The sequence below is a fragment of the Pedobacter alluvionis genome, assembly GCF_003664035.1.
GTDB lineage: Bacteria > Bacteroidota > Bacteroidia > Sphingobacteriales > Sphingobacteriaceae > Pedobacter > Pedobacter alluvionis.
The window spans coordinates 461,373-519,043 of the sequence record NZ_RCCK01000012.1 but is presented as its reverse complement, the minus strand read 5'-3'; the positions used below and the strand labels follow the sequence as shown (position 1 = coordinate 519,043).

Genomic DNA, 57,671 nt, shown 5'->3' with positions numbered 1-57,671 from the left:
ATCTATGAAAAGGCAACAGCCGGAGCAAGTGATTCCCGTTATAAATACTGGTTGTCTGCTACCTCCAGTCAATCGTCAAGATCGTATGATATCGTTAAATACCGCAGAAATCCCTTAAGTACCGAGGCTGGTGCAAATTTACATTACCTGATGGCTCCTGCGATCAGGCTTAGTGAGATGTATTACATCGCTGCCGAGTGTTCCTATGCAAATAGTCCTGCGGCCGCAGTTAATTACCTTATACAGGTTCGTGAAGCGAGACAAATAGGTGATCCTTTGACCATAAACAGCGAAGAAGATTTATTAAAAGAACTGCTTAAAGATGCCCGTAAAGAATGGTTAGCCGAAGGCCAGTTATTCTATATGTATAAAAGGCTCAATAGGGGCATTGTAGGGCAAACCGGTGTAATTATTCCGGCTTCCGATAACATTTTCGTGCTTCCTCTTCCAAACGATGAAGTTGTTTATGGTGGCAGATAAAACAATTTGAAATTTTATTAATAGCAAATTATGAAAATATACATATTAATATTCGCAATCATTTGTCTTGTTTCTTGCAAGAAAGCAGAAGAGATGCGTTTTGATCACAGTGCTAATGTTTATTTCGATATTTATAATGGAGATAAAGACAGTATAGTAAGAACCTTTGCCTATAATCCTACACGGGCTCAGGATACCGTGTGGCTACCGGTACGTTTATCCGGAATCAGAACAGACGCAGAGCGGAAATTTAGTGCGCGGGTAGATGCTGATTCTTCTACGGCCACTCCTGGAATTCATTATGAAGCTTTAAAAGCTCAATATTCAATCCTTCCTAACAATGGGTTAGGATACATTCCTTTGGTGATTTATAATAAGGATAAGGAACTTGAAAACAGATCGGTTTCGATACTCATCAAATTAACCGGTACGTCAGATCTGGGCATCGAAAACCCTTATCTGATCAGGGCAAAAGTTGTATTCTCTTCCAAATTGGAAAAACCAAGCTGGTGGGATAGCTGGCCGCTTCCTCCTTATTCGAGAACCAAACATGAGTTATTTATTCTGGTAACCGGGCAAACCTCCCTCACTACCGACGGACTTGATGCACCGAAAAACCTGTATTATATAGGCTTATTAACCACGATGTTAAATAATCCATTTAATTGGGTAGCCAAAAATGCAGCAAAAGGTTATGTCATCGAAGAAGTAACTGCAGGCAATACCAATAGCTATTATTTCTATAACAAGAGTAATCCGTCTAAAAAAACGCTGCTAAGGAAAAACATGCAGAATGGTAAATATTATTTTATAGATGAAAATGGCAATGAGGTTATTTAATTCGAAGAACATGAATATTAAAAAATTAATTTTATTAATAGCTGGCGTGGTTTCTTTAGCCGCATGTCATAAAGACTTGGGTAATTACGATATCGATATGCCTGTAGAGCCTAAATTGGCCAACCTCGATTCTGTTTACACTGCAAGTGTTGGAGATAGTTTGATCATCAAACCAAAAATAGAAGGCGTGGATGCTGCCAATGTAGAACTTCAATGGAAAATTAGTGTAATGGAAGGGAATGATGTTCTCTATACCGGACCAGCTTTAAGGATTATATTTGGTTTGCAGGCTAAAAGATATTCTGCACGCCTTACTGTATTTAATAAGGCAAATGGAATGAAATATTTCCATAATTTTTACGTAGACGGTGGAACCGAATTTGCGAGTGGTACAACGGTACTGAGTATTGAAAATGGAATCACACAGTTCTCATTTGTAAAGCCAGATGGTAACGTGCAGGCACGTTTGTACAGGGCCATGCAGGGAAAAGATTTGCCTCCAAACCCCACAAATTTATTTCTGCTAAAAAATACATTTACAAATAACTTATTGGGATACTGGATCATTACAAAAAAAGGTGGAATCAGGTTGGAACCAAATACCATGCAGGAAGATCCAAAATATCCTAATACCCTTAAAGATAACTTTTTTACATCGCCAGATGATTTGGATGTGAGTTCACTGATCTCACATCCTCAGGGGGTAATGATGGGCGTTGTAAATGGTAAATTTTACGGTGGAACAACAAGTACATGGGACCAGGCAGCTACTTATGGAATGTTCGGCTTACCTGCTGATGGTGATTATGAGCTGGCTCCTTCTTTTGTGATGAGCTTTACGCAATCGGCTACTTATTTTATTGGCTTCGACAAAAACAGAAAGCAATTTGTCAGGATCAATCTTTATGGAGCACCTGTTTATTTTGGTACCCAATACTCCGTTACCACAACAACTGCCTTCGATCCTTTAAATATTGGGATGGATCTTGTTCATTTGGAGCAACTTAATAATGCAGATTGTTTCGCCTATTGTAAAGGAACCGATGGAAAGATTTACGAATTAAAGTTCAATGTTCAGTTTAACGGGCCGTTTACCTTTACGCCTCAACATAAACGTCTTTTTGTACGTCAGGAGTTAATTAACGAAAATACAAAATGGAGTGGTGCTAAAAACGGGGTAATTTATATTGCCAATGGCAGTAAAGTTTATCGGTATAATCCTGTAAATGAAGAACTCAGAGAGCTGGCTACCAGCTTTAGCGGCAAAACGATCACGATGCTAAAATTGAGCGAAGATGAGGAAACACTAATGGTGGGAACTGAAGAAACCGTTTCTTTCTTAAATATTGCTACGGGAATGAATGGCGCATTCCTCAAAAAGATTGAGGGTATTCCAGGTGCTCCTGTAGATATCGCAATCAGAAAATAACCTTAGTCCATGAGGCTGTCTCATAAATATAGAATTGCCTCCTGAGCTTGTCGAAGGAACTGTTTAAAATGTCTTACAAGGCATTTCGATTGAATTACAATTAATGATACAGCCTCATGTAAATTATAACCATAAAAAACATACAAATGAAAATCATAAAATTAGCAGTATTGGCCTTATTGTTACCAGTTTTAAGCTGTGCACAGGCGCCAAATTTTAGTTTAACAGGCAAAATAGGTTCGCTGGGTGCACCAGCAATGGCTTATATTGATTACATGGATAACGGTGTGAGTCACGAAGATTCCGTAGCACTTGTTAACGGAAGTTTCAGGTTTACCGGAAATATTTCTGGCAATGCCTATGCCCGTATGGCACTGGATCATACTGGTGGGGGTAAAGGTAAGGCCGTTTATACCGGAGATGTGATTTACTTTTATTTCGGTAAGGAACAGGTAACGATCACTTCAAAAGATTCTTTGGAAAATGCTGTTTTTGCTGGCTCGAAAGTTTACCAGGAATACGATGCCTACAACAAAGCCATCGGTGGTACCATTATGGCACTTACCAAAGCCGTTAATATCGATTTTAACCGCGGCACACCTGAGCAGCAAAAAGATACCGCTTACATGAAAGCAGTAGATCTGCGTTTCAGAAAGAATATCCAGAACAGAACAGAGAAACAGTTTCAATTTGTCAAAGAACACCCAACATCATATTTCGCTTTGGTAGCACTTTCAGAAGCTGCCGGAAGCAAGGTTGATGTAGCCAAGGTTGAACCGCTTTTTAACGCCCTTAACAAAGCTTATCGCGAAACCGACATGGGTAAAGAACTCGCTCAGCGTATTGCTGCAAGCGGCATTACCGCTGTTGGAAACGTTGCGCCGCTTTTTACACAGAACAATGTAGTAGGCAAGCCGGTTTCGCTAGCCAGCTTAAAAGGAAAATTGGTTCTGGTTGAGTTTTGGGCAAGCTGGTGTGGACCGTGCAGGGCTGAAAATCCTAACCTGGTCAAACAATATCAAACCTACAAGGATAAAGGCTTTGAAATTATTTCAGTTTCATTGGATAATGTAAAGGAACGTTGGTTAGAGGCGATTGAAAAAGATGGTTTAGACTGGATTCATGTTTCTGACCTGAAAGGATGGAACAACGAAGTGGGCCGTTTATATGGTGTACGGGCAGTACCTGCAAGTTTTCTGGTAGATGCGCAGGGCAAAATTATCGGCAATGGCTTGCGTGGCGAGCCTTTGAACAAAAAGCTTGCTGAAATATTCAATTAGTTACTGGCCGATAAAATATAGATAATGAAAAAGATGCTAACGGCATGCCTGATGCTGGTTTCGCTGCTCACTTTTGGAACTGAGAAAATTGCATTAAAGGTTTTATATGTGGGCTATAATCCCGATAAGCCAATGCCTAAAAATGTAGTTTATTATTCAACTACCCCAGCGGTTATCGAAAAAATGTACAAAACCAGAATGGCAGATTTTAAAGCCTTTTTGGAACAGCGTTTTACTGAGATTAAGGTAGTGGATGTAGCCGATTACAAAGTAGAAATGTCTGATGGGGTTGATGTAACTTTGATGGATGCCGGGCCGGTGGCGCTGCCGCCAAATTTTAGCCGTCCGATGGTTTTAATGCACGCCATGGCACCCAATGTGGGTTTACCTTTAGGTTTAAAGTTCGATTGGTACTGCCAGTGCCTGGATGATGAAGCACTGAACATCAAAAAGGACCATCCCATTTTTAATACCCCAAATGCTGTAAAGCTAACCATGGTGAAAAAACCGACTCCAGGTTCTTTTTTTAATGGTCATCAGGGCGTTGGTACACCAAAAGTAATGGATAGGTGGCAGGTGGTAAAGCAAGGCTTTTCTTCAAAAGAACCTTACCTGATTGGCATGGTTTCTCATGGCGAAGGATTTAATGATTCGCCTGACGCTGAGTCTATTTCTGGAGGCGTTTGTCTTAAAAATGCCGAAGCAGTTGCATTAGGTCGTCAGGGGAATTATTTTATGTGGGGTTTTGCAGGCTCTCCTGATTATATGACAGAGGAGGCCAAAGATGTTTTTGTAAACACCATCTGTTATATCAAAAAATTCGATCGTCTTCCGGCTATTGTTAAAAAAGTGCAGATCGAAACGCGGAGCGGCATAGATGAACAAATCTACCGATTAAGCAAAGATCTTTATAATCAGGCTATTGTTTCGCGACGGGAAGGGAACCTGCGGATGCTGAAAATGCAACAGGAATTAAAGGATAAAAAAGCAAAAGGCGAAGATATTGGCCATGGCAACGAAATGTTTTTGAAAATGCCGATAACCAATGATACCCAAACATTTGAGAGCTACGTAAAAGGTTATGCCGGCGATAGTTTGTTTGCCATTTATGGTACTGACATCAATCTCTATCACAAGTATTACCGTCAAAATTATGAGTATTTCTATCCTTCAGGTGTGTATACCCTTCAATTAGATCGTGATGCACAAAAACTGGGTATTTCTAATCGTAAGGTGGCGCTTTTAGATAAATGCATAAGTTTATTGGAGGCCGGCAAAGAAGAAGCGATGGCTCAACGCTTGCTCGAACGTTACACCACTGAAAAATTCAGCAAAGCAACTGAATGGAGAAACTGGCTCAATTTAAACCGTAATAAGCTCTTCTATACCGAGTCTGGTGGCTTCAAATTTATGATCAATTCTTATGGAAAAAGCCTTCCTGTTAGCCAGCAACAAAGCTATCAATTGCCAAAATCGATTATAAGTGATGAACCGACCACAGCCGATCCGGTTGCGGTTTCTGCAAGGTTTATTCCGGGCAATGGCAATAAAAAAGACAGTTTACTTATCGAAGCCAAAATTTTAAAAGGCTGGCATATTTATGCTTATGTATCCAAAGATAATCCATTCGTGGTAACCGAAACCCGCCTCGAACTTCCTGAAGGCGCAATAGCTGATCAGGAATGGAAAACTACAGCAGCTATTCCATATCCAGGCAATGAGGGCATGTTTATTTTTGAGGGAAAGGCAAACTTTAGGATAATGGTCGATTACAGCAAGGCAAAAGCCGGTACTAAAATAAAATGTGGTCTTTACTATCAGGTATGTGACGAAACCAAATGTTATCCACCGAAAGAAAAGATATTGGAAATACTCATTTAAGCTATCTATGCGCTCGGCATGGCCGGTAAAATGGCCTTGCCGTTTTTTTAACTCTTTAACTTAAAATATGAAATCTTTTTTGAGGCTTTGCCTCCTGGCTTCTTTGTGTCTGTTTGCACGTGTTTCTGTATCGGCACAAACAGCTGTAAACAAAGCTGATTCCTTGCACAATAAACTTTTATCAGAAATAATTGCTGTGCCTGCACCTAATTTTACCTTAAAAGATCTTGACGGAAATGTGGTATCGTTAAAAGACCTGAAAGGAAAAGTAATTGTGCTCGATTTCTGGTCAACATGGTGTGTACCCTGCAAAAAGTCTTTTCCTGCAATGCAGTTAGCGGTTAATGCCTATAAAAATGATCCTTCTGTAAAGTTTTTATTTATCCATACCTGGGAAACCAGCAAAACACCCGTTGAAGATGTGAAGAAATACATTGCAAAATCGGACTTTAATTTTCAGGTGCTGATGGATCTGAAAAATGAAGCAGGACGAAACGCCGCAGTTGAAGATTATGGTGTGAGTGCCATCCCTGCAAAATTCGTTATCGATAAAACAGGCAAAATTATATTTAAACTTACCGGTTTCACCGGAACTGATGCCGATGCACTTGAGGAAATTTCTGAGCGGATTACATTGGCAAAAAATCATAAGTAATCATGAATAATTATATCAAGGGAATTTTGATAACGGTGGTGATGCTACCCGGATTAAATGCTGCTGCACAGAAAAAGCAGGTTGCTAAATTCCAGGAAACCATCGCCCTGGCCGTTAAAAAAGCATATCCTGCAAGTGTAAGGATGTGGGGTTTCGATGTGCAGCAGAACCAAAGAACTAGTGCTCAGTTTAGTGGCGTGGTAGTCAGTGCAGACGGTTATATCTTAACGGCAGCACATACCATTTTACCTGGTAAAAATTATAAGGTCTTTTTTCCTGATGGGCGCGAATGTATTACCCTGGCTTTAGGTAAAATAGACAATAAGGAGACACCAGGTATTCCGGATGTAGGCATGATGAAAATTACCGATAAAGGCACCTATCCATTTGCTGAGATGGGTTATTCTGCAAGTTTGGTTAAAAATGAACCTTGTATTAGTATTTCATATCCCGAAACCTTAAATCAAACGCTGCCAACATTAAGGTTAGGAAATATTGCAGAAGTGAAAAATGAATATGGCTTTATTCGCTCCACCTGCAAAATGGAACCAGGTGATTCTGGTGGACCTTTATTCGATTATTATGGCCGCGTAATCGGATTACACAGTGCCATTGATGTTTCGGAAGAAATGAATTTCGAAATTCCCGTTGACCTCTATCGTCGCTATTGGACGGCTTTAAACAGCGAAAGACTTTATACGGCCTTCCCGGAAAAGAAGGATAGTGTGAAAACAGATCCATTATCTTTACTATTACAAAAAGAAAGTAAAAAAAAGGCTTTACATCCTGATTTTGACCTGCCAACGCCTAAAAATAGCTGCTTTTCGATAAAAAGTATGATTAAAGGGAACCCCCGGAATATTTACGCCACTTTGTTGAATGTTAATACTGCAAATGGAGCTAAAAAACAGCTTTTGTTGACTAAAAATACGATGGTCGGCGAAGAAGCGCACTGTGATGTTAATGGGAACGTAGTGCCGATTAAGTTAATTGGAAAAGATCAGGAAAATGACCTGGTTTTATTCGAACTCAAACAGCGGATAACCGGTGGGATTGATTTAAATATCTCTGATAGCAATAGTGTTAAAATAGAGATGGGTAAACTTCTTTATAGCATTGATCCCTCAGGCAAAGTGATGCATAGTGTTTTGGGGAGTGCACTATTTAATTTGCCTAAAATTAACAGTCAGCCTTATTTGGGCGCAATGGTAGTTTATAATTCCAGTCCCGTTCAGTTTTCGCTAATCAAAGAGGGCAGCCCGGCAGAAAAAGCAGGTATAAAAGTTGGCGACGAACTAATCAGCATTAACGGAAAACTCATTAAAAAGGCAAGTGAGTTTGCACCAGAAATATTAAAATATTGGGCAGGTGATGAGCTTACTTTTGAATGGGGAAATGGTTCGGGTAAGATGAGTAAAACATTAAAACTAGAGGGAAGGGGGCAGTCAGTATTTAATCATCCGGCAGAGAAATTTGAAGGCGGGAAATCAGGACGAAGAGACGGCTTTAATGCGATTTTTACGCACGATGCCGCCATTAAAGCAAACGCCTGCGGTTCGCCTGTATTCGATTGGGAAGGTAATTTTTATGGGATCAATATTGCCAGGTATAGCCGGACAACCACCGTTGTGGTACCGAAGAAAACGATAATAGATTTTGTTTTGAAGGCTATTCAGTAGCTTAGTTTTCGCCACGGAAACACAGAAGTCACGGAATTTCTAGTGGTCGGTGTCACACCGACCACCGCTTAGGATTTATTACTTAACATATTTCTGTCGGTGAGACACCGACCGATAAGGACTGCCCAAACCGAAGTACGCTACACCTGCGTTCCTACAACAATAAGCGATGCATTTTTTGAAGCGCATTGACTGTACTACTATTAAAGTTGTTTCCCGTGCTTCGCTATATCCCTTCGCTGCGCTTTGGGGATGCCGCTATGCCCGGGGCTAAGCACGCTTTTTCTGCAAGGAATCTATTGCTTAAAATTCAAAGGGCCTGAATGAATTGCCCTTGGTTACTACACAGCCCCAGGTTAACTAAACCTTATTGTAGCGGCTATACTTTTTGCTGCAGAACACATCATGTGTGCAATTACTTTCACAAAAAGATAGAAGCGGAAAGAAGGGCTGCCCAAACCGAAGAGCGCTGCACCTGCTTTCCAAAAAGTGGTGTGTATGAAACAGCCTCTTTTTAATCTTTTACAATTTTACCCTTTTAGCTTTAGGTTCTGGCTTTTCAGGTAATTGTATCGATAAAATCAAATCAATGCTTTCCGAATTGGTTTCATAATCGGCTGCAATTTTTTCCCATCTTTTTAATTCTGCCTGTAAGGTCTCAATTTCCTTACCTAATGATTCGATCTTATTCTGGATTGATTTTCTAACGTTTGTATTTGCCATAACACAAAATTATGATTTGATGGCATATCTTTAAACTTCTTTATTGTAAACATGGATATAAAAAATGCTAAGCGTTCTATTTCAGTGAGTTTTATTCTTATAAAATTTTCAACAATAGTGAAGAACCGCCAAATTTGTTTTCGATAGCGTAAAATTGTGCAATCATTTGTTATTTTTACCCAACATCCCTGATAAATATGAAGAAAAACAATAGCTGCGATCTTAAAACCTGCTTTATGTGCCAACTCACATTAAAAGAATGGCATCCTGCTATTGAAGGTCATAAACGGAATTTTATTGCAAAAAAAGGGGAGGTGATTATCAAAGAAGGCGATCCTGTTAGTGGTGTTTATTTTGTAACTTCAGGCAATGTGAAAGTGCATAAACAATGGGGCGATAAAGAACTGATTTTACGCTTTGCAAATGATGGTGCCATAATCGGACATCGTGGAATTAGCAGCAACACTTCTACCTACCCAATCTCAGCAACTGCTTTAGAAACCACTAAACTTTGTTTTGTAGATATCGAATTTTTTAAAACCACCATAAAAGTAAACCAGGAATTTGCCTATGGTTTATTGATATTTTATGCAGATGAACTGCATGCTTCGGAAAAGAAAATGCGTAATTTGGCTTTAATGTCGGTTAAGGGAAGACTTGCTGTAGCCATTTTAGGATTAAGAGATCAGTTTGGACTAGACGAAGAGGGTTTTTTAAATCTGGCTTTAAGCCGTCAGGATTTAGCTGCTTTTACTGGTGCAACTTATGAAACCGTTTTTAGAACAATGAATGAGCTACTCGCTGAAAAATTGGTTGTAGTTAACGGAAAGCAGATTGGCATTTTAAACGAAGGTGGATTAATGGATTTGAGTAGTAAATAATTAAGGTTTATACTTTTTAAGTTTTTAAAATTCGCTGTTGTCACCCTGAGGGTTAATTAATTGTTTAAAATCAATATGAGTGACGTACAACTGTTTTCTCTTATTCTACGGCGCGGTCTTGCCTCGGCTCGCCGCCGCCGAAGGGCTCTTTCTTTTTGGTGTCAAAAAGAAACAAAAAACACCGGCTGAAAATTTTTCTTTCGAAGCTAGTAGGTTGGCTTAGGCAGTGCAACCCGAAAAATTTGTTAGGCCGGATTTAAGCAGAACGGGGATATCGTGCTATGGCCTAGCTTGGCGGAAATACTAAAGTAATTAAAGTTCTGATTAATAATAATTTGTAAAATAACGTCAATTGTAGCGTAGTCGAAGTGTCTTTTCAAAACATTTGTTTCGCCAGACTTAATTAATAACAAGTTTTAAATTATTGATACAATATGTTGGGAATCGTTTTATGTGGCGGACAAAGTTTGCGTATGGGTACTGATAAAGGTTTGCTTAAGCATCAGGATAAACTCTGGACGCAGGTGGCGGCTGATAAACTGATATCGCTAAACCTCCCAGTAAAGTTTTCAATTAATCCATTACAGCACCACATTTATACAGGTTATTTCGGCGATCAGCAGCTGATTGTCGATGATCCTTCGCTTGACGTTAGAGGGCCATTATTGGGCGTGCTTTCTGCACATTTATCAAATCCTGAAGAGGATTTGTTTTTATTGGCTTGCGATATCTTATTGATGGAAACCAGATTGTTGGAAAAACTTATCCATTCAGCCAAAGCTGATGGTACTTTCGACGCCTATATCTTTACCAAAGATGGGCGACAGGAGCCCTTATGTGGGATTTATAAAGCGGAAGGATTGAGAAATATTATAAATCTGCTAAAATCCAATGGATTAGCCAGGCACAGCATGAAATACACTTTAAGTAATTTTCGGGTTTGTGAAATTAGCGTAGATGATCATGAATACCGTTATTTTGGGAATTTTAACTCACAAGAGGAGATAAAACGGTATCGTCACCCTGACCTGTAGTGCAGCGGAAAGCTACGAAGTAAACCGAGCCTTAAGCGAGCTCACCGCATGTAATTCATTTCAGGGTCTATTTGCAAAAAAAAAGATGCTGAAACAAGTTCAGCATGATTATCGAGTTGATAAGCGTTTAGAAACAAATAAATTATTGCTGCAGATTTACAATAATTGTAATACGGACTGATCTATTTTAGTGAAATTACTTTTCTCTCCTTCGCAAAGTGCACAACAATAATCATCCGGTAAATCTTTAAATGCCGTACCTGGATTAATGTTATTTTCAATTTCCCCGATCCGCTCGTTGTACACGGTTAAACAATTGTTACATTGATATAAAAAAGTGCCAACTTTTATTGCGGTTTCTTCTACTTGAGAACTCTGTTTTTGCTTACCTGTTTTAATAGCATTTAAACGGTATTTGTAAAATTTAAATATAGCCCGCCTGAGTTGTTCTGGCAGTAGAAAACCGGGGTTGCTCCGGCTAAAGATTTCGCCGGTACGCTCGTTGGGGTTGAAATCTTTCGCACACAAAATATCATAAACTGGGAACAGTTTCATACCCAGCAAATTAATAAGATGACGTTTCTGGATCAGAATGCTACTAAAAACCTCACTTTTTTTGCGGGTTTTAATACCAAAGCAAATGCCAAAGGTTCGGGTATCATCAATGCTTAAATGTTTAACCAGTAAGCTTTTCAATGCTAAACCTTCGTTGCAGTTATCTTCCACCTGAAAATTTAGCTCGTTGGCCGCATGCCGCATATTAATCTCATATTCTTCGAGCAGGGCATTCCAGAGTTTTTTATCTTTCTCGTCAATCCCTTTTACAATAATGGTTTTCCAGGATGTACAGCACAATTGACCGAGTTTGGTATCTAAACAAAGCTGACAAAGTTTTTTTAAAAATGCGATGCTGAACAGTTCATCACGCCTGTAAATACCCAACCAGTATTTGTTGTTATAGCGGTTCAAACCCTCGTAATAAGGCAGGTTGAATGAAGAAAGGGAAACTGTATTTTCTGCGGCTTTAAGAATAAAATTGTCCTGGTCTAAAAGGGCAAAAAGCTCTTCGCCATTAGCCAAAGTATTATCTATAAAGCGCGTTGGATTATTTTTGATAATGGTTTCTAACGACTTGGTTACCTGTGCGATGTGGTTAGTGTAACAGAGTTGATTCCACTCGTAGGTTACATTTGTTTTAGGAAAGCGGATAATCAGGTGCCAGTAATGTTCTGAATGTGAAGAGGCAATCCAATTAATATTCCCTGTTAGCATGGGCGTGAAACTCTGGTCGCTGTCGCAGATATTTACTTTTACAGAAGGTTTAAAATCGATGTCATCCAGAATATCTTTATATACGCCTTCAGTAAGCCAGGTTTTACGGATAAAAATTTCTTCGGCCGGATATGAGCTGATGATGTTCGGGAAATTATTGCTATCTATTTCATAATCGATCCTAAGTTTATCCAGTTCACCGGTAAATATATCGATATTGTAAGTTGTAGTGTCAATCAATAACTGCTGACGAAGGCCAAAACGAACATATTGGATTCTTGCTTTTGTTGCCGCAACCAGAATGTTATACAGATTGCCCGGTGATATAATGCCGCCTGAAAAGTTAATGATAATGGTTTGATACATGGCTTAAGGATTTAGAAGTCCAAATTCTATTATTGCTTTAGAGAAATTCTTATTTTCGTGCCCTGGCCGGCATAGTTTTAAAAGTGCAAATCTTTGGATATTAGTGAGTTTTCTCCATTGGTTGATGGAAAGATGCAATTGAAATTCAGCCAGTTTCTCCTTAAGCATTGCAGGGATTTGATGTAAATTTCCCCAGTCGGGTAAGGGTTCGATGGCCAGAGTTGTCGCCTGGTTTCCTGTATATTTAGTGATCAAGCCAATTAAAAACTGATGATACTTATCAGTTTGTTGCTGAGTTGAAATTGGAAGTGAGGCCAATTGAACTCTTTCAGTAGGAAGAAATTTGCTCCATTCGGCCAATTTTAGTTTTATTCCTGCGGCATCCATTTTAAAACGCACAATCATCGGGATACAACGTACATTTTCTTCAATAAAATCTTCTTCGAACTTAAAATATTCAATCCCTTTAAGGTTTTTAAATTCTGAAGGAGTGAGTTTTATTTTCATCATGTTATTTTAGTTTAAATATTCTTTAACAATCTATCGTCATTCCCGCGTAGGCGGGAATCTTAATGTTGTTGTTTCACGATTCCCAATACTTTACTAATAAACGGGTTTGAAAAATTCGTCGTCATCTCGACCGGAGCAACGCGAAGTGGAGAGATCTTTGTATCAAGTTATTGAAATCAAATTTAAAAGATTTCTCCACTGCGGTCGAAATGACAATAATTCGTGGCCATTCACTTTCTTTATCCATCTGTCCATTTATATTGATTTTATAAAATAAATTACCCCTCAGGTATGATACACGTTTATAAAGAACCAACACAGTTTATCATTATTCTATTAAAGCAGGTTTTCGTTCTGTCTTAAGCACATTTACAAACGAATCTAAAATCGCTTTTACTTCTGGTCTGCAACTACCACAGCCCATTCCGGCACCTGTGAGCTGGCAAAGTTGCAAATGATCTTTGCAACCGTCTTTTATTTTGTTGATCAGATTACCCTCACCAACATTATTGCAGCTGCATACTGTTTTGCCGATGATGGGTTCGGTTGTTTTCCCACTTCTTAACAGCTGGAGTCGCTTTTCGCTCAACTCCATTTTATTTTCAATCAGGTTGCGGAATTCCAGAAACTCACTCTTATCGCCAATTAATATCGCTCCAACCAACTTATCGTTGTGTACAATACATTTTTTATAATAGCGTTTGGCCTTGTCGATAAAAACAATTTCCTCATAAGTAGGGTCGTTATTAGGTATTTCTACCAAACCCAATGAACAGAGTTCTAAACTGTGCATTTTGAGGATATTCATAAGCAAGCTACCCTGGTAAAATTTCGCTATATCTCCACAAAGAAACCGCGCTACAATTTCGGCCTGTTGCTCTGCTGCTGCAGTAATGCCATACATCTGACCATTAAATTCTGCAATTTCGCCAATGGCATAAATGTCCTTTTCATTGGTTCTCAGGTATTCGTCAACCACTACTCCTCGTTTGCATTCAATTCCAGCTTCTTTAATCAGTTCTGTGTTTGGGACAGTACCTATGGCAATTACTAACGATTCACAATCGAGCAATAAACCGCTTTTTAAACGCAGACCCGAAATGCTTTTTTCACCGATAATACGGTCTACCTCATCGTTGTAGAAAATTTCTATGCCTTTGCTAATTAGTTCTTCGTGCAGTAATTGACTGCCTAATGCATCTAACTGACGCCCCATTAATCTTGATATCCTTTGGATTATCGTCACTCTTGATCCTGTTTCGGCCAAAGATGTAGCCAGTTCGATTCCTAATAAACCACCGCCTACAATCACTACTTTTCCATTTGTGGTGTCGATGTGTTTTTTAAAGCTATCAGCATCGTTACGACTACGCATAGTAAATATGCCGTTTAGCTTTGGGAGATCTTTAAGTACAAAAGCCCTGCTTCCGGTGGCCAGAAGCAGAACGTCGTAATAATGAACTTCTCCGTTGCTATCGGTAATGGTCTTGTCTTCTTTATTGATTTTGTCGATACCTAAACCACGGTGTAGTTTTATCTTATAGTCTGTTTCCTCACTGTCGCTCATTTTAATGAGGTTATGCCAGGGTAAAGTGCCAATAATATAATCGGGGAGAAGTACCCTGTTGTAAAAGGGGAAATTCTCTTTGCTAAAGATCTCAATATCATCTTCAGTATTTAAGGCCCTGTAACTTTTAACAAAACCACAGGCACCGGCACCTGCACCGATCACAATAATCTTTTGCCGGGCTTTTTTATATAGTTTAACTTGTACAGCGCTGAATTTGAAATCAGGTTCTTTGCTCTGCGGATCGACCAGGTTATTGGTGAGATTATTTACCCGGTTTAAATCACTTTTTAAAATTTTGCCCCAGTGCATGGGCATAAAAACTACTCCGGGTTTAATGTCTTCAGAGAATTTTGCTTTTACACGTACATTTCCACGTAAACTGGAAATTTCGATAATATCATTGTCTTTAATATTTCGAACTTCTGCATCAATAGGATTAATTTCTAAAAAAGATTCGCTGATGTGCTGGTTCAGTTTATTTACCTTGCCTGTTTTGCTTCGGGTATGCCATTGGTCTCTGATTCTTCCAGTGGTTAAAATCAAAGGGTGTTGTGGCGTTAAAGCTTCCGATTGGTTCTGATCATCAAATGATAAAATATTCGCCTTTTTATCTGGCGTATAAAACTGGTGGTCGGTAAATAACCTGGCTGTTCCAAAGGCATTTTCTTGCCTTGGGTACGGCCATTGTACGGCTCTTTTCTCTCTTAAAATTTCATAATTAAGTCCGCTGATATCGATATTAGTTCCTTCCGTAAGGGCTGCATGTTCATCGTATATTTCGCTTGCATTTTTAAAATCGAAACCATGATAGCCCATTTTTTTTGCAAACCGGCAGATGATTTCCGAATCTGGCAGCGCTTCTCCAGGTGCTTCGGTTACTTTGCTGAGGTGAGAGATATAACGTCCTGCGTTGGTCATAGTGCCTTCTTTTTCAACCCAGGCCGCTGCAGGCAAAACCACATCAGCATATTTTAAGGTTTCTACAGTATTGCTAATATCCTGAACAACTACAAATTTTGCTTTTTTTAAACCTTCTTCCGCTACGCGAACATCGGGCAGGCTGATGAGCGGATTGGTACATAAAATCCATATTGCTTTCAATTTACCGGTATTCAGCTCATCGAACATTTCGGTGGCAGTTAACCCTGGTTTAGCTGGTATGGTGCCCAAGGGGATCTGCCAAAATTTCTCGACCTCATTACGGTGATTTTCATTGTCTAAAACCCGATGTGCAGGTAACAAATTACTTAAACCGCCAACTTCGCGCCCCCCCATGGCATTGGGCTGTCCGGTAAGTGAGAAAGGACCGCTTCCAGGCTTGCCAATGTGACCTGTAATCAGATTCAGGTTAATTAACGAAAGGTTCTTGTTAGTACCCACCACACTTTGATTAAGCCCCATCGTCCACATGCTGATGAAACCTTTTGCATTACCGATGTGAGATGCAGCTAAACGGATGTCACTTTCTTTGATGCCACAAATAGCCGCTGCCTCTGCCAAAGAGGTAGCAAAAACGGTAGCCTGGTATTTTTCGTAACCATTAGTGCTGTTGATGATAAAATCACTATCAATTTTTCCATCTTCAATCAAACATCTGCCAATAGCATGGTGAAGGGTAATATCGGTACCCGGATTAAGCTGTAAATGAACATTGGCGATTGAACAGGTTTGTGTTTTCCGGGGGTCGCTGACAATAATTTTTAAATCAGGATTTTTCTGTTTTGCGGCTTCAACACGGCGCCATAGGATAGGATGGCACCATGCTGGGTTTGCGCCCGCAACAAAAATACAATCGGTAATTTCAATATCATCGTAACTAATGGGTACAGTATCTTCACCAAGACTCATTTTATAACCAACAACCGCACTGCTCATACATAAGCGGCTGTTGGTATCGATGTTATTACTACCGATAAATCCTTTAATTAGTTTATTTACTACATAATATTCTTCTGTTAAACACTGTCCGCTGGCATAAAAAGCAACACTGTCCGGGCCGTTTTTTTTAATTAATGCTTTAAAAACAGCTGCTGTCCTTTCCAATGCAGTATCCCAACTTACCCTCTGGAGGGGCATGTTTTTATTGTAGCGCATTTCGGGGTAGAGCAGCCTGTCACTTTTGTCATTTGCTGTATAATGAAGATTCATGCCTTTACTGCACAACAACCCTTTATTTACAGGATGGTTTTTGTCTCCTTCAACAGTTATCCGCTCATGGATATCTTTATTTACCACAATACCACAGCCCACCCCGCAATAACAGCAGGTGGTTGTTTTATTCGGCGATATATTTTTTTCTTCTTTCAAATGATCGGCTTGTATAGTAGATTTTGTTTTGTTCTTTATTTGCCAGGAGTAAGGACCAGGTCTTCTATCTCAGCAGTTTTTTGTGCCATAACGGTTCTGAAGATGAATACTGCCACGCCGATTCCGAGGATGATAAAACCAAGTAGTGTAAAAGCACTGGTATAATCGATGAGGTCTTTTTGAACGTTAAGGCCATTTTCGATTACATTTTTAGAAGCATGACTGGCTTTGGCTTTAAACATAAAGGCAATAAGCATGGCTCCGATATTTCCGCCAGCGCCTACAATACCTGCTACACTACCAACTGCAAGCGGATTAATGAATGGAACAAGGCTGTAAGTTGCACCATTGGCCATTTTTAAACTTAAGCCGAAAACAAACATCATAAAAATGGCCATTCCGATATTGCCCGATTTTGCGAACCAGATTAAACCGATTCCCTCTACCAAAAGCAATAAAGCGAGTAAAAGTGTTTTGCCATCAAATCCCCATGTTTTACCAATTTTATCGGCAACAATGCCACCCAATGGCCTGGCAAAAATATTTATCCAGCCAAAAATACCTGCAACCATACCTGCTATAGCTATTGTTGCGCCAAAAGAATCTGTAAAAAAGATCGGTGCAAAGTTATCTACCGTAATTTCTACACCAAAACAGGCTGCGTAGGCAATGGTTAAAATCCAGGTACGGTAATCTTTTGCCGCGATCAAAAAGGTGTTTTTGGTGCTTTTTATGCTTTCATCTTTTAAATCCTTAAAGTCTCCCTGTGGAGAATCTAATGTATAACGGTGATATAAAAAAGCACAGATCAAAAGCATTACACCAGGAAATATCATGGCATAACGCCAGCTGTCTTCTGTGCTGCAAAAGCCCAGCGCGGTAATGCCTGAAGCAATTAAAGGCATAAATAAATTGGCAGCACCACCACCAGCGTTACCAAAACCTCCGGCTGTTGCATTGGCTGTCCCTTTAATATTGGGTGCAAACATAATTGAGGTGTGGAATTGGGTAATTACAAATGAAGCTCCGATTATGCCAATGGCCAGGCGGAAAAGTAAAAATGAAGTGTAAGAATGACTGGTTCCGATCAATAGTACGGGAATGGCGCAAAGCACCAGGAGCCAGGTGTAAATCAGTTTAGGACCAAATTTATCAATCAATCTTCCGATGAGTAAACGGGCAATTATGGTAGCCGATACGGAGGCAATTTGAATATTACCCACCTGATCTTTGGTAAGATGAAGTTGTTCTCTCGCTATCTTCATTAAAGGGGCCATCCCGAACCAGGCGAAGAAACAGAAGAAGAAAGTTAACCATGTAATATGAAAGGTCTTCATCTGAACACCTTTAAGCGAAAATATATTTAATTTATCTAGCGGTTTAGTAATGGAGTTTAGTGTCATAACGGTCTGTTTAAGCGTAAATAAATAAATGGTTCCTTTTAAAATTTATAGCCCAAACCTACACCAACGTTCCATTCGCCATTTTTGACTGCAGTTTTAGGGTTATAATATAAGGGCACTTGTAAGGCGATATGGCGAAATGCTGCCGTTAAACCAAAGCCAAGGTTAGGGGTAAGGGCCGTATTTTTTGGCGCACCGGCAGCTACTTTATCTTCTTTGATTCGTAAACTTGGAAGTAACCCCAGTAAAACTATGTAAGGTTTTTTGCTAAATTTTATGCTTGGTCCGGTACAGTTTATAAAAGCACCATGATCAACGTAACCAGCAACGATAGTTCCATCGAATAAAACGGCTTTAGTTTGCGATTTAGCAGAAAAAAAGAACAAGGTAAGTGCAAGGCAGCCTGTTAGGGCTACATAATTAGAAATTTTCATGTCGGTTTGGTTTAGGTTAAATTTTTATCCGGAAAAATTTAAATCTTACTGGGTCAGGTTAAGATTTTGGCGTAGTGCCAATATAAACAGTTCCGTTTTCTACCTTTACAGGATAGGTTTTTATCGCACATTCATCGCCGCTTAAACATTCTCCGGTACTCAATGAGAATGTTTTTTTGTGAAAAGGGCAGGCTACCTTAGGTTCATCGGTAGTAGAGCCAATCATTCCACGGCTCAATGCCATTTGCTTTTTGTGTGGGCATTCGTTTTGCGTGGCGTACCACTCATTTCTTCTGGTGAAATAAAAAAGTGCAATCTGATCTTCACCGTGTTTTACGCAAACGCCACCGTTCTCAATGGCATCCTCGACTCGGCAGGCAGCCAGCCAGTTTGATTGTTCATTCATAATTTGGGGTTTTATAAGGTTTGTAGAAGTTATTGATTAAACTGTTTTCCATTCAGCGGTCCTCTTTTGTCCGCGCATTTCAACAAATTCTATAGTTGGGTCTTTGTCTTCAGGTGCATTTACAAAATGAGAGAATCTTTTTCTGATGGCAGGATTTTCAACGGCCTCTTTCCACTCACATTTATAAGAAGCGATTAAATTCTCAATTTCATTTTCCCACTGGGTCGCCATTCCTAAACTATCATTAATAATTACATTCCGTAAGTAATCTATTCCGCCTTCCATTTTGTTTAACCAGGTTGCGGTTCGGGTAAGTGGATCTGCTGTGCGGATGTAAAACATTAAAAATCTGTCGATGTATTTAATGCAGGTCTCACTATCAAGATCTGTTGCCAATAAAAGGGCATGTTGAGGCTTGCTTCCACCATTACCGCATACGTATAAATTCCAGCCTTTTTCGGTGGCAATAATGCCAAAATCTTTACTTTGGGCTTCTGCACATTCTCTGATACATCCACTTACCGCCGATTTGAATTTGTGTGGTGCACGGATACCCCTGTACCGCTCTTCAATTCTGATGGCAAAACTCACGCTATCGTGCAAACCAAATCTGCACCAGGTGCTACCAACGCAACTTTTAACGGTTCTTAAACCTTTCCCGTAAGCATGTCCGCTTTCAAAACCTGCGGCAATTAATTCTTCCCAAATGATTGGAAGATCGTTGAGGTGTGCCCCAAACATATCAATCCGCTGACCGCCTGTAATTTTGGTGTAGAGGTTGTATTTTTTAGCTACCTCACCAATTACAATCAATTTGTCAGGTGTAATTTCTCCACCCGGAACCCTTGGCACTACAGAATATGAGCCGCCTTTTTGAATGTTCGCCAGAAAACGGTCGTTACTATCCTGCGCCACATCATTTCCTTTTTTAAGGATCATTTCGTTCCAAAGACTCGCAAGGAGTGAAGATACCAGCGGCTTGCATACTTCGCAACCGTCATTTTTACCTAAAACATCTAATACTTCGTCGTAACTTTTTAGTTCATGAATATGAATGAGGTCAAAAAGCTCTTGCCGGCTGTAATTAAAGTGCTCGCAGATTACATTTTTGATATATTTACCTTGCGATTTTAAGGTATAAGTCATTAAATCTTTTACCATCGGCAAACAACCGCCACAACCTGTACCTGCTTTAGTGCATTTTTTCAGGTCATCAATGTTTTCGCAGGAACCATCTGCTACTGTAGAGCAGATATCGCCTTTACTAACACCTTCGCAACTGCATATTAATGCACTATCTGGTAAACCTGTAATTCCGGCTCCGCCTGCAGATTCGCTTCCGCCACGCGCACCCAATATCAGTTCTGCCGGGTCTTCTGGTAAAACAATTTTGTTATTAGAGGTTTGCAACAGCAGGTTATACGCTGTTGCATCTCCAATTAATATACCTCCTAAAAGGTATTGCCCGTCATTACTAACATTTATTCTTTTATAAACTCCTTTGTGTTTGTTTTCGAAGATAATAGTGCGGCAATCTGGTTCGGCAATAAAATTATCACCAAAACTGGCTACGTCAATGCCAATCAGTTTGAGTTTGGTACTCATATCAAATCCGGTGAATGTTTTTTCGCCTTCACAAAGATTTGCAGCCAGCACTTCGGCCATTTCGTAGCCAGGCGCAATCAAACCATAAATCATTCCATCGTATAAGGCGCATTCGCCAATGGCAAATACAGCAGGATCGTTGGTTTGCATTTTTTCATCAACTACAATTCCACCGCGTGGACCAACCTCAATGCCGCAGGCTTTCGCCAGTTCATCCCGTGGTTTTATGCCGGCAGAGATTACCAGCATATCAACATCTAAAGCGGTATCATCACTAAACTTCAATGCAGTAATACGGCCATCACCTTCAATGCTCGTGGTGTTTTTATTTAGATGGATCTGTAAACCTAAATCCGCCAGCTTAGATTTAAGCATGTCGCTACCAGCAGCATCAATTTGCCTTGGCATTAGGCGCGGTGCAAATTCAATAATACTGGTTTTTTCGATCCCCAAATCTATCAATGCTTTAGCGGCTTCTAGTCCCAATAAACCTCCTCCTATAACTGAAGCTGTTTTAGCCTTTTTTGCATAACTACTAATAAGGTCAAGATCTTCTATAGTACGGTAAACAAAAACACCTTCTTTCTCAATTCCAGGTATATTAGGGACAAACGCGCCAGAACCCGTAGCAAAAACAAGGATATCGTAGCTATAATCTAAACCATTGGCGGTGTAAACTTTTTGAAGGTCGCGGTCTATTTTAGTAACCGGGTTGTTGAGAAATAGGGTAATATTTTGTTCCTGATACCAGTTTTCTGTAGAAAGGGAGAGGTCGTCGGCGGTTTTGCCATTAAAATATTCACTTAAATGAACACGATCGTAAGCCCTGCGGGGTTCTTCTCCAAAAACAATAAGATTAAAAGAAGAAGTTTTTGACCTAAGCTTTTCGCAGAATTTATATCCCACCATTCCATTTCCTATTACGATTATTTGTGGTTCTTTCATAAATCTCAAGGTGTTTAGTGTTTTTTTTTAGTTTCTGTTGGCTGTTTTTATTCCAGATTATTTGTTTTGATGTTTTTTATCATCAAATAATCATTATTAAATTATATATCTTAATATTTATATGATTTTTGATATACAAATATATATTTTAATTGTTTAAAAGTTAATAAAGAATGATTTTTATCATAAAATATTTAACTTTTTAATAAATTTTCATCACTTTTATATTTAAATAGTTAAATCATTAAAATTATGAATCAAAAAACTACTGATTTTGGACTTTTTATAATAGGCGGAGGTCCTGGAGACCCGGAATTAATCACCATGAAGGCTTTTAATGTATTAAAAAGAGCAGAAGTTATTCTTTATGACAACTTAAGTAATGAAAAATTGCTCGAAATTGCTCCTAAAACCTGTAAAATGATCTATGTTGGCAAGCAACCTTATGGAAAATACACCCCACAAGAGAAAATAAATGAATTAATCGTCGAAAATGCCCAAAATTACCAGGTAGTAGTGCGTTTAAAGGGTGGAGATCCTTTTATTTTCGGCAGAGGATTCGAAGAATTAATTTATGCGGAGGCCAGAGGCATTAAATGTCATTATATTCCAGGTATAAGCAGTATGCAAGGTGCAGGTTTTATCGATGTGCCCTTAACACACCGTGGAATTAGCGAAAGTGTCTGGATACTTACCGGAACTAAAAAGGACGGAAGTTTAACCAACGATTTAAAATGTGCCATGAAAAGTTCGGCTACAGTGGTTATATATATGGGCATGAAAAAAGTTGGTGAAATTTCTAAAGCCTATTGTGATGCGGGCTTAGGTGACATGCCTGCTGCAATTATTCAGCACGCTACCTTACCCAATCAAAAACAAGTAGTATGTTCGGTGCAGCATTTACAGGAATCTGCAGAACAGGCGGGTTTAACTTATCCGGCCATTATTATCATTGGTAATGTGGTGCAGGCTAAAGCTTATGCGAATCTGAATCAGGCAGAATTGTTGTCGGCGTAAATAGGCTCATTAGTTCAATTGTCATTAGTTTAACCGGTTAATTGATGCTAAAAGCTCAAACGCAGGCTTATTTCCTGATAAACAGGAGCTTATAGCAATTTCTAAAATCTTAACTTTCTTAACTTCTTAATGGTCAGCTAATGGTGTAAGTGCTTAAATTGGTTATCAACTCTGAATTAATCATCAATTAAGGACTTAAATGATCTTATATTTCTTATATAGTAAAACTGGTGAACGGCTATCGGGTCAACGTGAAAGATGCTTCATTGCTTTCAAGATGACAAAGGCTATTTATTATACTCCAGACTTCATACTAACGACTCTGGACTTATCTAAAAATATTTATCAAGTGTTAACCCATAAGTAAGGTTCAAGTTTTCGCTCCTGGTAATATTCAGTTTGTTATAGTTTAATGCTGTAGTTAAACTAATCCACTTGCGAAGTTTTAATCCAAGAGTTGCCGATGAGCGGATAATGTAATCACCTTTTCTGGAGAAGGAATTCTGCAAAAAATGATTACCATCAATGGTAATCAGTTCCTTTATTGCGAAATGATATTGTAACCTTAATGAATTCCGATAAGTGTGGTAGCTATCACCTACAATTAAGCTACTTTGATCAAATAATACCCCATCACTCAGGTTGATATAAGCATTGGGTTTATCTAATACGCTATAGGCGATGCCTCCACCAGCCAGCAATTGATTTTTTAATTTTAAAGAATAACTTGTATTGTAATTCACTAAACCCCAATAATAAAAATGAGGGAAGGTTTTATACAGGTTAAAATTTAAGGTAGTAGAAAAATCGTTATTGGTTAAACTGTTGTTCTGTTTACCATAAAGCCAGGCTGAAGTAGAATTTAATACGAAACTTTTCTTTTTAAGTCCAAAATTTAGTGCATTATTTAATAAATAGGCACGGTCTTCATTGGTTCGGTTAATCGATCCGGTTGAAGTAAGTAGAACATGGTAATTGGTACTATCGGCATATTGAGCAAAGGATTTCGCATAAAAAGAGCAGCATAAAAGTAATAGCAAAACAAACTTCATAAATAATTTAACATCAACTGCCCCTAATATGTTTAGCCTGATTTAATTTAGATCGTACAATTTGGGTACTGGCATATATTCCCGGTTCCAGATTATTTCATTATTTTCATTTTTATAACCTGTAGATATCAGTTCGATCCGGGGCTCCCTTGAACAATCTCTAGCATCTATCATTAAATAATGATAAAGTTTATCCTCATCAATTATTTCATGTCAGCAAAGATTAACGCATTTTCAACCGTTTTAAGGGTATATACTCATTTCACTTATTTAGGTTTTATATAAATGAAAATCGGAATATGTTTTATTCGTCTTTAGACACTCCATATTTAATGAACTGGTTCTAAAACTCATTCGTCTTACTCATTTTCGATTTATAAAAACTTTGATGCTGCAATTCTTGTTTAAATGCCAACAGGAAGGAATTTTAATTAATAAGCTATGAAAACTCAAAAAACACCTGCTAAACAGAACAAACAACCAGGCATAGAAGCGAAGATGGATCCAAGACCAGAAGTAATTAAAACAAATTACAGAGGTGCCGGAAAATTGAATGATAAGGTTGCGCTCATTACCGGTGGAGATAGCGGGATTGGCCGTTCAGTAGCAGTTCATTTTGCAAGGGAAGGTGCTGATGTAGCCATTGTTTATTTAAATGAAGATATTGATGCTAAGGAAACCCGGAAAATGGTGGAGGCTGAAGGTAGAAACTGTTTATTAATTAAGGGCGACGTTAAAAAGCCTGCATTTTGTAAAAAAGCGGTCGAAACAACCGTCAAAAAATTTGGAAAGATCAATATTCTGGTCAACAATGCGGGAATGCAGGTCCCTCAAAAAGATCCAAAAAAGATTGACGAAAAACAGCTGGAAGATACTTTCCGCACCAACATATTTGGTTATTTTTATTTTGCAGATGAAGTATTAAAGCATTTTCAGGCAGGCGATAGCATTATCAATACCTCTTCAGTAACGGCTTATCGCTCTTCGCCAAACCTGATCGATTATTCTTCAACTAAAGGCGCAATAACATCTTTTACCCGTTCGCTCGCTACAAATTTAGCCAAAACAGGGATCCGTGTAAATGCGGTGGCACCCGGACCTGTGTGGACACCACTCATTGTATCTACTTTTGACGAAAAAAAGATCAAATCTTTTGGGAGTGAAACGGCAATGGAAAGGGCAGGACAACCTTCAGAACTTGGGCCATCCTATGTTTTCCTGGCCTCAGATGATGCCTCTTTTATCACAGGGCAGGTAATACATGTTAATGGTGGAGAAGTGGTAAATGGGTAATTTCTGTTACCTTTAAAACTCCTTGAAAAATTATGGCATCAGATTCACCTAAAGATTGGCGTTTTAAACTGCACGAAGTTATTTACGAATCGAATACACCTGCGGGTAAAGCTTTTGATGTTGGGTTATTAATTGCGATATTTTCAAGCATTATTGTGGTAATGCTTGATAGTGTTGTTGGTATTCACCAACATTACGGTAAGCTGTTCAATATCATGGAATGGATTTTTGCCGCACTCTTCACCATCGAATATATTTTAAGGTTGGTGAGTATCCGCAAACCAATCAGGTATTTCATCAGTCCTTTGGGTATCATAGACTTGATTGCCTTATTACCATCTTACCTAAGTATATTTTTTATTGGTGCACAATCTTTGCTGGTTTTTAGGGCGTTAAGACTGCTGCGTGTTTTCAGGATTTTTAAACTCGGACATTTTTTAACGGAAATTAATTTCTTAACCCAAGCCTTAAAAAACAGTGTTCGAAAGATCAGTATCTTTCTGTTAACTGTTTTAACCATCACCGTAATTCTGGGTTCTATTATGTATTTGGTCGAAAAACGGGAAAATGGTTTTTCAAACATCCCCGAAAGTATTTATTGGGCAATTGTAACCATAACCACCGTTGGCTATGGCGATATTTCGCCTATTACGCCATTAGGTAAATTTGTAGCTTCTGTTGTAATGTTAATCGGCTATGCCATTATTGCTGTACCTACAGGAATCATTACCCACGATATTGCTATGGCTGCAAAACATAAAAAAGAAATGCCAGAATCGTGTCCGGGTTGTAGCAGGGAAGGGCATGATAGTGATGCCCTTTTTTGCAAATACTGCGGTTCATCTCTGTTTAAATAAAAATGCCAGACTATTAAAATCTGGCATCTTTAACGAAAATTATTGGTTTATAACATTTCACTATCTTCCTCATCGTAGGCATCTGGATCTTTATCAAGTTCTTCTATATCAGATTCGTTATAATCATCTGTTTCTGTTTCATCATCGTCTTCCGGACCTTCAATTTCTTCATTTAATTGTGTGCCTTCACCATCAGCATATTGCACTTCATCCTCTGTATATTCATTATCTTCAGATGACTCAGGAGTAGCATGACCATCGGCTGCATTTCCCTCCGAACGGTTGATCTGGAACTGTTCGATGTTTTGAATTTCTTCTTCTGGTTGATTGTTTTCTAGATTTTCCATAGCATAAATGTTTTCTTATAAGAACAGGTTGAAAACACATTAGGTTTAGGTAAAATGTAAATTATTAATCCCCATGCGTTGTAAGTTTTAGGCAGTCAATATTTTCCCTAAACCTTTTTACTTGTTAACAGGTTTTATTAATGTATTTACCTTTAATTAAGCCACAATGAAAAACCATTTCAATACCAGGAAAATAGCTTTAGTAGGAATGATCATTTCAACAGCGTCGTTTAATGCATTTGCAAAAGCAGAATGGCATTATACAAGATCATTTGATTACATCCAGCAACAAGATAGTTTAACCACTGCACAATTTTTGCAACAAGCGGCAATAGCAGGAATGAAAGAGGTATTGACCGGGAAACTTGCGGCAGAGAAAGCAACAGATAAAAAGATCAAGGCATTTGGCAAGATGATGGTTGATGATCATACCAGGGCCAATGAAGAATTAAGAGCATTGGCAAAACTTAAAAAAGTCAATTTACCAATGAGCAGGCCAGAAGGTGAACTGCGACCAGATGGAAGGGTAGATTCATCACCTGACAACATGCGAGATACCTCAAGAACCAAAAATGCCGGAGGTGAAGCAGGCAATACCGGACTGGCAAAAAAACCCACCAATGGTGCTACTGAAGCTGACGTGACCAATGCGATTGAAAAATTAAATAATTTAAGTGGAGCTTCATTCGATAAAGCTTATGTTGAGATGATGGTTGCCGATCATCAAAATGCGGTTTCTTTATTTGAAAGGGCAACGCAGTCTACCGATGCGCAGGTTAAAGCATATGCCAAAAAATATTTACCAGTATTAAAAAAACATTTAAAACACGTGAATGCTTTAGCCGCCAAATAAAGTTATTCTTTAAATATGAATAGCCGGTTTGATTTAACAGACCGGCTTTTTTATTTTCTGTTTTTATACAGCATTTTTCATCTTAAATCCAATTTGAATGCAAAAACTTTTTAACTTTATTTAACTAAAACGATTTATTAAACCTAACATGCAATTAATTATGAAGAAACATTTATCACTAATCATTTTATTACTTTCTTTTACAATAAAACTCTTTAGTGCACCGATAGAAATTCTGTCACCAGATAAACGGATTAAGATCTCGATAAACATTAAAGATAAGATTAGTTACGCGGTTACTTTTAATGGCGATCCTTTTTTGACCAATTCATACTTACAGCTCAACCTGGATCAGGCGAAACTTGGTGCAGATGCAAAATTGTTAAAGAAAACAATTTCCTCGGTTAATACCAGTTCGAATCCAATTGTTCCGCTTAAAAATCGTAGGGTACTCAATCAGTATAATTTATTACGATTGGATTTTAAAGGCGATTTCAGTGTGGAGTTCAGGGCTTATAACGACGGAATCGCTTATCGTTTCATCACCAATAAAAAAGATTCGATCATAGTTAACAGTGAAGATGTGCATCTTAATTTTAACGATCCGGTTAAAGCGGCTTATTTAGAAACAGGTGGTTTCAAAACTTCTTATGAGATTTTATACCGTCAAAACGAGCTGGGGAAAGTGAATAAAGAAAAAATGAGTGTTTTACCAATATTGTTTAATACAGGAAAATATAAAGCACTTTTATCAGAAGCCGATCTATATGATTATCCTTGTTTGTTTGTAAAAGCAACTAATGATAAAACCGTTGATGCCATTTTTCCAAAAGTGCCATTGGCTTTTGGAGAGGATGGAGACAGAAGTCAGAAAATTTTAAAAGAAGCCGGTTATATTGCTAAAACAGCTGGCAAAAGATCATTTCCATGGCGTTTTTTGGTTATTACCGATAAAGATACCCAGTTGGCTGCTAACCAAATGGTCTATAAATTAAGTACGCCTAACCAGTTGCAAGATACCAAATGGATAAAACCTGGCCAGGTTACCTGGGAATGGTGGCACAATGCATACGTTTATGGAGTAGATTTTAAATCGGGTTATAATCAGGATACTTATAAATATTATATCGATTTTGCTTCTAAATTTGGTATTCCTTACATTATTATGGATGAAGGATGGGCAAAAACAACTCTTAATCCTTTTGAACCTAATCCAACCATTAACCTGCAAGAGTTAATTGCTTATGGCAAACAAAAAAATGTAAAAATTGTACTTTGGTTTACCTGGCTGGCAGTCGAAAATAACTTCAACATTTTCGAAACCCTGGAGAAATGGGGCATTGCTGGGATGAAAATCGATTTTATCGATAGGAGCGATCAGTGGATAGTAAATTACTACACCCGTGTAGCTAAAGAGGCGGCTAAACATCATATTTTAGTCGATTTTCATGGTGCATTTAAACCAGCTGGTTTGGAGGTAGCTTATCCTAATGTGCTTTCTTATGAAGGCGTTATAGGTATGGAACAAAATATTGGCGGTGGCTTGGCCACACCGAACAACAACTTATTTCTTCCCTTTTTACGTAACGCCGTTGGTCCGATGGATTATACGCCTGGAGCCATGCGTTCGGCACATAAACAGGATTATAAACCTAGCTGGGTAAATACCATGAGCATTGGTACCAGAGCGCATCAGTTGGCTATGTATATTGTTTTTGAAAGCGGTTTTCAAATGTTGGCCGATAATCCTTTTAACTATTTAAGAGAGCCTGAAACCACTTCGTTTATTACCAGCGTTCCCGTTACATGGGATGAAACTAAAATCCTCGATGCAAGCGTTGGCGAATATATTGTTACAGCCAAACGTAAGGGCGAAAAATGGTTTATTGGCGCTATGGGCAACGATCAAAAACACGACTTGAAAGTTGAAACCGGTTTTTTGAAGCCAAATACAAATTACCAGATCACCCTGATCAAAGATGGTATCAATGCCGATTTTCAGGCGATGGATTTTAAACGTATCGTAAAACCAATCAAAGCAGGAGAAACAATCGACATCAATATGGTAAAAGATGGTGGTTTTGTTGCTGTGATTGAGCTACTTAAGTAGTGTAATTATAAATGAATCGTCAATCCTAATGCAAATAAATCACATCTAATGCATTAAGATCCCCAATCAAGTTGGGAATGACGACTTTTCAATAAATCAATGTAACTCCCTTTTTTATTAAGAAAGAATTGCTACTATACCAAAGGATAGCGCTATCCTTTGGTATAGTAATAGCTTTTTGATACTTCGTATCTATAATTTTGCCAGACATAAAAAGGCAAAAAAATGAAAATATTACATCTGATATCAAGCCCGAGGGGCGAAGCATCTTTCAGTATTAAATTGGGAAATGCGATTGTTGAAAAATTACAGGCCACAAATCCTGGAAGCACTTTAACTACACATGATCTTACCAATACCCCATTTCCCCATTTGGAAGAGGTACACATCAATTCTTTTTTTACACCGCAAGAAAATCACACGGCAGAATTTACGGAAGCGATAAAACATTCAAATGAGGCCATTGCCGAACTTAAAGATGCTGATGTGATTGTAATCGGTGCGCCGTTGTATAATTTCGGCATTCCTTCTACTTTAAAAGCATGGATCGATCATATTGCACGTGCCGGTCAAACATTCAGCTACTCAGAAAAAGGCCCTGAAGGTTTGGTAAAAAACAAAAAAGTATACCTGGCGATTTCTTCCGGTGGTGTGTATTCAGAAGGACCGATGAAACCTTATGATTTTACAGAATCTTATCTAAGATCGGTTCTTGGTTTTATGGGCATGACCGATATTACCGCATATCGCGCAGAAGGCGTAAGCATTCCTGATTTAAAGGAAGTGGCTTTGGATAAAGCAATCGAAAGTATATCAATTTAGATGGTTAATTAGTCATTAGTTCACTGGCCATTAGTAAAATTAAATAATCGACTAAAGACTGTGAACTAATGACTTTGAATTAAAAAATTACGCTGCTAAATATTTATCAACCCTGCTGGCAAAATCATTCAGATCAAAAGGTTTATTGATAAAATCTTCTGCATCGCACTTTGCCTTAACTGCATTTAAATGGTTATTGGCCGACATCATCATGACCGGAATATTGTATGTTTTAATATTTCGCTTAAGGGTATTACAAATGTCCAGCCCGTTTCCATCTGGTAACATAATGTCAAGAATTACCATATCTGGCAGGTGTTTACTCATTTGAAGCCAAAAATCGTTGGTGTTAGGGCAGGTCTTTACCTCATAAAGTTCTTCGATTAATAAAAATTCGATGATTTCTCGAATACTTGGATTGTCCTCCACTACATAGATGCACTTTTTCATAAGCTCTACTTTTATTACATGGATAACTCACCTAGCTATCAGATGTTTAAGATAGTTATACACAATATTGGAGTTATTAACCTTCCTCATCGCCCGTGTCATGCATTTCTATAATTTTCATGCTGACTAAAAAAAATATAAAAATAAATTTTGATACTAATTTTTTTAGTATAGATTTGCTTTTGAAGTGACAGAATACAAAGAATTTCAAGATAACTCTTTGTATTTAAAAGATGATTTTAAACAAAAAGCTTCTAACTTGGTTTTGTTTGCTGATATATTTATTTTTTATATGACCGTTACCGTTTTAGCCATATTCGAAACAGATTTTAGACCAGATCTTTCATTAGGTAAAATCATGAATGAAAGATTGAGAGTTGCTGCCGCAGATTTACAGGATATCCATTTGCAACATTTACAAGCCATCGGGCAACGTAGTGACGATCTGGTGGTGTATATCAGTTACAACCCAAAATATAAGATTAGATGGCGCGTTGTTAACGATGTGCCGGAGGATGTAGAAAACTTTGTAGCACAAACCTGCGGTAATTTAGGCTACATCCATTGGAAAACAGCTTCTGTTAATGTTTTTAAGGGAAGTGAATAATAAAGAAATGCGTTTTAAATAATATTTTTTTTAGCGATCGTCATTCTCGCGTATGCGGGAATCTTAAAGCGAAAAAAATTGCACTTATAATCAACTATAGGCCTGAATATTTGGATGGATGGTTCGCGGAAGTTAAAAATAAATAGCATGAAAGATGCTGAAATAAATTTAGCGTGACAATCCCCTCGATATGCGTAACAAGAGCGCAAAAAAAAACGAGTTACCATTAGCAACTCGTTTTCTTATTACAGTAGGGGAAGTATTAAACCAAAAACCCACCACCCAATAAATCATTTCCTTCGTAAAATACCGCCGATTGACCTGGTGCTATTGCTGAAACATTATGATCGAAAACCACACGCATTTTATCTTTTTCCTGAACAATTGTACTTAACATACCCGCATCTTTATAACGGATTTTGGTAATCACATCATTCATCGGCTCTTCAATGCTCGCATATTTTATCAGGTTAATGTTGCGTACCATAGCTTCGCGGCGTTCAAGCTCCTCAGCTTTACCTAAAACTACGGTATTGCTCTCAGGCAGAATTTGCGTCACAAACATGGGCTCACCAAATGCAACACCTAAACCTTTACGTTGCCCGATGGTATAGAAAGGATAACCTTTGTGTTGTCCAACAACCATTCCATTACTTAAAATGAAATTTCCGCCAGCTACTCTGTCTTCTAAATCCTCAACTTTATGTTTTAAAAAAGCTCTGTAATCGTTATCAGGTACGAAACAGATTTCGTAACTCTCCGATTTTTTAGCCAGTTCCTCTTGCCCCATATCTAAAGCCATCTGTCTGATGTCAGATTTCGCGAAACTGCCCAACGGGAATTTAGTTCGCGAAAGGTTTTCTTGCGAAACGCCCCAAAGTACATAAGATTGATCCTTATTTTCGTCTTTTCCTTTCGAAATTACATAACGGCCGCTGTCTTGCTGACGGATGTTAGCATAATGCCCGGTTGCAATAAATTCGCAATCCAGTTTATTGGCACGTTTTAAAAGCGCTTCCCATTTAATGTGTGTATTGCATAATACACATGGGTTTGGCGTTCTTCCGGCAAGGTATTCATCAACAAAATTATCGATTACATAATCGCCGAATTCGTCTCTGATATCGAGGATATAATGCGGAAAACCATAGTTTACCGCAAGTGTACGGGCATCATTAATACTATCTAATGAGCAACATCCAGTTTCCTTACTGCTACCACCAGAAGTAGCATAATCCCAGGTCTTCATAGTTAAGCCAATAACCTCATAACCCTGCTCATGCAACATTACAGCCGCAACCGAACTATCAACCCCGCCACTCATGGCAACCAGAATTCTACCGTGTTTACTCATCTTAAAAATATTGGACGCAAAAATAAGGTTTATTTAGCTGAAATTATTTAAAGCAAGTCAGTTACTTGTAAAAAGCGGTTCCCAAATTGCTTAAGCTTATCACTTAGATGTCCTGAGATGGCTTAAGTGGTCAATTTTTTTTGAAAACGAGTGGTACGGTGTTAATAGGAATGTTAGTCCTGCTCCCTTCAAGTCCTCGCTCATGCTTCGCTCCAGGCTTTCCGTTCTATCAGGTTTATTCAACAACGTCTGTACCTATAAATTAAAAGAAGTCAAGTTTAAAATAACACGGTGCAATAAACTTGACTTCTTTGACAATGAAAAAGAACTCGCATAAACCTCGCAGGTTTTAAAAACCTGCGAGGTTTGAATTACAATAAGTTGTACCTTCAAGCCTATTAAATGTATTTTTTATTTTACTTAAACGTTTTAGTTTTATGTTTTATGCATATTTGAAGATAAATTAATACCTTAGAATTTTCAACAAAACAAGCTAAATTTTAAAACAGATATGATTAAAAAAATTATCCTGCCTTGTCTTTTGCTATCAGCCCTTATTACGTCGGCACAGCAGAACCTGGTGCAGTATGTTAAGCCCATTATTGGTACATCTAAAATGGGGCATACCTATCCTGGTGCAACAGTTCCATTTGGCTCGGTTCAGCTAAGCCCTGAAACAGATACTTTATCCTACGAAGTAAACGGAAAATACAATGGCGATGTATATAAATATTGTGCAGGTTATAAATATGAGGATAAAACCATTACCGGCTTTAGTCATACACATTTTAGTGGTACGGGTCACTCAGATTTAGGTGACTTTCTGATTATGCCTACGCAAGGTAAACTACAACTGAATCCTGGTACCGCATCAAATCCAAAAGGTGGTTACCGTTCTGCATTTTCTCACGCCAATGAGGTTGCAGAGGCAGGTTATTACAAAGTAAAATTAGATGATGATAACATTACCGCCGAATTAACCTCAACCACAAGGGTAGGGATGCACCAATATACTTTTCCTAAATCGGATCAATCGCATATTATTTTGGACCTGATGGCAGGTATTTATAATTACGAAGAAAAAACCGTGTGGACTTACGTTCGTGTTGTGAATGATACGCTAATTAGCGGTTACCGTCAAACCAATGGGTGGGCGAGAACCAGAACAGTTTATTTTGCAATGAGTTTTTCTAAACCTTTCAAAAGTTATGGACGCAAAAGCTATGATGCTAAACAGGCTTACAGAGGTTTTTGGGGAAAGTTTAACCAGGAACAGAACTTCCCTGAAATTGCTGGCAAAAAGTTAAAAATGCACTTCGATTTTGATACTCAGGAAGGGGAGAAGATCAAGATTAAATTTGCTTTATCTCCGGTTAGTCAGGAAAATGCTTTGCAGAATATGCGTGCAGAAATTTCTGGCTGGGATTTCGAAAAAGTGAAAACTCAGGCACAGGCTACCTGGAATAAAGAATTGAATAAAATACAGGTAACTACTTCTAACGATAATAAAATAAACTTTTACACCGCTTTATATCATGCTTTTATCAATCCAACAACGTATACCGATGTTAATGGAGAGTATAAAGGTTTAGATCAAGGGGTGCATAAAGCTGAGGGTTTTACCAATTACACTACATTCTCACTTTGGGATACTTACCGCGCCCTACATCCATTCTTTAATATTATGCAGCCAGGCCGAAGTAATGACATGGTGAAATCGATGATGGCACATTACGATCAGAGTAGTTTACACATGTTGCCGATCTGGTCGCATTATGCCAACGATAACTGGTGTATGAGCGGTTACCACAGTGTTTCTGTAATTTCTGATGCGATTATTAAGGGTACTTATAATGGCGATGCAAACAAAGCATTGGATGCCTGTATTGCAACAGCAAAACACCGCGATTATGAGGGAATTGGCTATTACATGGATAAGGGTTATATCCCGGCAGAAAAATCGGGAATTTCAGTTTCTAATAATTTAGAATATTCTTACGATGACTGGTCGATTGCACAATTGGCTAAGAAATTAAACCGTATGGATGTTTACGACGAATTTATCAAACGTGCTAACAACTGGAAAAACAACTACGACAGTGCTTCTGGTTTCATGCGCCCGAAACTGACAGATGGCTCTTTTAAAAAGCAATTTGATCCAAAAGATACCGAAGGACAAGGTTTTATTGAAGGTAACAGCTGGAACTACAGTTTCTTTGTTCCACACGATCCGGCTTCGCTGATTGAAATGATGGGCGGTAAAAAGAAATTTGCAATGCGTTTAGATACTTTGTTTACGATGCATTTACCCGATGAGTTTTTTGCTCACACTGAAGATATTACCCGCGAAGGTATTATTGGCGGATATGTGCATGGTAATGAGCCTGCACACCATATCGCTTACCTTTATAACTGGACAGACCAGCCATGGAAAACACAGGCGCAGATTCGCCACATCCTAAACATGCAGTACAAGCCTACTGCTGATGGTTTGGGTGGAAATGACGACTGTGGCCAGATGAGTGCATGGTACATGTTCTCTTCATTAGGTTTTTATCCGGTAGCACCAGGCTCAGATGTATATTCGTTAGGTAGCCCGTTGGTTAATAGCGCTGTAGTTAACTTAGAGAACGGTAAAACATTTACTGTTGAAGCCATCAAACAAAGCGATAAAAATGTTTATGTAGAGAAAGTTTTATTAAACGGCAAAGAAATTACCGATCATAAAATTAAACATTCAGATATCACAAACGGAGGAAAGCTTACTTTTTACATGAGCGCAAAACCTAAAAAATAATTTTTCTAATTCCTGTACAAATTAAACCGTCGGCTTTACTGGTCGACGTTTTTTTTGTTTCATTAGTCAATAGTTTGATAGTTCATGGTTTATAGCCTGGAGGCTACAACCACTCAAGATTGACGACTTAAGACTCTGAACTAACAGATCGATTAATCGGTCCTGCGCTAAACACCAAACCTATAAAAGCCTAATGTCAATTCCGTGACTTCCTTGTTTCCGTGGCAGAAAGTAATTAGTTTGAAATAATTTTGATATCTAAATTATCTATCACCCGCATTGATTGCATTGGTTAGCCTGGCACAGTGGTTTAAGAGGAAATATTTAAAGTGTAAAATCTAATCGTCATCTCGACTGAAGCGCAGCGAAATGGAGAGATCTATCCAGGCAGATTTTGCTTCGCAGAGCCTTCGGGTTCTCGGCTTCGCTGCACTCCGCTCGAAATGGCGATTGATCCAGATATTACGCGCCAACCTCGTCATAAGTTAGTGGCAGTTGCTAAATATTTCCAATTGGCCATATCTCTTTGTACATCTGCAATTTTTGCATCAGCTACCTGATAAGCATCAGGACCTAAGAACAAATGAAGTGGTGGATTTTCACTTTTTGATGCCTCAATAATTACTTCAACTGCCTTAGCAGGATCGCCAGGCTGTTGGTTATTGATGTCGTTTTGATGTGCCGCTTGCGAGTCGCGCACCTCTTTATAGGCATCAATCGGTGAACCTGGCACTGCTAATGATCCTTCAGTAAGAAATGCTGTTCTGAAATAACCAGGTTCTACAACTGTTGCTTTGATTCCCATTGATTTTACTTCGGCAGCCAATGATTCAGTAAAACCAACAACCGCAAATTTGGTAGCGCAATAAATTCCGAAACCAGGGAAATTACCCGAAAAGCCACCAATTGAAGAAATATTAAAGATATGACCCGATTGTTGTTTCCGCAATTGAGGAAGTACCTTTCTGATGACGTTTAATGAACCAAAAACATTCACATCAAAATTTTGACGCGATTCTTTGTCGCTCAATTCTTCCAAAGCGCCAAGCATGCCATAACCTGCATTGTTTACCACTACATCTATCTGACCGAATTTGCTGATCGTTTGACTTACTGCGGCCTCTACGCTACTTTCATCGATCAGGTTAACCGCTAATGGTAAAAAGTTTTCTTGTTCACCAACTGCGTTGATTAAATCGTTTAGGTTTCTTGATGTTGCGGCAACGTTCAGGCCGTTGGTTAATAATGTTTTTACTAACGTAAGTCCCAGGCCTTTTGATGCACCTGTTACAAACCAAACTTTTTGATTTTCCATAATATTGTTTTTTAGAATGAAATGAATTGATAAGGCTGTATCATAAATAGCACTGTCATCCTGAGCCTGTCGAAGGACATTCATAACACTTTTAAGGCGTTTCGACAGGCTCAACGTGACAAATTCTAGTGAAATTAGGTTTATGATACAACCTCTTTTTTTGATTGCTAATTCCCTGTTAGCTCATAGTTAATTGTCAAGATCTGTCGAAATGCTAATGGCTTTCCAGTCTCTAAATTCTTTCTGCAGCGATTCTAACTTGTTGTTTGCCCTTTGAAAAGCGTCGTTCCCCAAAAGCAAATGGAGGGGTGGATTAGGCATACTTGCCAATGAGATCATTGCAGCAGCAGCTTTCTCAGGGTCGCCGATTTGCTGACCGTCCATTTTTAGGTATTTGCTGTGTATTGCGCGCACTTCTTCGTATTCGGCGATTGGATTGGCAGCCAAAATCAACGAATCAGCAGTTAAAAAGCTTGTTCTGAAAGCACCAGGCGCCACCACAGTTACTTTTATGCCAAATTCTTTTAGGTCTTCTGCCGATACTTCTGATAATGCAATCACAGCTGATTTTGCGGCTGCATATACTGCCCAGCCGGTTGCACCAGCAATACCCGCAATTGATGCGATGTTGATGATATGCCCAGCACGTTGTGTCCTTAAATAAGGTGAGGCCTTTCTGATGACATTTAATGTTCCGAAAACGTTAACATCAAAGCTATTGCGTGTTTCAGCATCACTAAGCTCTTCAATACTGCCTCCGATTCCGTAACCAGCATTATTGATAACAACATCAATTCTTTCGAATTTTGCAATGGTCGCTTTTATTGCATCCTCTACACTTTGTTCATCGGCCAGGTTAACCGCCAGGGGGAGGAATTTCCCACCGTCATTATTTACTGCTTTCTTCAGTTCATCGATATTTCTGGATGTGGCCGCAACACATTGGCCCACGTTTAGCAACTGATGAACCAAACTTAGTCCTAAGCCTTTTGAAGCTCCGGTAATAAACCAAACTTTTTTCTTGCCCATAGTTTTTTCTTTTTTGTTAAGACAAAATTACGGTGCAGATGAACTCGCTTTATTACGTTAATCAAACTGATGATTGCAAAATTCAAACAATTCGGTAAGAAGTGGGGGTATGGTTGGTCAGTTTTTTGAAAAAGTTGTTAAAATGAGTCGGTTCTTCAAATCCCAGACAATAACCTATTTCGGAGATATTCCAGTCGGTATGCTTCAATAAAGCCTTCGCTTCTCTTAATAAACGTTCAGTAATATAATGTGTAGTGGTTTTGCCTGTAGTTTCTTTTATTGCACGGTTTAAGTGGTTTACGTGTACCGAAAGCTGAGAAGCATAATCTTTGGCTGAGCGCATGGTAAACCTTTGTGTAGTGGTTTCGATGGGAAACTGACGTTCCAGTAACTCGGTAAAAACAGAAGTTATCCGCGTATTGGCGTCAGTATGTTTGAATAAACTTTCTGATGGCTGAGTTTTTAATGCAAAGTGCGTAATTTCCGTAATATAATTGCGAAGCAGATCATATTTGTAAACGTAATCGGTATTAATTTCTTCAAACATTTTACCGAAGATTTCCTCAATCTGTTTATCCTGTTGCTCATTTAAAATATATGCAGGTTTCCCCCCTGGCGTAAACATGGGCAAATCACTGATGTTTCCGCGGATCTTTTCGGTAAAAAAAGCTTCTGTGAAAATACAGAAATACCCCGTTACTTCGCTTTTATTTCCAGTAGCGAGCTCCCAGGTGTAAGGCACAAGTGGATTGAAAAAGATTAAAGCCGTACCATCAATCTCAATACTCCTATCAGCATAATGGTAAACGTTATGTCCGCGGGTAAGGCAGATTTTATAATAATCCCTGCGGTTATAACTCATTGGCTTATGATCATCCCTTAAACAATCTTCCAGCTTGAAAACGTTGAAATGACCTACACCATTCTTCAGATTATCTGGTAAGAAACTAAATTTGTTCTGGTAAAAGTCTTCAATGGTTTCTGGCTTGTTCATAAATCAAAGTTACGAAATTCAAACGTAAAACAAATTATTGCAATTTAACCAAAGTTAAACCTGCAATTAAAAGGAGATTTCAATGATAAAAATATTTGGATTAAATATACCGATTGGTATATCTTTGCATTATCAATTTTAAAGAACATGACTAAAGCAGAAAAGACAAGAAATTTTATTGTAGAGAAAACCGCACCTATTTTTAATATGAAAGGTTATGCGGGTACATCTTTAAATGATATCACTGCTGCTACAGGCTTAACTAAGGGGAGCATTTATGGCAACTTCGCCAATAAGGATGAAGTGGCCTTAGCAGCTTTTGATTATAACCTGAAAAATGTTTCATCAAAGATAGACGCTGAAATTAACAAACAAGCCAGCATAAAGGATAAGCTTTTAGTATACATTAATATTTATCAAAAATTTATCGATGGCTCATTATCAGAAGGAGGTTGCCCGGTTTTGAATACTGCAATTGATGCTGATGATACCCATCCCGAATTACGTGGAAGAGTGTTAAAAGCTGTTTTAGATTGGAAAAACAAAATTGCTAAACTGGTTGAAGCCGGTATTGCCAGTAAAGAGATCAACCCAGATCAACATCCGGAACAGATCGCTTTAACCATTATTGCTATGGTAGAAGGGGGCATCATGATTTCTAAGCTGACCTCAAAAAAGGAATATTGGAACCTCATCATGGGGTCATTAAAAAAATATGTTGAAAGCCTCGGATAAAAATTTTTAACTAAAAATATACCGATTGGTATTTTATTGTAAAAAAAACCAGGACAATAACTTGGGAAGCCCCTATGAAAGGAGCGAAGGAAGAGACGCAGCTCATGCCTTCAGCACTTGTTTAATCTTAAAATTTTAAAAAAAATATAAAATGAAAACTTCACAAAATACCGTTTTATTGATCGGCGGAACAGCTGGTATCGGTTTAGAAATCGCAAAACAGTTAACTGCCTTGGATAACCACGTAATTATTACTGGCAGAAACCAGGAAAGGCTGGATGCAGCTGCAGCATCGTTCCAAAATGTTACCACCATTCTTTCTGATGTGAGCAATGCTGAAGATGTAGATCAATTAGTTAGCCGAATCAAAGCCGAATTTCCCCAATTGAACATCGTGATCAATAATGCTGGAAGAGCGTTGCTTTATAATTTGGCCGATCCAAACCAGGATGCTTTTGCCAACGCAGAGGATGAAATGTTAACCAATTACCTGTCTATCATCAGGATTAACCAAAAGTTATTACCGATACTAAAACAGCAAGAAAGCTCAGCTATTGTAAACGTATCATCTATAGTAGCCTATGTTCCAGGAATTACTTTACCCACTTATGCGGCCAGTAAAGCAGCATTACATTCTTACAGCACTTCTTTAAGATTGAGCTTAGAAGAAACAACTGTTAAAGTTTTTGAATTGATGCCACCATTGGTTGATACCGAATTTTCGAAAGAAATTGGTGGACACAACGGAATTAAACCTTCGGTCGTAGCAGATGAGCTTTTAGCCGCTTTAGCTAATGATGAATTTGAAATCAGGGTAGGTGATACGGCTAAAATTTATGAACTGTTCAGGCAATCGCCAGTTGATGCCCTGAATGTGATGAATGCAGATAGAAAAGCCTGGATCGATTCTGTTGAGCAATAAAATGATATAACAGGAAAGCAAAAGAAATTGTTGTTTCCATTTAGATGACGGTTTTGAGTATAGGAATTGTTACTTTCGCGCCATTAAGTGTAAATCCTGTGTTTACTCAATCTTAATGAAACGATAGGGCCTTTGTAGCTATTCCTGCTATATTAAAATACCTTTTGGATAGTTAAAGGTTGATTTTATCCAGGGGAATTGACTAAAAAACAATAAAATGAAAAGAGTAGTAGTAACAGGTTTAGGTGCGATAACCCCGCTTGGCAATACTGTTGAGCAATTTTGGCAACAGATATTAGCTGGAAAAAGTGGCATTGGCCCAATTACAAAATTTGATTCGAGTAAATTTAAAACGCAATTTGCAGGTGAAGTAAAGGATTTTAATCCTGAAGAATACCTGGAGAAAAAAGAGATTAAAAAGTACGACCTTTTTACGCAATATGCTATCGGCTCGAGCGATCAGGCGATAAAAGATGCCGGCTTGGATTTCAGCGCAATGAGCGATGAGCAATTGGCAGAAGTTGGGGTCATCTGGGCAACCGGAAACGGTGGTATCGGCACTTTTGAATCACAGTTGGAAGAATTTCATGCCGGAGATGGAACACCGAGGTTTAACCCTTATTTTATCCCGAAAATGATCGTTGATATTGCTGCCGGAGCCATTTCTATACGCCATAAATTACGCGGACCAAATTATTGTACCGTATCCGCTTGTGCATCATCTAATACTGCCATTATTAATGCATTTGATACCATTCGTTTGGGCAAAGCAAGTATAATGATTGCCGGTGGTTCGGAAGCGGCCTTAACCAAATCGTCTGTAGGTGGTTTTAATGCCGCTCAGGCTTTATCAAAAAACAATGACGATCCTCAGGGTGCTTCAAAACCTTTTGATAAAGATAGAGATGGTTTTGTGATGAGTGAAGGCGCAGGTGCTTTGGTTTTAGAAGATCTGGATCATGCTTTAGCACGTGGTGCACATATTTATGCCGAGATTATTGGAGGTGGAATGGCGGCTGATGCTTATCATTTAACCGGAACACCGCCTGATGGAATTGGTGCTGCCCTGGGTATGACTAAAGCTTTGAAAGATGCCGGAATTACGGCCGATAAAATCGATTATATTAATGCACACGCTACTTCAACCGGATTGGGTGATTTAAGTGAACTACAGGCAATTAATACTGTATTTAATGGTTTACCAGTTGTGATTGGTGCAACAAAATCGATGACAGGTCATTTACTTGGTGCTGCAGGCGCGGTTGAAAGTGTAATCAGTATTTTATCAATCAGAGATAATGTGGTGCCGCCTACCATTAATACTAAAAATCTTGATGAAAATATTCCAAAAGGATTGAATTTCGTTTTAGGAGAAAGTCTTAAAAAAGAAATTAACTATGTTTTAAATAATACTTTTGGTTTCGGCGGTCACACCGCGAGTACTATTTTTAAAAAGTATGAGGCTTAATTGATTTTATTATTCCCAGCTTAATTAGGGATTTTATAAAGTGTTTGGTTAATCGCCAGGCACTTTTTTTATGGATGTAGTTTTAATCCTGCCTCATCTCTGGAGTTGCTACCTCACAAGTTCCACTTCCCTGTCATTCTGAACGCAGTGAAGAATCTTTTAGTAAAAAACAGTTTTAGGGCAGGACTTTTTCCTAAGTTGCGACAGGGAATGCAGAGATTCTTCGTTACATTCCAACAGAATCCATTAGCGCGGTCGTCATCCGATAGCTAGAGCTAGCTATCGGATGAAACGCAGAAATCTGCTGTGTAGAAGCTATAAAATGTAGATTTCTAGACTGCGTTGCACTCCGCTCTAAATGACGACCTCTTAATATTAAGATTTATCTGCATTATGAGGTGTAGTCAAACGTTTGATTCCTATTGTAACAAAAATATGGGATTTGTAATATCTCCATAATCTCTATCTTGGTTCAAATATTAGTTTAAGTCATAAAACCTACACAAAAAATGAACAAAGCATTATCGATTTTTATTGGAATATTAATCAGTACGGGGGCATTTGCGCAGGGTGATCCTAATTTGGGTATCATCCCTGCACCGGTGGCCATTACGAGGGCTAACGGAAATTTCGTATTAGATAAAACCACAGTTTTAGTCAATCAAAGCATCGACGGCGCAAAGATGGCTGATTTATTAAATGCTTTTATCGTTACTAAGGCAGGTTTTGCCCTAAGGGAAACTAAAATCCCTCAACCTAACCAAAGGGCTATCATTTTAACATCTGTTGGAGCAGATCAATTACCTGCCGAAGGATATACCATTAAGGTTACACCAAAACAAATTGTTTTGACAGGAAAAGGTGCAGGTCTGTTTTATGCCGTACAATCGGCTATGCAAATGATGCCCGATAAAGTTGCCGATAAAATTACAATCCCTGCCGTTAATATTAACGATTACCCACGTTTTGCATACCGTGGAACGATGTTGGATGTAAGCCGTCATTTCTTCCCGGTTTCTTTTATCAAAAAGTACATCGATCAGTTGGCTTATTACAAAATCAATACTTTTCACTGGCATTTAACTGATGACCAGGGCTGGAGACTGGAGATAAAAAAATATCCGAAACTAATTGAAATTGGTTCATCCCGTAACGGTAGTATAATTGGTAATTACCCGGGCAATGGCAATTACCTAACACCGGTTAAAGGTTATTATACCCAGGAAGAAGCTAAAGAAATTGTGAGATATGCAGCTACGAAATACATTACCGTAATTCCGGAAATTGAATTGCCAGGTCATGCTTCTGCAGCGATCGCTGCTTATCCTGAATTAAGCTGTTTTCCTGACCGGGATACTTTTATCAGCGATAAAACACCGTGGGCAGGTAGCAGAAAAGGTAAACAGGTACAACAAACCTGGGGTGTTTTTGATGATATTTTTGTACCCTCAGAAAACACTTTTACTTTCCTGAACAATATTCTGGATGAGGTAATTGCTATTTTTCCTTCAAAATACATCCATATTGGTGGCGATGAAGCACCAAAAACCTATTGGAAAGAATCGCCATTTTGCCAGGCTTTAATGAAAGAAAAAGGCTTGAAAGATGAACACGAATTACAGAGTTATTTTATCCAGACGATTGAAAAACATGTAAATGGAAAAGGTCGTTCGATTATTGGCTGGGATGAGATTTTAGAAGGTGGTTTGGCGCCAAATGCTACTGTAATGAGCTGGAGGGGAGAAGATGGTGGAATTGCAGCTGCACAACAGAAACACGATGTAATTATGACTCCAGGTTCGATGGGCTTGTATATCGACCATAAACAATCTAATTCTCCTGATGAGCCGGTTACCATCGGTGGTTTTGCCCCTTATCAAAAAATATATGCTTATGATCCGATTCCGAAAGTTTTAACTGCTGATGAGCGAAAGTATATCAAAGGTGTACAGGCCAATATGTGGACAGAGTATATTAAAGCCCCTGAAAAAGCTGAAAATCATGCTTTCCCCAGGATATTAGCTTTATCGGAGATTGCCTGGTCGCCGGTTGAACGTAAAGATTTAAAAAACTTCTCTGAGCAGCGTCTACCGGTACATTTGGCGCGTTTAGATAAAATGGGCATTAATTTTTGGATACCTACACCAATCGGACAAAGTGATAAACCGTTAACCGGTGGCGATTTTACTATCGATTTAAAAGTACCTGTTGCAGGAGCTAAAATTTATTATTCGATTGATTTATCCCGCCCATCCGAAAATGCATTTTTGTATACGTCGCCAATTAAAATTACCGTTCCTCAAGGTGAGAAAAGGGTTTTGAAAACCATCGTAATTGCTCCAAGCGGTAGAAGAAGTGTAGTTACCGAAACGGTTCTAAATAACGGAGCACCCGAAGTTAAAGCGGAAGCGAAGAAATAAAATTTATTGCTTTGATAGGCTAAAATACTTAATTTGGGGCAACCAAAATGAACCCAAATAGAATGAAACTACAGAAATACACATGGCAGCACCTTTTGTTAATTACGGGGGTGCTGTTTTGTTTTGCATGCACCGAAGAAAAACCTAAAGAAATTAAAACCGAAACGGTTAAAGTAGAAAAGAATCCATTCCGCTTTTATAAAGATATAGAAGTAAAACCAGGGTTAAATTTTGAAATTGTAAGCTGGGGAAAAGGAGTGGATTCGATAGGTGGATACCAGATTCTAATGTCCGATTCAATCCGTAACAATTACCGCTCAGTAGCTGTTGATCGTAAAGGTATTATTACCGATGCCTGGAATATGGACCTTGATAACGATGGAAACCCTGAATTATACATTCAGTTGCTGAGCAAAAAAAATATTTCCGACCTAAATGTTTTCGAATACGCAGGTGGCGATTTTAAGAAAATTGGTTTCCCATCTTTAAGTACCAATAAAAAGAAAGGATATATGGGCAATGATAATTTTTTTATTAAAAACGGAGATCTGTTCCGGTCTTTCCCGGTAAAGGATAGTGCAGATAGCACAAAAACCATTACCAAAACCTTTCAGTATAAATTAAGCGGGAATAGTTTTTCTACTAATGATGTGAAATAAGATTTAAGGAGGATGGTAGAAGGGAAAGGGCATGAAGTATAAACTTGGAGTTACGGTTTTGTTGCGAATTTTTGTTCTAGGTGTCATCCTGCGCGTAGTCGAAGGATCTTTCCTTGCTGAATGAATTTGTGATGGCATACGCTTTAAGATTAGCTTCGTTGAGCACTTCGTGGTTACAGACTGCGCAGGAATGACGACCACCACACTATTTTTTGTCATCCTGAACTTGTTTCAGGATCTATCACGCAATTTAAAAAACAATGAACAACCCAAAATTTTCAATTATCGATAGGATCAAGAGCTTTAAATATGCCTTTAATGGCCTAAAATTCTTTTTTTTAAATGATCATAATGGCAGGGTTCATCTGTTGGCAGCAATAATTGCCATTGGTTTATCTTTTTACCTAAAAATATCCAGCCTGGAGTGGGTTGCTATTTTATCCGTTATTTCGGCAGTTTTTGTAACTGAAATTTTAAACTCTGCTATCGAAAAACTGGCTGATGTGGTTTCTCCAGATTACCATCCAAAAATTAAAGTGGTAAAAGATTTGGCTGCTGCTGCGGTTTTAGTGGCTGCGTTCCTGGCGGTAGCGGTTGGCCTTTTAGTCTTTATCCCGAAACTATTTTTGTAATTCGGCCATAGCAGTCCTTGATTCTTCAATCTTGTTCTGGATAATTTCATCCCATCTGGCCTGCATTTTATGGTTGCTACCATGCTCGGTTTCTTCGTCATAGTTGCGTTGCATGGTATCGAAATAATTGCTGATCTGGTTGGCGAGTTCAGATATTTGAGCCTTATAGTTGTTTACAGAATAGTTTCTGTTTTTTAATACCCTTTCTGCTTCTAAAAGTAAAACATATTGAATATTGGCATGCCCTTGTTCGTGGTGTAAAAGACTGGCCCTGATTTCAGGATCTTTAATCTTATCCCATTTTACCCACGATCTGTTTTTATCGATACTTACATCATTTTGAAGCTTAATGGCAACACGGTTACGGTAAACAGTGCTCTCATAACTGTATTTCCATGTCATGGCTGTTAAAGCAAAAAACGGCGAACGCATATCGGGTTTTCCTTTAAAGTGAGTTTCCCAATCCAGTTGTACAGGTTGAGAAAAATCCTGCTTAAAAGCAAAGGTGCAGGGCAATACCAGCAAAAATAAAAATGCAATTAATATTTTTTTCACTTGTGTAATTTTAGTTTCAACGGTCTTGAACCGATCATGATTTATCACATTCTATTACTAGAAGGTGGGTAAACCATAATGGTTTCATCTGTTGCTTTTTACAATGAAAAAACCGTGCCTAAAATTATTCGGGAGTAGAAATCTGTCCGCTAATGCGCTCAAATTTCTCGATCAATAAAGCTATTCGTTCTTTTTCCCTGTTGATTACCGCTTTTCTTAAAATAGTTGAGCAAAATAATATCCATAGTGCGGTTAAGCCAACAGCTAAAACTTTTTGAACGACTGTAAAGTGCGCAAGAATTTCTACAAAGTAAAATATGAGACCCAATGAAAGTGCAATCATATAAAACCAATATAAAGAGTTATAGAGTTTATAACGGTTTAACTGATAAGTTTTTAAGTTGTTTAAGTATTCTTTGGGGTGAGCTGTGAAGTCTGTTTTTGAAATTAACCTGTAATCGCGGTACAGAATTAAGGTATAAACACCAATAGCAATAATGGTAATGCTGATTCCTACGTGTGTAGTCCACGATTCGAAGTGAAAAAATACCCATAATGCGGCAATGGCAATAAAGGATGCCAGCATACCCAAAATGTTCAAAGCAGATTTCAGCTTTAATCCATTTACTTCTTTCTTCGCTTGTTGCAGCATCTCATCAGCAGAAACTTTAACTTCTACCTCGTGCTTTTGCCACAACTCCTGTATTTGATCAAACGCTTGCATACTGGTTATATAGTTCTGTTAATTTTTGTTTAATTCGGTGAATTTTTACCCTTAAATTGCCTTCGCTTATCCCTGATATATCTGCAATTTCGTGGTATGGCAACTCATCGAGTACCATCGTAATAATCAAACGGTCATTCTCTTCAAGCTTCGATATACACTTGTAAAGCAGGGCAACCTGTTCATTTTTCTCTGAAAATTCTTCTATCTTGTTTTCAATGATATTATCCGTTAATTCATCTTTTGCCTGTCTTTTTTCAGATCTCAAATAGGTTAAACAGGTATTTACAGCAATTCTGTAAATCCATGTAGAGATTAAAGATTTGTTTCTGAATTTATCCAGATTTTGCCAGACCTTTAAAAAAGTCTCTTGTAAAAGATCGTTCGCGGCGTCAGTGTCACCAGTATAACCATAACATAAATGGAATATTTTTTTGGAATTCGAATCAAAGATCTCTTTAAATAACTTGTCTTTTTGTTCCATTTAGGGGTTTATAGTTGCGTTTTAGATGATGATTTGCGTTTTTTGTTACAGCAGGAATCAAAAATAGCATAATTTTTTATGTCATTGAGTTAAAAGTTTTAACGACAGATGTGTACCGCTAAACACAGATTTTCATATCGGTATGCATCCTTTCTATCCGTGGTTAAATTTTTTCGGCTTTGGCGGGTGGCTTAACTCAGCAACATTGATATGTTTTTTAATGTCACATATTATCAAACTTTGTTACACGCTGTAAATATCGTAGTTTTACCAAATTAAGTTGGCACAAACTTTTTATATTCATGAAGAAAAACAAACTCACGCTTTTCATTTTCTTAGCACTGATAGCTGGTATTATACTCGGCTATATCCTAAACGTCAATTCAATCGATGTTTACAACCAGAAAATCCTCAATGCCGATGCGAAAGTTAAAAGTATAGAGGTCAGGATTGCTAAAACTACCGATACAACCAGTCTAGGTTACACACAACTTAAGGCTGAACGAAAAGCCAATGCCAAAATCAAGAAAGAGAACGAAGATATCAGGGAGAAAAAACTAGAGTATTTTACCCTGTTGAGCGATATTTTTCTTCGCCTGATTAAGATGATTGTTGCGCCATTGGTGTTTACAACCTTAGTGGTCGGCGTAGCCAAAGTAGGTGATATTAAAGCTGTAGGCAGAATTGGAGGCAAAACATTAGGCTGGTTTTTAGCCATGTCGCTGATGTCGCTGATATTGGGTATGATCCTGGTAAATTTATTTGAGCCTGGAAGGCATATGAAATTATCATTGCCAGATCAATTGGTGAATACAGGTATACAAAAAGCGGCAATGAGCGTGAAAGATTTCATTGCGCACGTTTTTCCAAAAAGTATTGCAGAATCAATGGCGACGAACGAAATTTTGCAGATTGTTGTATTCTCACTATTCTTTGGTGTCGCCACAGCTGCCATTGGCGATTTAGGACAGGTTGTGATTAAAGCCTTCGATGCTATTGCCCATGTAATCTTAAAAATGACCGGTTATGTAATGAATTTTGCGCCATTGGCTGTTTTCGGAGCTATGACTGCTATAGTGGCTAAACAAGGCTTAAATGTATTGAATACCTATGCCATATTTATAGGCGAATTCTATCTGGGTTTAGGCATACTTTGGGCAGTGTTAATTTTCTTAGGGTTTTTAGTACTGAAGAAACGTATTTTCCGTTTGGTAAACGATATGAAAGAGCCTGCACTCCTGGCCTTTAGTACAGCAAGCAGCGAAGCAGCTTATCCAAAAACCATGATGCTTTTAGAGCGTTTTGGCTGTAAAGATAAAATTGTAAGTTTTGTTCTGCCATTGGGTTATTCATTCAATTTAGATGGATCGATGATGTACATGACCTTTGCTTCTCTGTTTATAGCGCAGGCTTATGGTATTCATTTGGGTTTTGAGCAGCAAATTTCGATGTTGTTAATCCTGATGTTAACCAGTAAAGGTATTGCTGGTGTGCCAAGAGCATCGTTGGTGGTTATTGCAGGTACTATTGCCAGTTTCAATATTCCCGAGGCAGGTTTAGCCTTATTAATCGGTATCGATCCTTTGCTGGATATGGGCCGTTCGGCAACCAATGTGGTAGGTAACAGTATTGCAACCGCTGTGGTAAGTAAGTGGGAAGGGGAGCTTAAGGAATCCTAAGTCTAAACTCTTCAGTCCTGAGTCTTATTTAACGCTCTTTCATTCAATCATTCAAAATTCATTCATTCAATAAATAATACAAAAAGTGTCAAGCAGAGGAAAAAAAATATTTTTAGCCATCACCATCATCGTACCAATGATCATTTATTGTTACATCTATTACAAACCGATCATTCAGAACGCCCCTTTTAGAAAAAATGATTTTGTATCAATGGAATATAAATGGGGAATAAAAGATTCCTTAGAGAACCATTATAATTCTGCAACTGGCGATTACCAGTATGTTAATGGTGCCGATTCTGTAATTAAGAAGAAAATCTTTTTAAAGAATGACGATATTCTTTACATGCATGGCAAAGCCAACGAAATTGGACTTTGGAATTTTCCGGATACCATTGGTAAGAAAAGCGAAAAATCGAGGGCAGTACCACGCTACGATTTGCTGTTTAAATATAAAGAAAAAACAAAACATGTGGTGATTTATGGCGATTTTGATGGCAATCCTAAATTATTAGATGCAGCGGTACAGATGCGTAAAGTTATTGATCAAACCTTACTGCAGGCTGAACAAAGAAGCGGGAAGTAGGTAGGGTAGTCGGGAGTCTGTAGTCAGAAGCCAAATTGCTTGTAAATCAGTGTGGCGTTGGGAGTTTTGCGTTTGGGGTCGAAATTGGAAGTCGAGGAAGGAAATTACAATACATAAGGTCGTCATTTCGAGCGGAGCGCAGCGCAGTCGAGAACCACAGAGTGCTCAGCGAAGCTAAATCTGTCCAGATAGATCTCTCCATTTCACTACGTTCCATCCGATAGTTATCGGATCGAGAGGACAACTTTTCTATTGAAGGTTGCCAATGTTAGTGGTGTTGAAAGTTACTTAGGTGGAGTTTGGAGCCGGGCATTTGGAGTTGATTAACCGATTTAAACATTAACCAGTTAATTATTGACTAATTAACTAATGACCAATGAACTGGTAAACAATAAAAAACTTTAATAAAGGGCTAAATGTTAGCCATTTATTAAAGTTTTTTTCTTTTGGGATGTTTTCGTATATTTACGATATATTCGTAATAATGGAAAAGTTAACATTACAGGAAGAAGAAGCGATGCTGGCTGTTTGGCAGATTGGAAAAGGTTTTATCAAAGATTTTATGGACGTGCTACCCGAGCCGAAACCACCATACACTACGCTGGCCTCAACGGTTAAAAATCTGGAACGTAAAGGCTTTCTGGTAAGCGAGCGTTTTGCCAATGCCAACCGCTACAGTGCAAAGGTTAAAGAAGTAGAATACAAAAAGCGTTTTATGAGCGGTTTTGTTAATAATTACTTTCAAAGTTCCTATAAAGAATTGGTTGCCTTTTTCGCAAAGGATAAGAAGATCAGTGCCGAAGAACTTAAAGAGATTATAAATTTAATCGAGAACCCTGAAAAGTAAAAGGCCATGCCACATTTCTTTCTCATTTTATTGAAAATTAACCTGGTACTGCTCTTGTTTTCTGCTAGTTACTACCTATTATTGAGAAGGTTAACTTTCTATTCCGTCAACCGGGTATTTCTGCTGTTTGGGATCATTTTTTCTTCGGCCTACCCCTTTATTAACCTCACCGAATTTTTTGCTAATCAGAAAGCTATACCTGCCTTTGTGCCTCAATTCAATCAACAAGTTAGTCAATTGGTACAACAGGATGCCGTTTCGATATTTTGGCAAGCATTAACCATATTCTTTTATGCTGGTGTTGTATTAATGGGCATGAGGTTACTGATACAGTTTGTTTCACTCTACAGGATGCATAAAAAATCTTCGCCAGATCAGTTAAACGATTATAAAGTGCGGATTTTAAATGATGAAGTAAGCCCATTTAGCTTTTGGCAGACTATCTATATTAATCCGCGATTGCATAAAAAACAAGATTTAAGCAATATTCTTGAGCATGAACGCGTACATATAGAAGAATGGCATACTTTAGATATTATCCTGGCTGAAATCTGCGTAGTTTTTTACTGGTTTAATCCAGGCGTTTGGTTAATGAAAAAAGCGGTAAGGGAAAACATTGAATTTATTACCGATGCAAAAATTTTAAGGAAAGGTATTGATAAAAAAGCTTATCAGTACAGTTTGCTAGATGTAGGTGCTTTACAACCATCAGTAGCTATTGTGAATAATTTTAATCTATCTGATCTTAAAAAAAGGATTATAATGATGAATGCCAAACGTTCACCGAAAGTGGATTTAACTCGGTATTTATTTGTGCTACCGATATTGCTCTGCGTCACACTCGCCTTTACTATTGATAAAAAGAATATAAAGAAAAGCTTAGCACCTTTAACCAACATGGTGAATGATGTTTTGCCTGAAAAGGTGACCGAGGTACAGCCAAAATCAAAAACAGTTTTAAAACCAAAAGCAAAAAAGAAAATCCTGATTAATACGCTCAAAGAACCTGCTACGGTTAATAAAATGACTTTCATTATCAAAAGCATTACCAATGGGGTAGATTCTTCGCGGAGATCGGTAGAGGATATTTTAAATGGCTTAGGCAAAAAAGTGAAGATCATGAGTTTTAAAACGGACGGTGATTTTAAAGGCAAAACTTTTGTACAGCACTTTAGCTTTACAGATACGGTAAAATCGGATCATAAAAATATCGATGTAAAAGTTTTAACCAAAAATGGCGAAGACCTGGAGGAACTGCCGATGTCCAGGAAAAAGGGAGTTGGATTTATGTATTTCATAAAATCAACCGCCACTACTTCTGATGCAAAAGATGGAAATCAACATCAAAATGCTAATGGAATAATGGTTGGAGAAAATACCTCTTATTTCCTGAATGGAAATAAGATCACAAAAGAAGAACTGGATAAACTGAACCTTAATAAAGTTTCTGATATGAAAATTGATAGAAATAATCAGGCTATCCAGATTACTACAAAACCCTAATTTCGCACAACTCTCGTCATTTAGAGGGTAGCGTAGAGAAATCTACTGTAGATATCTTCGTCCCAGGAGATGACGATTAGCCGATTTGAATTTAGTAAGATCGTCCCTTAGACCGCAGTGGAGAAATCTTTGAACTTGGTTTAAAGAATCTTTAAAAGATCTCTCCATTCCACTGCGCTCCAGTCGAGATTACGACCTATGTACTTAAAAGCTAAAAGTCGCCTTCAACATCGCCACTCTTCCAGGGATATAATAGGTTCCTGTAGTAAGAGAATTGGCTGAAAGGTAAACCGCATCAAAACTTTTGATATTCGCCAGGTTGGTGATGCCAAATTCAAAATCTGTTTTCATTTTCAGGTATTTGTATTTGAGATTCATATCCGCAAAAAGATATTTTAAATTGGGTTGTGTAGATTGATGAGTAAATAAATGTTCGGCCGATAAGTTTATATATATATTTCTAAAAGTGGTAATGGCCAGGGTAGACTGCTGCCTGAGCTGCTGAAAATTCGTTTTGATGGCGTCGGCCACTTTAGCTTTATTATCGGTAACCGAAAAATTTGCCAGGTAAGACCAATTAATAAAGTTGGTGAGTTTTGCTTCTATTCCCATTTTGTAAGAAATAGTTTGTGCATTAAATGCAAAAAGTTCGTTGTTCTGCAACTGATCATATTGGCTGTGCGAAAAACTAATGCCTCCACTTACTGTGCTTTTCAGCGCAAAAAGGTATTTGCTGGCGTTTGCATTAAAAAATAGGGTGCGGATGTGGTTGCTCAATGGCAATACCACCCTTTGCTGGAGGTTGTTATTTAAGGTGTATGAAGAAATGGTGTTCAGTTCGGCATCACTGTAATTGGCAGTCAAATTTACAAATAACATCTGCATGGCTTTTCTGAAATTAAACCCTGCACCAACATTATGGGTTTTCGATTCCGAAATGGGGGCATTATTGGCAAAAAGAGAGCGATAGTTTTTTAACACTGTACCCCGGTAAACATCATCAATTCCTCCTAAATCGTTACGGAAGCTATAATTTGCTGTCACATAATTTTCAACGCTGGTTTGATACTTTATAGTCAGAGAAGGGTTTAGAAACAATTTATTCAGACTCTTGTCCAACTGATTGATGTCATCACTGTATTTAATCAGGTTATAACTTAAAGGCAAGCTCAATCCAACTTTTAATTTATCGTTAGTAAATTCGTATGTGGCATCGGTATATATCTTGGTTTTTAGCCAATCAAGGTCATTTACGGTATTGCCAGATACAAGTTCGGTCTGCTGGTTGTTTTGTGTGCGGTAAAGTTCCGAATTGAGCTTTTGTTGCTGCACATTAAAACCTGCCTTATACGTTTGAAAGAAATGATTGTTTACAAAAGCAAAAGAAGCATAGTTATTGGTGTACCAGGTTGGTATTTTGATATACTGGCTTAAACCAAGATAACTGTTCCCATTGTTTAAAATATCAGCATTAAGTCCTGGGTTTATGTTTAAGTTTTCAGGTTGTGTAGTACGGTTTAAATAGGAGTACAGGTTAATTACATCTTCTGACTTTAACTTTTTACGGTAATTGAACTCGTTCGAAATATCGAGTGTTTCCTGCCGCAATACCTGATTGGCTGCCACATTATTGATTACAAAAGCCGAAGATGTTTTAAAAGGCGCATAATCGAGGACAAAATTATTGTTCAGATAGTATTTTTCTGCATTTCCGTTCAGGTTAAATTGCGCCCTTAATTTTTGTGGATTAATGGCATTGCGCTGCGTTTCTGCATAGCGGATAGTTTGATTGGGGAGATAAGTTTCCGAAAATTTGCTGTACTCCTGATGCCGCTGATCATACAAATATGAAATATTGGCCCTTAACTGAAGATCGGGATTGAACTTGTACAGATTGTTCAGGTTAATCAATCCGGCTTTATTAAAAAGATACCTGCTTTGCGGCAAGGAGGGCACTCCCGCGGCACCTGTTGAGAGCAGTCCGTTAGGTTTATCATTATCCAGTTTCTTTAAATAATCAGAGAAATTGTGTGCAAAAAGGTCGCCACCCGGATCGCTGCCGATGTTGTTTCCTTTAACGTTGTTAATAAATTTGAGTTTTTTATTAAAAAGCATGGCCGTAAGGTTTTCATCAAAGCGGTTGGGGATGCCAGCGCCAACGGTGGCATCGCCCATTACTTTAAGCTTGGCTTCATCTTTAATCACCAGGTTTATGGCAACATCATCGTTCATGTTATTTTTACGCATCATTTTAATGGGTTGATCGTTTTGGATCACCTGTACCTTATCAACTGCGCCATGAGGGATACTTTTGGTGCCTATATTGTATTTATCGTCTAACAAATTATCGCCATCTACATAGAGGTTCGAAATCGATTTACCGTTGTAGCTGATTTTGCCATCTTCAGCAACTTCGATTCCCGGCATTTTCTTGAGCACATCACCAATACTTCTGTCTTGTTTACCGGCAAAGTCAGATGGCCTGTAATTTAAGGTATCACCATTTGCCGTTAAGGATGGACGTTTTTTTACCGTCACGGTTTCAAGTGCTGTTTCACTGTTTTGCATAATGAGTTCGTAACTTTTGGTTACGTCCGTTATAACCGTGCTCAGTTTTTTATAACCAATGCTCGAGGCTTCAATTTTGTAGCCCGTAATCTGGTCGTTTTTTAGAGGGATATTAAATTCTCCATTCCGGTTGGTTCGCGTAAAGTTTATGGTATTCCCTTCAGGATCCTTTAGGCTTACATTAACCAGTTCAATCGCTTTTCCATAGCTATCCTTAACCAAACCTTTGATTGGCTTTTGTGCCAGGGCAGAAAAAGATGTGAGGAAAAACGTCAGCATTATTACATAGCTTCTCATTTCTTCCCTGGAATTTCGATTGGATTGTTGATCTCAGGTTTACTGATAGCTGTACCTCCAGTCGGGCGTGGAGCAGGATTAGCCTTAAAAGAACCTTGCATGCCACTTGCGGCCATTTGGGCCTGCATAAAACCTTGAGGGTCTTTATCTCTTGCGGCTTTAAGTTTGTCTAGTTCTTTTCTGGTAGTTTTAATGGCATCCGCAGGTAATTTAATCTCTGGTCCCAGGTAAGCGGTACTTACATCTATCCCCACCATTTTTACTACTCCTGTGCCATTGGGCGTTACAATTTTGCCATCTTCACCTGAGTTTGTTTGGTTGGCATCGTCTTTTACGTTTTCAAGACCAGCGAATGTAAATTTTACTTCTTTTTTCTCATCATAAGCCTCTATAATCAAACCTGGTAACCCGTTTAATTTCCACGGACCGCTTTGAAAAGGAATTTCTGTGGCAAACCAGGCAACCCATTTTCTACCTTTAAAGGTTGCTGTTGCTTTCTGGCATGGTATCCCTGAAAAACTCATGGTGTCTTTTAAAATTTTCCAGTCAATTTGTGGAGCAGTTTCTTCAATCAGGTAATTATTAAATAAGCGCTCTTTGGTAATCATTTTATGCTCATTTGCAAAAAAGAAATAATCTTCCTGTGTTAATGGAACTTTCATTTCACTTTTCACCTCGATTTTGATATTGGAGTTGCCCGCTTGATTTTTCATTTGTTCTTGAATCTGCTTCTGGGTATTCAATGCTTGGTTCAGCTTATCATAACTGGTGTATACAGAAGCATTTTTTCCGGTTACAAGCAGCATATTTTCAGTATGTGGTTTATCCCTTTGAGTAGTATCACTTATGTGGATAAAAGTGTATCTTACTCTTGCCAGGGCTTTATCAGGGTTTTGGGCTTTTACTGAAAAGCTTAGTACTGTTGCTAAACAGATAATTAAGATTGGTTTCATGGGTTTTGGTTTAAGTTGTTTATTTAGTTTTCGTAAATCTACGAATTATTCGTAGATAAAAAAGTGTTTTAACATTTTTTAACGAAGGGAAATAAGTAGAATCTTTAGCTGCGGAGACACAGATTAACACGGAGAATTATTGGCATTATCCTAAGCCGAAGGAATAATTTGTCATTCTGAATGTAATGAAGAATCTCTCTGGGCTGAACTTAGGTTCTACGTCTATTAAGTAAGGATTCTTCACTGCGTTCAGAATGACAGTTAACTTTGAAGGAATACTATCAGTAAAATGTCTGGAAATGAGCGGATTGCGGTTCTTGGTTGGCTTCAGTCCTTTAAACTTTATCCCAGTGGAAAAAATCGGGATGTTCGCTGCATCCGATAGCTAGCTATCGGATCGGGTTTATGAACATGGGTTCTGCACGCTGCAACCACAAAAATGAAATGCTGTCGTAGCCAATTAGCCCCGGTTGAAGCGATACCCTACAGCAACGAGGTACGAGGAAGCGAAGCGTATAAGCGTAAAACGGGAAGAAACTTGTTATTTTGTACTGGCCCTCCGCTCCAACTAAAGGTTATTTGCTTATGATGATTTGGAAATGAGCGGCTTGTGGTTCTTGGTTGGCTTCAGTCCTGCTTTACGCTTTACTCCGTTGCACTTCGTGTTCGCTCCAATCAGGTTTAGGAACAAGGGTTCCTGCACCCTTAAAGCCCCGAAAATGAAATGCAGTTTGGTGGTTGAAGTATAAAACAAGAAGAACTTACTTGTTTTATACTTTATAAGCAGGTGCTATGATGGAAAGCCAGGACAGATTTAAAGAATTATTGAATCATTATTTTCGAAAAATACAGTTTAAATATTGACTAAATCGATCCTGAACTCCTTAAATCTTCCGAATCCTGATCCTATATGATTTTAGTTGAAAATATTTTCGATATGTGTTTGTGTGTTAATTGAATTTGTTCTATATTTGCACCTCGTTAAATAAAAATTAAAAAACTAATATTTAAACAATGTACGCAATAGTAAATATAGCAGGGCAGCAATTTAAAGTTGCTAAAGACCAGCACCTTTTTGTACACAGATTACAAGGAGATGAAGGCGCTAGTATTGAATTTGATAATGTATTGTTGGTTGACAACGGTGGTGCAATTACTGTAGGTGCTCCTGCAGTTAAAGGTGCTAAAGTTTCAGCTAAGATCGTATCTCATTTAAAAGGTGATAAAGTAATTATTTTCCACAAAAAACGTAGAAAGGGTTACAAAAAGAAAAATGGTCACCGCCAGTTTTTCACTAAGATTCAGATTTCTGACATCACTCTATAATTAATTGTTAACCCAATAATTCGCTTTTTAGCGAGTTACAAAATATAAAATCATGGCACACAAAAAAGGAGCCGGTAGTTCGAAAAACGGACGTGAATCGCATAGTAAGCGTTTAGGTATTAAAATTTTCGGTGGGCAATTAGCTATCGCTGGAAACATTTTAGTACGTCAACGTGGAACAAAACACCACCCTGATAAAGGTGTTGGTATTGGTAGAGACCACACTTTATTTGCTTTAGTTGATGGTACTGTAATTTTCAGAAAGAAACAAGATAATAAATCTTATGTTTCTATTCTTCCTATCACTGAAGCTGAAATTGAAGCAGCAATAGCGAAAGCACCAGTTGCTAAAAAAGCGGTTGCAAAGAAAGAAGTTGTAGCTGAAGAAGCTGCTCCAGTTAAAAAAGCACCAGCTAAAAAAGCTGCTAAAAAAGACGAAACTACTGAAGAAGCTGCACCTGCAGAATAATTAGTAACGAACTCATAATGAAAAGTCCCGATGCAAATCGGGACTTTTTTTGTTGGTAGGGTTCATTACTTCATGGTTGATAGCCATAATGTTTACAGCGATCGCTTAAATCTTAATTTTTCTTAATTTCTTAATGGTCAGAATATGAAAGTTGCTTAATTATTTAAAGCAGTTAATTGATTCTAACGCCAAGCTATTACCAGTCCTTCGACTACGTTACCATTGACACACTCCAATAAGAATGATC

49 protein-coding genes (1 of these 49 only partly in view) are annotated in these 57,671 nt (G+C 38.3%); 29 read left to right on the top strand and 20 right to left on the bottom strand.

Features of this window, described 5'->3' with window-relative positions:
- The 7 genes from BCL90_RS16135 to BCL90_RS16105 all read left to right on the top strand — a co-directional run.
- Positions 1–480 carry the 3' portion of a RagB/SusD family nutrient uptake outer membrane protein gene (locus tag BCL90_RS16135; protein ID WP_121285022.1) on the top strand. 1,011 nt of this gene lie to the left of the window's left edge, so 480 of the gene's 1,491 nt are visible here — the last part of the coding sequence; its start codon lies off the left edge, out of view; the stop codon is at positions 478–480.
- Positions 481–510: 30 nt separating this feature from the next.
- Positions 511–1,320, top strand: coding sequence for a DUF4843 domain-containing protein (locus tag BCL90_RS16130; protein ID WP_121285021.1), 810 nt, complete (start codon positions 511–513; stop codon positions 1,318–1,320).
- 10 nt (positions 1,321–1,330) lie between these two features.
- A complete protein-coding gene (locus BCL90_RS16125) occupies positions 1,331–2,749 on the top strand; it encodes a PKD-like family lipoprotein (RefSeq protein ID WP_166792222.1) in 1,419 nt (472 codons plus the stop codon).
- Between the two features lie 146 nt (positions 2,750–2,895).
- Entirely contained in the window at positions 2,896–4,029 is a 1,134-nt protein-coding gene (locus BCL90_RS16120; RefSeq protein ID WP_121285019.1) for a TlpA disulfide reductase family protein, read from the top strand.
- A 24-nt stretch (positions 4,030–4,053) separates the two neighbouring features.
- Positions 4,054–5,910 (top strand): protein-disulfide reductase DsbD domain-containing protein, encoded by a 1,857-nt coding sequence (locus BCL90_RS16115; protein WP_121285018.1) that lies wholly within the window; start codon positions 4,054–4,056, stop codon positions 5,908–5,910.
- Between the two features lie 67 nt (positions 5,911–5,977).
- Positions 5,978–6,565, top strand: coding sequence for a TlpA family protein disulfide reductase (locus tag BCL90_RS16110; protein ID WP_121285017.1), 588 nt, complete (start codon positions 5,978–5,980; stop codon positions 6,563–6,565).
- A 2-nt stretch (positions 6,566–6,567) separates the two neighbouring features.
- Complete coding sequence (locus tag BCL90_RS16105) at positions 6,568–8,244, top strand: trypsin-like peptidase domain-containing protein (protein WP_121285016.1); 1,677 nt, start codon at positions 6,568–6,570, stop codon at positions 8,242–8,244.
- 522 nt (positions 8,245–8,766) lie between these two features.
- Here BCL90_RS16105 and BCL90_RS16100 read toward each other — a convergent pair.
- Entirely contained in the window at positions 8,767–8,967 is a 201-nt protein-coding gene (locus BCL90_RS16100) for a hypothetical protein (protein ID WP_121285015.1), read from the bottom strand.
- Positions 8,968–9,164: 197 nt separating this feature from the next.
- On the opposite strand from BCL90_RS16100, the gene BCL90_RS16095 reads away from it, so the two are divergent.
- The gene (locus BCL90_RS16095; RefSeq protein WP_121285014.1) at positions 9,165–9,848 is read left to right on the top strand and encodes a Crp/Fnr family transcriptional regulator; all 684 of its coding nucleotides are present in this window, start codon (positions 9,165–9,167) and stop codon (positions 9,846–9,848) included.
- Between the two features lie 434 nt (positions 9,849–10,282).
- Positions 10,283–10,882, top strand: a complete 600-nt coding sequence (mobA, locus tag BCL90_RS16090; RefSeq protein ID WP_121285013.1) for a molybdenum cofactor guanylyltransferase — start codon at positions 10,283–10,285, stop codon at positions 10,880–10,882.
- Between the two features lie 156 nt (positions 10,883–11,038).
- Here mobA and BCL90_RS26035 read toward each other — a convergent pair whose 3' ends face one another.
- The 7 genes from BCL90_RS26035 to nirB all read right to left on the bottom strand — a co-directional run bounded on the left by BCL90_RS26035 (position 11,039) and on the right by nirB (position 21,700).
- Positions 11,039–12,520 (bottom strand): rubredoxin, encoded by a 1,482-nt coding sequence (locus BCL90_RS26035; protein ID WP_121285012.1) that lies wholly within the window; start codon positions 12,518–12,520, stop codon positions 11,039–11,041.
- A gap of 3 nt (positions 12,521–12,523) precedes the next feature.
- The gene (locus BCL90_RS16080; protein WP_208529886.1) at positions 12,524–13,030 is read right to left on the bottom strand and encodes a nitrate reductase associated protein; all 507 of its coding nucleotides are present in this window, start codon (positions 13,028–13,030) and stop codon (positions 12,524–12,526) included.
- Between the two features lie 328 nt (positions 13,031–13,358).
- Positions 13,359–16,907, bottom strand: a complete 3,549-nt coding sequence (locus BCL90_RS16075; protein ID WP_121285011.1) for a nitrate reductase — start codon at positions 16,905–16,907, stop codon at positions 13,359–13,361.
- Positions 16,908–16,942: 35 nt separating this feature from the next.
- Complete coding sequence (locus tag BCL90_RS16070) at positions 16,943–18,310, bottom strand: MFS transporter (RefSeq protein ID WP_121285010.1); 1,368 nt, start codon at positions 18,308–18,310, stop codon at positions 16,943–16,945.
- 38 nt (positions 18,311–18,348) lie between these two features.
- Positions 18,349–18,744: a hypothetical protein gene (locus BCL90_RS16065; protein WP_244095097.1), complete on the bottom strand. Its 396-nt coding sequence runs from the start codon at positions 18,742–18,744 to the stop codon at positions 18,349–18,351.
- Positions 18,745–18,802: 58 nt separating this feature from the next.
- Positions 18,803–19,150, bottom strand: coding sequence for a nitrite reductase small subunit NirD (gene nirD / locus BCL90_RS16060; RefSeq protein ID WP_121285009.1), 348 nt, complete (start codon positions 19,148–19,150; stop codon positions 18,803–18,805).
- Positions 19,151–19,186: 36 nt separating this feature from the next.
- On the bottom strand, positions 19,187–21,700 hold the full coding sequence (gene nirB / locus BCL90_RS16055) for a nitrite reductase large subunit NirB (protein WP_121285008.1): 2,514 nt from the start codon (positions 21,698–21,700) through the stop codon (positions 19,187–19,189).
- A 252-nt stretch (positions 21,701–21,952) separates the two neighbouring features.
- On the opposite strand from nirB, the gene cobA reads away from it, so the two are divergent.
- Positions 21,953–22,717, top strand: a complete 765-nt coding sequence (gene cobA, locus BCL90_RS16050; protein WP_121285007.1) for a uroporphyrinogen-III C-methyltransferase — start codon at positions 21,953–21,955, stop codon at positions 22,715–22,717.
- Between the two features lie 332 nt (positions 22,718–23,049).
- Here the strand turns inward: cobA and BCL90_RS16045 are convergent, their stop codons facing one another.
- Positions 23,050–23,769, bottom strand: coding sequence for a DUF481 domain-containing protein (locus BCL90_RS16045; protein ID WP_121285006.1), 720 nt, complete (start codon positions 23,767–23,769; stop codon positions 23,050–23,052).
- A 441-nt stretch (positions 23,770–24,210) separates the two neighbouring features.
- Between BCL90_RS16045 and BCL90_RS16040 the strand changes: the two genes are divergently transcribed.
- Both BCL90_RS16040 and BCL90_RS16035 read left to right on the top strand, forming a co-directional pair.
- Positions 24,211–25,062, top strand: a complete 852-nt coding sequence (locus BCL90_RS16040; RefSeq protein ID WP_121285005.1) for an SDR family oxidoreductase — start codon at positions 24,211–24,213, stop codon at positions 25,060–25,062.
- A gap of 32 nt (positions 25,063–25,094) precedes the next feature.
- Complete coding sequence (locus BCL90_RS16035) at positions 25,095–25,919, top strand: ion transporter (protein WP_121285004.1); 825 nt, start codon at positions 25,095–25,097, stop codon at positions 25,917–25,919.
- A 47-nt stretch (positions 25,920–25,966) separates the two neighbouring features.
- Here the strand turns inward: BCL90_RS16035 and BCL90_RS16030 are convergent, their stop codons facing one another.
- The gene (locus tag BCL90_RS16030) at positions 25,967–26,266 is read right to left on the bottom strand and encodes a hypothetical protein (RefSeq protein ID WP_121285003.1); all 300 of its coding nucleotides are present in this window, start codon (positions 26,264–26,266) and stop codon (positions 25,967–25,969) included.
- A 166-nt stretch (positions 26,267–26,432) separates the two neighbouring features.
- On the opposite strand from BCL90_RS16030, the gene BCL90_RS16025 reads away from it, so the two are divergent.
- The 3 genes from BCL90_RS16025 to BCL90_RS16015 all read left to right on the top strand — a co-directional run bounded on the left by BCL90_RS16025 (position 26,433) and on the right by BCL90_RS16015 (position 30,051).
- On the top strand, positions 26,433–27,119 hold the full coding sequence (locus BCL90_RS16025; RefSeq protein WP_121285002.1) for a DUF4142 domain-containing protein: 687 nt from the start codon (positions 26,433–26,435) through the stop codon (positions 27,117–27,119).
- Between the two features lie 160 nt (positions 27,120–27,279).
- Positions 27,280–29,229 carry a glycoside hydrolase family 97 protein gene (locus BCL90_RS16020; protein WP_121285168.1) on the top strand — a complete coding sequence of 650 codons (1,950 nt, stop codon included), beginning with the start codon at positions 27,280–27,282 and terminating at the stop codon, positions 29,227–29,229.
- Between the two features lie 225 nt (positions 29,230–29,454).
- Positions 29,455–30,051, top strand: coding sequence for an FMN-dependent NADH-azoreductase (locus BCL90_RS16015; RefSeq protein WP_121285001.1), 597 nt, complete (start codon positions 29,455–29,457; stop codon positions 30,049–30,051).
- 87 nt (positions 30,052–30,138) lie between these two features.
- Here BCL90_RS16015 and BCL90_RS16010 read toward each other — a convergent pair whose 3' ends face one another.
- On the bottom strand, positions 30,139–30,501 hold the full coding sequence (locus BCL90_RS16010; RefSeq protein WP_121285000.1) for a response regulator transcription factor: 363 nt from the start codon (positions 30,499–30,501) through the stop codon (positions 30,139–30,141).
- Between the two features lie 187 nt (positions 30,502–30,688).
- Here BCL90_RS16010 and BCL90_RS16005 point away from each other — a divergent pair, with 187 nt between their 5' ends.
- Positions 30,689–31,108: a hypothetical protein gene (locus BCL90_RS16005; RefSeq protein WP_244095096.1), complete on the top strand. Its 420-nt coding sequence runs from the start codon at positions 30,689–30,691 to the stop codon at positions 31,106–31,108.
- Positions 31,109–31,370: 262 nt separating this feature from the next.
- Here BCL90_RS16005 and mnmA read toward each other — a convergent pair whose 3' ends face one another.
- The gene (mnmA, locus tag BCL90_RS16000; RefSeq protein WP_121284999.1) at positions 31,371–32,462 is read right to left on the bottom strand and encodes a tRNA 2-thiouridine(34) synthase MnmA; all 1,092 of its coding nucleotides are present in this window, start codon (positions 32,460–32,462) and stop codon (positions 31,371–31,373) included.
- Positions 32,463–32,973: 511 nt separating this feature from the next.
- Between mnmA and BCL90_RS15995 the strand changes: the two genes are divergently transcribed.
- On the top strand, positions 32,974–35,259 hold the full coding sequence (locus BCL90_RS15995) for a GH92 family glycosyl hydrolase (RefSeq protein WP_121284998.1): 2,286 nt from the start codon (positions 32,974–32,976) through the stop codon (positions 35,257–35,259).
- A 478-nt stretch (positions 35,260–35,737) separates the two neighbouring features.
- Here BCL90_RS15995 and BCL90_RS15990 read toward each other — a convergent pair whose 3' ends face one another.
- The 3 genes from BCL90_RS15990 to BCL90_RS15980 all read right to left on the bottom strand — a co-directional run bounded on the left by BCL90_RS15990 (position 35,738) and on the right by BCL90_RS15980 (position 38,597).
- The gene (locus tag BCL90_RS15990) at positions 35,738–36,574 is read right to left on the bottom strand and encodes an SDR family oxidoreductase (protein WP_121285166.1); all 837 of its coding nucleotides are present in this window, start codon (positions 36,572–36,574) and stop codon (positions 35,738–35,740) included.
- A 189-nt stretch (positions 36,575–36,763) separates the two neighbouring features.
- Complete coding sequence (locus tag BCL90_RS15985) at positions 36,764–37,603, bottom strand: SDR family NAD(P)-dependent oxidoreductase (RefSeq protein WP_121284997.1); 840 nt, start codon at positions 37,601–37,603, stop codon at positions 36,764–36,766.
- 82 nt (positions 37,604–37,685) lie between these two features.
- The gene (locus tag BCL90_RS15980; protein ID WP_121284996.1) at positions 37,686–38,597 is read right to left on the bottom strand and encodes a helix-turn-helix domain-containing protein; all 912 of its coding nucleotides are present in this window, start codon (positions 38,595–38,597) and stop codon (positions 37,686–37,688) included.
- A 147-nt stretch (positions 38,598–38,744) separates the two neighbouring features.
- Here BCL90_RS15980 and BCL90_RS15975 point away from each other — a divergent pair, with 147 nt between their 5' ends.
- The 6 genes from BCL90_RS15975 (at position 38,745) to BCL90_RS15950 (ending at position 45,433) form a co-directional block, all read left to right on the top strand.
- Entirely contained in the window at positions 38,745–39,332 is a 588-nt protein-coding gene (locus BCL90_RS15975; protein ID WP_121284995.1) for a TetR/AcrR family transcriptional regulator, read from the top strand.
- A gap of 151 nt (positions 39,333–39,483) precedes the next feature.
- The gene (locus BCL90_RS15970) at positions 39,484–40,254 is read left to right on the top strand and encodes an SDR family oxidoreductase (protein ID WP_121284994.1); all 771 of its coding nucleotides are present in this window, start codon (positions 39,484–39,486) and stop codon (positions 40,252–40,254) included.
- 217 nt (positions 40,255–40,471) lie between these two features.
- Positions 40,472–41,722, top strand: coding sequence for a beta-ketoacyl-ACP synthase II (fabF, locus tag BCL90_RS15965; protein ID WP_121284993.1), 1,251 nt, complete (start codon positions 40,472–40,474; stop codon positions 41,720–41,722).
- 509 nt (positions 41,723–42,231) lie between these two features.
- Positions 42,232–44,142, top strand: coding sequence for a beta-N-acetylhexosaminidase (locus BCL90_RS15960; protein WP_121284992.1), 1,911 nt, complete (start codon positions 42,232–42,234; stop codon positions 44,140–44,142).
- A 62-nt stretch (positions 44,143–44,204) separates the two neighbouring features.
- Positions 44,205–44,801 (top strand): hypothetical protein, encoded by a 597-nt coding sequence (locus BCL90_RS15955; protein WP_121285165.1) that lies wholly within the window; start codon positions 44,205–44,207, stop codon positions 44,799–44,801.
- Between the two features lie 260 nt (positions 44,802–45,061).
- Positions 45,062–45,433 (top strand): diacylglycerol kinase family protein, encoded by a 372-nt coding sequence (locus BCL90_RS15950; RefSeq protein WP_121284991.1) that lies wholly within the window; start codon positions 45,062–45,064, stop codon positions 45,431–45,433.
- Here BCL90_RS15950 and BCL90_RS15945 read toward each other — a convergent pair.
- From BCL90_RS15945 to BCL90_RS15935, 3 genes are all read right to left on the bottom strand, one after another.
- Positions 45,422–45,988 (bottom strand): DUF922 domain-containing protein, encoded by a 567-nt coding sequence (locus BCL90_RS15945; protein ID WP_134380673.1) that lies wholly within the window; start codon positions 45,986–45,988, stop codon positions 45,422–45,424. The genes BCL90_RS15950 and BCL90_RS15945 overlap by 12 nt on opposite strands.
- Before the next feature lie 124 nt (positions 45,989–46,112).
- Entirely contained in the window at positions 46,113–46,712 is a 600-nt protein-coding gene (locus BCL90_RS15940) for a hypothetical protein (protein WP_121284989.1), read from the bottom strand.
- The gene (locus BCL90_RS15935) at positions 46,699–47,196 is read right to left on the bottom strand and encodes an RNA polymerase sigma factor (RefSeq protein WP_029286005.1); all 498 of its coding nucleotides are present in this window, start codon (positions 47,194–47,196) and stop codon (positions 46,699–46,701) included. Before BCL90_RS15935 ends, BCL90_RS15940 begins: the two co-directional genes overlap by 14 nt.
- Before the next feature lie 302 nt (positions 47,197–47,498).
- Here BCL90_RS15935 and BCL90_RS15930 point away from each other — a divergent pair, with 302 nt between their 5' ends.
- The 4 genes from BCL90_RS15930 (at position 47,499) to BCL90_RS15915 (ending at position 51,811) form a co-directional block, all read left to right on the top strand.
- Complete coding sequence (locus tag BCL90_RS15930) at positions 47,499–48,875, top strand: dicarboxylate/amino acid:cation symporter (protein ID WP_121284988.1); 1,377 nt, start codon at positions 47,499–47,501, stop codon at positions 48,873–48,875.
- 85 nt (positions 48,876–48,960) lie between these two features.
- Positions 48,961–49,461: a hypothetical protein gene (locus BCL90_RS15925; protein WP_121284987.1), complete on the top strand. Its 501-nt coding sequence runs from the start codon at positions 48,961–48,963 to the stop codon at positions 49,459–49,461.
- A gap of 484 nt (positions 49,462–49,945) precedes the next feature.
- Positions 49,946–50,308, top strand: a complete 363-nt coding sequence (locus tag BCL90_RS15920) for a BlaI/MecI/CopY family transcriptional regulator (RefSeq protein WP_121284986.1) — start codon at positions 49,946–49,948, stop codon at positions 50,306–50,308.
- Between the two features lie 6 nt (positions 50,309–50,314).
- Entirely contained in the window at positions 50,315–51,811 is a 1,497-nt protein-coding gene (locus tag BCL90_RS15915) for a M56 family metallopeptidase (RefSeq protein WP_121284985.1), read from the top strand.
- A gap of 204 nt (positions 51,812–52,015) precedes the next feature.
- Here the strand turns inward: BCL90_RS15915 and BCL90_RS15910 are convergent, their stop codons facing one another.
- Positions 52,016–54,658, bottom strand: a complete 2,643-nt coding sequence (locus tag BCL90_RS15910; RefSeq protein WP_166792221.1) for a TonB-dependent receptor — start codon at positions 54,656–54,658, stop codon at positions 52,016–52,018.
- A gap of 14 nt (positions 54,659–54,672) precedes the next feature.
- Positions 54,673–55,629, bottom strand: coding sequence for a GLPGLI family protein (locus BCL90_RS15905; protein WP_121284983.1), 957 nt, complete (start codon positions 55,627–55,629; stop codon positions 54,673–54,675).
- Between the two features lie 1,014 nt (positions 55,630–56,643).
- Between BCL90_RS15905 and rplU the strand changes: the two genes are divergently transcribed.
- Complete coding sequence (gene rplU, locus BCL90_RS15900) at positions 56,644–56,955, top strand: 50S ribosomal protein L21 (RefSeq protein ID WP_025146774.1); 312 nt, start codon at positions 56,644–56,646, stop codon at positions 56,953–56,955.
- Between the two features lie 52 nt (positions 56,956–57,007).
- Positions 57,008–57,424 (top strand): 50S ribosomal protein L27, encoded by a 417-nt coding sequence (rpmA, locus tag BCL90_RS15895; RefSeq protein ID WP_121284982.1) that lies wholly within the window; start codon positions 57,008–57,010, stop codon positions 57,422–57,424.
- Positions 57,425–57,671: the final 247 nt, after the last annotated feature.

Bases quoted from the DNA above. Each gene is read 5' to 3' on its own strand.
- BCL90_RS16130 (WP_121285021.1), top strand. From the start codon at position 511: ATGAAAATATACATATTAATATTCGCAATCATTTGTCTTGTTTCTTGC.
- BCL90_RS16125 (WP_166792222.1), top strand. From the start codon at position 1,331: ATGAATATTAAAAAATTAATTTTATTAATAGCTGGCGTGGTTTCTTTA.
- BCL90_RS16120 (WP_121285019.1), top strand. From the start codon at position 2,896: ATGAAAATCATAAAATTAGCAGTATTGGCCTTATTGTTACCAGTTTTA.
- BCL90_RS16115 (WP_121285018.1), top strand. From the start codon at position 4,054: ATGAAAAAGATGCTAACGGCATGCCTGATGCTGGTTTCGCTGCTCACT.
- BCL90_RS16110 (WP_121285017.1), top strand. From the start codon at position 5,978: ATGAAATCTTTTTTGAGGCTTTGCCTCCTGGCTTCTTTGTGTCTGTTT.
- BCL90_RS16105 (WP_121285016.1), top strand. From the start codon at position 6,568: ATGAATAATTATATCAAGGGAATTTTGATAACGGTGGTGATGCTACCC.
- BCL90_RS16100 (WP_121285015.1), bottom strand. From the start codon at position 8,967: ATGGCAAATACAAACGTTAGAAAATCAATCCAGAATAAGATCGAATCA.
- BCL90_RS16095 (WP_121285014.1), top strand. From the start codon at position 9,165: ATGAAGAAAAACAATAGCTGCGATCTTAAAACCTGCTTTATGTGCCAA.
- mobA (WP_121285013.1), top strand. From the start codon at position 10,283: ATGTTGGGAATCGTTTTATGTGGCGGACAAAGTTTGCGTATGGGTACT.
- BCL90_RS26035 (WP_121285012.1), bottom strand. From the start codon at position 12,520: ATGTATCAAACCATTATCATTAACTTTTCAGGCGGCATTATATCACCG.
- BCL90_RS16080 (WP_208529886.1), bottom strand. From the start codon at position 13,030: ATGATGAAAATAAAACTCACTCCTTCAGAATTTAAAAACCTTAAAGGG.
- BCL90_RS16070 (WP_121285010.1), bottom strand. From the start codon at position 18,310: ATGACACTAAACTCCATTACTAAACCGCTAGATAAATTAAATATATTT.
- BCL90_RS16065 (WP_244095097.1), bottom strand. From the start codon at position 18,744: ATGAAAATTTCTAATTATGTAGCCCTAACAGGCTGCCTTGCACTTACC.
- nirD (WP_121285009.1), bottom strand. From the start codon at position 19,150: ATGAATGAACAATCAAACTGGCTGGCTGCCTGCCGAGTCGAGGATGCC.
- nirB (WP_121285008.1), bottom strand. From the start codon at position 21,700: ATGAAAGAACCACAAATAATCGTAATAGGAAATGGAATGGTGGGATAT.
- cobA (WP_121285007.1), top strand. From the start codon at position 21,953: ATGAATCAAAAAACTACTGATTTTGGACTTTTTATAATAGGCGGAGGT.
- BCL90_RS16045 (WP_121285006.1), bottom strand. From the start codon at position 23,769: ATGAAGTTTGTTTTGCTATTACTTTTATGCTGCTCTTTTTATGCGAAA.
- BCL90_RS16040 (WP_121285005.1), top strand. From the start codon at position 24,211: ATGAAAACTCAAAAAACACCTGCTAAACAGAACAAACAACCAGGCATA.
- BCL90_RS16035 (WP_121285004.1), top strand. From the start codon at position 25,095: ATGGCATCAGATTCACCTAAAGATTGGCGTTTTAAACTGCACGAAGTT.
- BCL90_RS16030 (WP_121285003.1), bottom strand. From the start codon at position 26,266: ATGGAAAATCTAGAAAACAATCAACCAGAAGAAGAAATTCAAAACATC.
- BCL90_RS16025 (WP_121285002.1), top strand. From the start codon at position 26,433: ATGAAAAACCATTTCAATACCAGGAAAATAGCTTTAGTAGGAATGATC.
- BCL90_RS16020 (WP_121285168.1), top strand. From the start codon at position 27,280: ATGAAGAAACATTTATCACTAATCATTTTATTACTTTCTTTTACAATA.
- BCL90_RS16015 (WP_121285001.1), top strand. From the start codon at position 29,455: ATGAAAATATTACATCTGATATCAAGCCCGAGGGGCGAAGCATCTTTC.
- BCL90_RS16010 (WP_121285000.1), bottom strand. From the start codon at position 30,501: ATGAAAAAGTGCATCTATGTAGTGGAGGACAATCCAAGTATTCGAGAA.
- mnmA (WP_121284999.1), bottom strand. From the start codon at position 32,462: ATGAGTAAACACGGTAGAATTCTGGTTGCCATGAGTGGCGGGGTTGAT.
- BCL90_RS15995 (WP_121284998.1), top strand. From the start codon at position 32,974: ATGATTAAAAAAATTATCCTGCCTTGTCTTTTGCTATCAGCCCTTATT.
- BCL90_RS15990 (WP_121285166.1), bottom strand. From the start codon at position 36,574: ATGGAAAATCAAAAAGTTTGGTTTGTAACAGGTGCATCAAAAGGCCTG.
- BCL90_RS15985 (WP_121284997.1), bottom strand. From the start codon at position 37,603: ATGGGCAAGAAAAAAGTTTGGTTTATTACCGGAGCTTCAAAAGGCTTA.
- BCL90_RS15980 (WP_121284996.1), bottom strand. From the start codon at position 38,597: ATGAACAAGCCAGAAACCATTGAAGACTTTTACCAGAACAAATTTAGT.
- BCL90_RS15975 (WP_121284995.1), top strand. From the start codon at position 38,745: ATGACTAAAGCAGAAAAGACAAGAAATTTTATTGTAGAGAAAACCGCA.
- BCL90_RS15970 (WP_121284994.1), top strand. From the start codon at position 39,484: ATGAAAACTTCACAAAATACCGTTTTATTGATCGGCGGAACAGCTGGT.
- fabF (WP_121284993.1), top strand. From the start codon at position 40,472: ATGAAAAGAGTAGTAGTAACAGGTTTAGGTGCGATAACCCCGCTTGGC.
- BCL90_RS15960 (WP_121284992.1), top strand. From the start codon at position 42,232: ATGAACAAAGCATTATCGATTTTTATTGGAATATTAATCAGTACGGGG.
- BCL90_RS15955 (WP_121285165.1), top strand. From the start codon at position 44,205: ATGAAACTACAGAAATACACATGGCAGCACCTTTTGTTAATTACGGGG.
- BCL90_RS15950 (WP_121284991.1), top strand. From the start codon at position 45,062: ATGAACAACCCAAAATTTTCAATTATCGATAGGATCAAGAGCTTTAAA.
- BCL90_RS15940 (WP_121284989.1), bottom strand. From the start codon at position 46,712: ATGCAAGCGTTTGATCAAATACAGGAGTTGTGGCAAAAGCACGAGGTA.
- BCL90_RS15935 (WP_029286005.1), bottom strand. From the start codon at position 47,196: ATGGAACAAAAAGACAAGTTATTTAAAGAGATCTTTGATTCGAATTCC.
- BCL90_RS15930 (WP_121284988.1), top strand. From the start codon at position 47,499: ATGAAGAAAAACAAACTCACGCTTTTCATTTTCTTAGCACTGATAGCT.
- BCL90_RS15920 (WP_121284986.1), top strand. From the start codon at position 49,946: ATGGAAAAGTTAACATTACAGGAAGAAGAAGCGATGCTGGCTGTTTGG.
- BCL90_RS15915 (WP_121284985.1), top strand. From the start codon at position 50,315: ATGCCACATTTCTTTCTCATTTTATTGAAAATTAACCTGGTACTGCTC.
- BCL90_RS15910 (WP_166792221.1), bottom strand. From the start codon at position 54,658: ATGCTGACGTTTTTCCTCACATCTTTTTCTGCCCTGGCACAAAAGCCA.
- BCL90_RS15905 (WP_121284983.1), bottom strand. From the start codon at position 55,629: ATGAAACCAATCTTAATTATCTGTTTAGCAACAGTACTAAGCTTTTCA.
- rplU (WP_025146774.1), top strand. From the start codon at position 56,644: ATGTACGCAATAGTAAATATAGCAGGGCAGCAATTTAAAGTTGCTAAA.
- rpmA (WP_121284982.1), top strand. From the start codon at position 57,008: ATGGCACACAAAAAAGGAGCCGGTAGTTCGAAAAACGGACGTGAATCG.